The sequence below is a fragment of the Cupriavidus sp. FW306-1B-F12B genome, assembly GCF_058781795.1.
The window spans coordinates 112504-169455 of record NZ_JBYSXC010000011.1 but is presented as its reverse complement, the minus strand read 5'-3'; the positions used below and the strand labels follow the sequence as shown (position 1 = coordinate 169455).

General features: G+C 65.9%; 50 protein-coding genes (2 of these 50 cut by a window edge). 25 read left to right on the top strand and 25 right to left on the bottom strand.

Going from position 1 to position 56952, the window contains the following annotated elements; all coding sequences use genetic code 11:
• Nucleotides 1-259, bottom strand: partial view of a fatty acid--CoA ligase gene (locus AC3WLE_RS19515; protein ID WP_492321269.1) — the 5' portion only. Its footprint begins 1325 nt before the window's first position; the window shows 259 of its 1584 coding nt (coding positions 1-259); it begins with the start codon at nt 257-259; its stop codon lies off the left edge, out of view.
• 75 nt (nt 260-334) lie between these two features.
• Nucleotides 335-1117: an SDR family NAD(P)-dependent oxidoreductase gene (locus tag AC3WLE_RS19510; protein WP_035825028.1), complete on the bottom strand. Its 783-nt coding sequence runs from the start codon at nt 1115-1117 to the stop codon at nt 335-337.
• A 264-nt stretch (nt 1118-1381) separates the two neighbouring features.
• On the opposite strand from AC3WLE_RS19510, the gene AC3WLE_RS19505 reads away from it, so the two are divergent.
• On the top strand, nt 1382-3718 hold the full coding sequence (locus AC3WLE_RS19505; RefSeq protein ID WP_492321270.1) for a mechanosensitive ion channel family protein: 2337 nt from the start codon (nt 1382-1384) through the stop codon (nt 3716-3718).
• 350 nt (nt 3719-4068) lie between these two features.
• Nucleotides 4069-5265, top strand: a complete 1197-nt coding sequence (locus AC3WLE_RS19500; protein WP_492321271.1) for a helix-turn-helix transcriptional regulator — start codon at nt 4069-4071, stop codon at nt 5263-5265.
• Between the two features lie 19 nt (nt 5266-5284).
• Here the strand turns inward: AC3WLE_RS19500 and AC3WLE_RS19495 are convergent, their stop codons facing one another.
• Complete coding sequence (locus AC3WLE_RS19495; protein ID WP_011616764.1) at nt 5285-6175, bottom strand: LysR family transcriptional regulator; 891 nt, start codon at nt 6173-6175, stop codon at nt 5285-5287.
• A 106-nt stretch (nt 6176-6281) separates the two neighbouring features.
• On the opposite strand from AC3WLE_RS19495, the gene AC3WLE_RS19490 reads away from it, so the two are divergent.
• Genes AC3WLE_RS19490 through AC3WLE_RS19470 form a run of 5 tightly spaced genes read left to right on the top strand, consistent with a single transcriptional unit; the run spans nt 6282 to nt 11242 of the window.
• Entirely contained in the window at nt 6282-7505 is a 1224-nt protein-coding gene (locus tag AC3WLE_RS19490; RefSeq protein WP_492351857.1) for a CaiB/BaiF CoA transferase family protein, read from the top strand.
• Entirely contained in the window at nt 7502-7963 is a 462-nt protein-coding gene (locus AC3WLE_RS19485) for a MaoC family dehydratase (RefSeq protein WP_492321273.1), read from the top strand. Before AC3WLE_RS19490 ends, AC3WLE_RS19485 begins: the two co-directional genes overlap by 4 nt.
• Before the next feature lie 50 nt (nt 7964-8013).
• Complete coding sequence (locus AC3WLE_RS19480) at nt 8014-9003, top strand: tripartite tricarboxylate transporter substrate binding protein (protein ID WP_010811713.1); 990 nt, start codon at nt 8014-8016, stop codon at nt 9001-9003.
• 40 nt (nt 9004-9043) lie between these two features.
• Nucleotides 9044-10204 carry an acyl-CoA dehydrogenase family protein gene (locus AC3WLE_RS19475; RefSeq protein ID WP_492321274.1) on the top strand — a complete coding sequence of 387 codons (1161 nt, stop codon included), beginning with the start codon at nt 9044-9046 and terminating at the stop codon, nt 10202-10204.
• A 39-nt stretch (nt 10205-10243) separates the two neighbouring features.
• Nucleotides 10244-11242: an acyl-CoA dehydrogenase family protein gene (locus tag AC3WLE_RS19470; protein ID WP_492321275.1), complete on the top strand. Its 999-nt coding sequence runs from the start codon at nt 10244-10246 to the stop codon at nt 11240-11242.
• 31 nt (nt 11243-11273) lie between these two features.
• Here the strand turns inward: AC3WLE_RS19470 and AC3WLE_RS19465 are convergent, their stop codons facing one another.
• The 8 genes from AC3WLE_RS19465 to AC3WLE_RS19430 form a co-directional block, all read right to left on the bottom strand.
• A complete protein-coding gene (locus AC3WLE_RS19465) occupies nt 11274-12827 on the bottom strand; it encodes a SpoVR family protein (RefSeq protein ID WP_492321276.1) in 1554 nt (517 codons plus the stop codon).
• A 135-nt stretch (nt 12828-12962) separates the two neighbouring features.
• Nucleotides 12963-14225 carry a YeaH/YhbH family protein gene (locus AC3WLE_RS19460; protein WP_492321277.1) on the bottom strand — a complete coding sequence of 421 codons (1263 nt, stop codon included), beginning with the start codon at nt 14223-14225 and terminating at the stop codon, nt 12963-12965.
• 37 nt (nt 14226-14262) lie between these two features.
• Nucleotides 14263-16185: a PrkA family serine protein kinase gene (locus AC3WLE_RS19455; RefSeq protein WP_492321278.1), complete on the bottom strand. Its 1923-nt coding sequence runs from the start codon at nt 16183-16185 to the stop codon at nt 14263-14265.
• Nucleotides 16186-16612: 427 nt separating this feature from the next.
• Entirely contained in the window at nt 16613-17800 is a 1188-nt protein-coding gene (locus AC3WLE_RS19450) for an acyl-CoA dehydrogenase family protein (RefSeq protein WP_492321279.1), read from the bottom strand.
• A gap of 136 nt (nt 17801-17936) precedes the next feature.
• Entirely contained in the window at nt 17937-18716 is a 780-nt protein-coding gene (locus AC3WLE_RS19445; RefSeq protein WP_492321280.1) for an enoyl-CoA hydratase/isomerase family protein, read from the bottom strand.
• A 23-nt stretch (nt 18717-18739) separates the two neighbouring features.
• Entirely contained in the window at nt 18740-19723 is a 984-nt protein-coding gene (locus AC3WLE_RS19440) for a Bug family tripartite tricarboxylate transporter substrate binding protein (protein WP_492321281.1), read from the bottom strand.
• Nucleotides 19724-19757: 34 nt separating this feature from the next.
• Nucleotides 19758-21470, bottom strand: a complete 1713-nt coding sequence (locus tag AC3WLE_RS19435; RefSeq protein ID WP_492321282.1) for a long-chain fatty acid--CoA ligase — start codon at nt 21468-21470, stop codon at nt 19758-19760.
• Nucleotides 21471-21502: 32 nt separating this feature from the next.
• Complete coding sequence (locus AC3WLE_RS19430) at nt 21503-22510, bottom strand: tripartite tricarboxylate transporter substrate binding protein (protein WP_492356562.1); 1008 nt, start codon at nt 22508-22510, stop codon at nt 21503-21505.
• Nucleotides 22511-22832: 322 nt separating this feature from the next.
• Between AC3WLE_RS19430 and AC3WLE_RS19425 the strand changes: the two genes are divergently transcribed.
• Complete coding sequence (locus AC3WLE_RS19425) at nt 22833-24017, top strand: AraC family transcriptional regulator (RefSeq protein WP_492321284.1); 1185 nt, start codon at nt 22833-22835, stop codon at nt 24015-24017.
• A 14-nt stretch (nt 24018-24031) separates the two neighbouring features.
• Here AC3WLE_RS19425 and AC3WLE_RS19420 read toward each other — a convergent pair whose 3' ends face one another.
• The 3 genes from AC3WLE_RS19420 to AC3WLE_RS19410 all read right to left on the bottom strand — a co-directional run bounded on the left by AC3WLE_RS19420 (nt 24032) and on the right by AC3WLE_RS19410 (nt 26542).
• Nucleotides 24032-24238 carry a DUF6494 family protein gene (locus tag AC3WLE_RS19420; protein WP_492321285.1) on the bottom strand — a complete coding sequence of 69 codons (207 nt, stop codon included), beginning with the start codon at nt 24236-24238 and terminating at the stop codon, nt 24032-24034.
• A 145-nt stretch (nt 24239-24383) separates the two neighbouring features.
• A complete protein-coding gene (locus AC3WLE_RS19415; RefSeq protein ID WP_492321286.1) occupies nt 24384-25628 on the bottom strand; it encodes a CaiB/BaiF CoA transferase family protein in 1245 nt (414 codons plus the stop codon).
• A complete protein-coding gene (locus AC3WLE_RS19410; protein WP_492340460.1) occupies nt 25628-26542 on the bottom strand; it encodes an SDR family NAD(P)-dependent oxidoreductase in 915 nt (304 codons plus the stop codon). The genes AC3WLE_RS19415 and AC3WLE_RS19410 overlap by 1 nt, the downstream gene beginning before the upstream one ends.
• A 190-nt stretch (nt 26543-26732) precedes the next feature.
• Here AC3WLE_RS19410 and AC3WLE_RS19405 point away from each other — a divergent pair, with 190 nt between their 5' ends.
• On the top strand, nt 26733-27635 hold the full coding sequence (locus AC3WLE_RS19405; RefSeq protein ID WP_010813949.1) for a LysR family transcriptional regulator: 903 nt from the start codon (nt 26733-26735) through the stop codon (nt 27633-27635).
• A gap of 21 nt (nt 27636-27656) precedes the next feature.
• On the opposite strand, the gene AC3WLE_RS19400 is transcribed toward AC3WLE_RS19405, so the two are convergent.
• Together AC3WLE_RS19400 and AC3WLE_RS19395 are read right to left on the bottom strand one after the other, a co-directional pair.
• Nucleotides 27657-28163: a DUF2628 domain-containing protein gene (locus tag AC3WLE_RS19400; protein ID WP_492321142.1), complete on the bottom strand. Its 507-nt coding sequence runs from the start codon at nt 28161-28163 to the stop codon at nt 27657-27659.
• A 196-nt stretch (nt 28164-28359) separates the two neighbouring features.
• Nucleotides 28360-28827: an MgtC/SapB family protein gene (locus AC3WLE_RS19395; RefSeq protein ID WP_010813951.1), complete on the bottom strand. Its 468-nt coding sequence runs from the start codon at nt 28825-28827 to the stop codon at nt 28360-28362.
• Between the two features lie 502 nt (nt 28828-29329).
• On the opposite strand from AC3WLE_RS19395, the gene AC3WLE_RS19390 reads away from it, so the two are divergent.
• From AC3WLE_RS19390 to AC3WLE_RS19370, 5 genes are all read left to right on the top strand, one after another.
• Nucleotides 29330-30499: an acyl-CoA dehydrogenase family protein gene (locus tag AC3WLE_RS19390; RefSeq protein ID WP_492353083.1), complete on the top strand. Its 1170-nt coding sequence runs from the start codon at nt 29330-29332 to the stop codon at nt 30497-30499.
• Nucleotides 30500-30507: 8 nt separating this feature from the next.
• Nucleotides 30508-31704 (top strand): CaiB/BaiF CoA transferase family protein, encoded by a 1197-nt coding sequence (locus AC3WLE_RS19385; RefSeq protein WP_492321140.1) that lies wholly within the window; start codon nt 30508-30510, stop codon nt 31702-31704.
• Between the two features lie 73 nt (nt 31705-31777).
• Nucleotides 31778-33160 carry an MmgE/PrpD family protein gene (locus AC3WLE_RS19380; protein WP_492356563.1) on the top strand — a complete coding sequence of 461 codons (1383 nt, stop codon included), beginning with the start codon at nt 31778-31780 and terminating at the stop codon, nt 33158-33160.
• Nucleotides 33161-33170: 10 nt separating this feature from the next.
• Nucleotides 33171-33995: an HpcH/HpaI aldolase/citrate lyase family protein gene (locus tag AC3WLE_RS19375; RefSeq protein ID WP_492356564.1), complete on the top strand. Its 825-nt coding sequence runs from the start codon at nt 33171-33173 to the stop codon at nt 33993-33995.
• A gap of 42 nt (nt 33996-34037) precedes the next feature.
• Complete coding sequence (locus tag AC3WLE_RS19370) at nt 34038-34904, top strand: HTD2 family dehydratase (RefSeq protein ID WP_492321137.1); 867 nt, start codon at nt 34038-34040, stop codon at nt 34902-34904.
• A gap of 180 nt (nt 34905-35084) precedes the next feature.
• Here the strand turns inward: AC3WLE_RS19370 and AC3WLE_RS19365 are convergent, their stop codons facing one another.
• Nucleotides 35085-35756, bottom strand: coding sequence for a GntR family transcriptional regulator (locus AC3WLE_RS19365; RefSeq protein ID WP_492321136.1), 672 nt, complete (start codon nt 35754-35756; stop codon nt 35085-35087).
• Between the two features lie 360 nt (nt 35757-36116).
• Between AC3WLE_RS19365 and AC3WLE_RS19360 the strand changes: the two genes are divergently transcribed.
• From AC3WLE_RS19360 to AC3WLE_RS19330, 7 genes are all read left to right on the top strand, one after another.
• The gene (locus AC3WLE_RS19360; RefSeq protein WP_492321135.1) at nt 36117-37466 is read left to right on the top strand and encodes an MFS transporter; all 1350 of its coding nucleotides are present in this window, start codon (nt 36117-36119) and stop codon (nt 37464-37466) included.
• Nucleotides 37467-37495: 29 nt separating this feature from the next.
• Nucleotides 37496-38290, top strand: coding sequence for a citryl-CoA lyase (locus AC3WLE_RS19355; protein ID WP_492321134.1), 795 nt, complete (start codon nt 37496-37498; stop codon nt 38288-38290).
• Nucleotides 38287-39489 carry a CaiB/BaiF CoA transferase family protein gene (locus AC3WLE_RS19350; protein WP_492356565.1) on the top strand — a complete coding sequence of 401 codons (1203 nt, stop codon included), beginning with the start codon at nt 38287-38289 and terminating at the stop codon, nt 39487-39489. The genes AC3WLE_RS19355 and AC3WLE_RS19350 overlap by 4 nt, the downstream gene beginning before the upstream one ends.
• Nucleotides 39486-39968: an Lrp/AsnC family transcriptional regulator gene (locus AC3WLE_RS19345; RefSeq protein WP_492321132.1), complete on the top strand. Its 483-nt coding sequence runs from the start codon at nt 39486-39488 to the stop codon at nt 39966-39968. Before AC3WLE_RS19350 ends, AC3WLE_RS19345 begins: the two co-directional genes overlap by 4 nt.
• 204 nt (nt 39969-40172) lie before the next feature.
• Nucleotides 40173-41156 carry a Bug family tripartite tricarboxylate transporter substrate binding protein gene (locus tag AC3WLE_RS19340; protein ID WP_492321131.1) on the top strand — a complete coding sequence of 328 codons (984 nt, stop codon included), beginning with the start codon at nt 40173-40175 and terminating at the stop codon, nt 41154-41156.
• A 78-nt stretch (nt 41157-41234) separates the two neighbouring features.
• Complete coding sequence (gene rraA, locus AC3WLE_RS19335) at nt 41235-41735, top strand: ribonuclease E activity regulator RraA (protein WP_492321130.1); 501 nt, start codon at nt 41235-41237, stop codon at nt 41733-41735.
• A gap of 95 nt (nt 41736-41830) precedes the next feature.
• Complete coding sequence (locus tag AC3WLE_RS19330) at nt 41831-42685, top strand: helix-turn-helix domain-containing protein (protein ID WP_492321129.1); 855 nt, start codon at nt 41831-41833, stop codon at nt 42683-42685.
• Between the two features lie 76 nt (nt 42686-42761).
• Here the strand turns inward: AC3WLE_RS19330 and AC3WLE_RS19325 are convergent, their stop codons facing one another.
• The 5 genes from AC3WLE_RS19325 to AC3WLE_RS19305 all read right to left on the bottom strand — a co-directional run bounded on the left by AC3WLE_RS19325 (nt 42762) and on the right by AC3WLE_RS19305 (nt 47176).
• Nucleotides 42762-43382, bottom strand: a complete 621-nt coding sequence (locus AC3WLE_RS19325; RefSeq protein ID WP_492321128.1) for a glutathione S-transferase family protein — start codon at nt 43380-43382, stop codon at nt 42762-42764.
• A 30-nt stretch (nt 43383-43412) separates the two neighbouring features.
• Complete coding sequence (locus AC3WLE_RS19320) at nt 43413-43883, bottom strand: GlcG/HbpS family heme-binding protein (protein ID WP_492321127.1); 471 nt, start codon at nt 43881-43883, stop codon at nt 43413-43415.
• A gap of 35 nt (nt 43884-43918) precedes the next feature.
• The gene (locus tag AC3WLE_RS19315) at nt 43919-45175 is read right to left on the bottom strand and encodes an MFS transporter (RefSeq protein WP_492356566.1); all 1257 of its coding nucleotides are present in this window, start codon (nt 45173-45175) and stop codon (nt 43919-43921) included.
• A 23-nt stretch (nt 45176-45198) separates the two neighbouring features.
• Nucleotides 45199-46434, bottom strand: coding sequence for an acetamidase/formamidase family protein (locus AC3WLE_RS19310; RefSeq protein WP_492356567.1), 1236 nt, complete (start codon nt 46432-46434; stop codon nt 45199-45201).
• A gap of 181 nt (nt 46435-46615) precedes the next feature.
• Complete coding sequence (locus AC3WLE_RS19305; protein ID WP_492321125.1) at nt 46616-47176, bottom strand: cupin domain-containing protein; 561 nt, start codon at nt 47174-47176, stop codon at nt 46616-46618.
• Between the two features lie 341 nt (nt 47177-47517).
• Between AC3WLE_RS19305 and AC3WLE_RS19300 the strand changes: the two genes are divergently transcribed.
• The 4 genes from AC3WLE_RS19300 to AC3WLE_RS19285 all read left to right on the top strand — a co-directional run bounded on the left by AC3WLE_RS19300 (nt 47518) and on the right by AC3WLE_RS19285 (nt 51530).
• A complete protein-coding gene (locus AC3WLE_RS19300; protein ID WP_492356568.1) occupies nt 47518-48456 on the top strand; it encodes a fumarylacetoacetate hydrolase family protein in 939 nt (312 codons plus the stop codon).
• A gap of 154 nt (nt 48457-48610) precedes the next feature.
• Nucleotides 48611-49648 (top strand): porin, encoded by a 1038-nt coding sequence (locus AC3WLE_RS19295; RefSeq protein ID WP_492321123.1) that lies wholly within the window; start codon nt 48611-48613, stop codon nt 49646-49648.
• Between the two features lie 175 nt (nt 49649-49823).
• A complete protein-coding gene (locus AC3WLE_RS19290) occupies nt 49824-50381 on the top strand; it encodes a VOC family protein (protein WP_492353075.1) in 558 nt (185 codons plus the stop codon).
• 15 nt (nt 50382-50396) lie between these two features.
• Nucleotides 50397-51530 carry an alpha/beta hydrolase family protein gene (locus AC3WLE_RS19285; protein ID WP_492356569.1) on the top strand — a complete coding sequence of 378 codons (1134 nt, stop codon included), beginning with the start codon at nt 50397-50399 and terminating at the stop codon, nt 51528-51530.
• A gap of 58 nt (nt 51531-51588) precedes the next feature.
• Here AC3WLE_RS19285 and ilvB read toward each other — a convergent pair whose 3' ends face one another.
• From ilvB to AC3WLE_RS19270, 3 genes are all read right to left on the bottom strand, one after another.
• Entirely contained in the window at nt 51589-53367 is a 1779-nt protein-coding gene (gene ilvB, locus AC3WLE_RS19280; protein WP_492356570.1) for a biosynthetic-type acetolactate synthase large subunit, read from the bottom strand.
• Nucleotides 53368-55204: 1837 nt separating this feature from the next.
• Complete coding sequence (locus AC3WLE_RS19275) at nt 55205-56176, bottom strand: Bug family tripartite tricarboxylate transporter substrate binding protein (protein ID WP_492363589.1); 972 nt, start codon at nt 56174-56176, stop codon at nt 55205-55207.
• A gap of 57 nt (nt 56177-56233) precedes the next feature.
• A protein-coding gene (locus AC3WLE_RS19270) for a class I adenylate-forming enzyme family protein (protein WP_492321118.1) crosses the window boundary here: on the bottom strand, nt 56234-56952 show its 3' portion. 802 nt of this gene lie beyond the right edge of the window; only the last 719 of its 1521 coding nucleotides appear in the window; its start codon lies off the right edge, out of view — the gene reads right to left on this strand; it ends in the stop codon at nt 56234-56236.

Below are 56952 nucleotides of genomic sequence, written 5' to 3'. Positions count from 1 at the left end.
CCGGCGTCATCACCGCGCCGATCTTGGACGCGCCAAGCAGCAGTTCGAAATAGTGGTCGCTGTTCTTGCCGATATAGCCGATGCGCTCGCCGACCCCGGCGCCTTCAGCCAGCAAGGCCTGTGCCACGCGATTGGTGTTCCGCTCGAACCCGGCATAGGTGGTCTGCCGGCCTTCGAACGCATACGCCACCGCCTCGGGCCGCAGGCGCGCGAAGTGGCGTACCGCGTGGGGCAGTGTCGTCAGATAGCTGAAGTCCATCCGCGTCTCCTGATTCTGATAGTGGCCGGACCAGCGGTGCGCGGGCCCGGCCATGACGATGTGCCGGCGCTACGCTCAGCGCGGCGCCATGCGGATGGCGCCGTCCAGGCGCACCGACTCGCCGTTGAAATAGCCGTTGCGGCACATCTCGACGGCCAGCGAGGCAAACTCTTCCGGCTGCCCCAGGCGCTTGGGGAACGGCACCGAAGCGGCCAGCGCGGCCTTGACGTTCTCTGCCGCGCCCTGCAGCAGCGGGGTATTGAAGATGCCTGGCAGGATGGTGTTGACGCGGATGCCTTCGCCCGCCAGGTCGCGCGCAATCGGCAGCGTCATGCCGACCACGCCCGCCTTCGATGCCGAGTACGCGGCCTGGCCCATCTGGCCGTCCTGCGCCGCCACCGACGCGGTATTGATGATCACGCCACGCTCGCCGCCGGCGCTGTCCAGCGTCAGCATGCCCGCGGCCGAGCGCGCGATGCAGCGGAAGGTGCCGATCAGGTTGATCTGGATGATGCGCTCGAAGGCATCGGTCGGGAAATGCTTGATCTGGTCCGGCGCTTCCTTGGAACGCGAGGCGGTCTTGATGGCGTTGCCGGTGCCGGCGCAGTTGACCAGGATGCGTTCCTGGCCGATGGCGGCGCGCGCCTTGGCAAAGCCGGCCTCGACCTCGGCCTCCGAGGTGACGTTGACCTGGCAGAACACGCCGCCCAGTTCACGCGCCAGCGCTTCGCCCTTCTCCACGTTGAGGTCGAACAGCGCCACGCGCACGCCCTGCGCTGCCAGCGCACGTGCCGTCGCCGCGCCCAGGCCCGAAGCGCCACCCGTCACCACTGCCGATACCGATGCATTGAGTTCCATCTCGTCTTCCCTTGTCTCTTGTTCCTGGCCTGGCCGGATCCAGCGCGGCCCCGCGGTTTGATGAAGCCGGCAGGCGCAAGAATCGCCTGTACCGGAGTGGGGTCAAGATTCGTGGATCGGCCGTTGCGACGCATCGTCCGAAGCGACGAATGAGGATGGCGCGGGCCTGCGGCGCGCTCCGGCACCCGGCGCAACCGATGCGCTACAGTGACGCGATCGACGGCCATTCCGGCGCCGCCCGGCACCGGCAACCGACTACGAACCATGCACAAACCCGAACACCACGCCCCCACCCCTGCGCCCCGCTGGCATGCCGCACTGCAGCCGGTGCTGCGTGCGCTCGCCATGCTGGCCGCGCTGTTGACGCTGCTGTGCGCCATCCCGGCGCACGCCACCCCGGCCGGCTCCCTCGCGGCACTGCTGGGCAAGGCGGAGAAACCCGCGGCGCCGGCCAGCGCACCCGCCGCCAGCGTGCCGCTGGCGCAGTCGCTGGACCAGGTGATCGCAACGCTGCAGAACGACGGCGAGCGGCGCGCCCTGGTCGGCCAGCTGCAAACCATGCGCCAGGGGCTGGGTGGCTCCGGGGCCGCGCCCGCCTCCGCCGCGGCAGCCGCGGCCGGCGCCTCCGCGCCCGGCCTGATCGGTGCCGTCGCTGAAGTGCTGGACGAGGTCGATTCCCATCTGCGCGAGGATCGCGGCCCGTGGCAGTTCTGGCGCTGGCGCACGCGCTTCGCGGGCGAGGAATGGCACGCCGCGCTCAGCCACAACGGCACCCGCACGGCGCTGGCCTCGCTGCGTGAATTCGCGCTGGTGCTGGCAGTCTGGGCGGTGAGCGGCGGGGCCTTGTGGGAGATTGGCCACCGCATCCGGCGCCGGCGCGCGGGCAAACCCACGCGCGCCGAGCGCGGCAAGCTGCCCGAACTGCCGTCGTGGGTCGACGTCGGCGTCTTCATGCTGCGCCATATCGGGCCCTGGGTAGTCGCGTTCGGGCTGACGGTGCTGCTGGCCCAGCACGTGTATGCCCAATCGCCGGCCAGCGTCGCCGCCGTGCTGGTCGCGTATGCGATCGTGGCCGGTGCGATCGCGGCAGCGGTGTGCCAGGTCATCTTCACGCTGTTCCGCACCGCGCACCGGCAGCTGGCGGTGCGGCAGCTGCTGGCGCACTCACCGTGGCTGCTGTTCTGCACGGGGGCGCTGGCGGCACTGGGCGACGGCGCCACCGACAGCCGCGTGATCGCCGTGCTCGGCACCAACCTGTGCGCCCTGGTGGCCACCGTGGCCAATATCGCCGCGGCACTGGGCATCGGCGCGTTCGCGCTGTGTTTCCGCCGGCAGATCGGCCAGCTGATCGGGCAGCGGCCGCTGGCCTTCCGCCAGGCCCGGCCAGCCGTGACCGACCTGCTGCGGCTGGCCGGCCAGGCCTGGCACCTGCCGGTGCTGGCGGTGGTGGTGGCATCGGTGGTCGGCACCATCCTGGCCACCGGCAATGCGGATGTGTTCCTGCGCCGCACGGTGGCATCGGTGGCGCTGTTCCTCGCCGGGCTGCTGCTGACGATGGTGGTGGGGCACTCGCCCAAGGCCACCGCGCGCGCGCCGCGCATCCGCGACCGCCGCCGCTCGGCCTACCTGCAGCGCTTCGGGCGCTTTGCGCTGGCGCTGGTGCGCGTGCTGATCTGGGCGGTCTTCATCGAGATGGTGATGCGCGTCTGGGGCACTTCGCTGGTGCGCCTGGCCGAGTCCTCCGCCGCGGGCCGCCATCTCACCGAGACGGTCTTCAGCGTCACCAGCACCGTGCTGCTGGCCTGGCTGGTCTGGCTGCTGATCGACACCGCCATCATGCAATCCCTGTCGCCGGCGCACGGACGCGGCGCGCAGCCCAGCCTGCGGGCCAAGACCATCCTGCCGCTGGTGCGCAACGCCTCGTTCATCGGCCTGCTGGTGATCACGGTGATCGCGGTGCTGGCCAACCTGGGCGTCAACGTGACGCCGCTGCTGGCCGGCGCGGGCGTGGTCGGCCTGGCCATCGGCTTTGGCGCGCAAAGCCTGGTGCAGGACCTGATCACGGGGCTGTTCATCGTGGTCGAGGACTCCATCGCCATCGGCGACTCGATCGAGCTGCCGGACCACGCCGGCGTGGTCGAAGCCATGACCATCCGCACGGTCAAGCTGCGCGACGGCCGCGGCGCGCTGCACACGCTGCCGTACAGCCAGATCAAGGCGGTCAAGAACCTGTCGCGCGGCTATGGCTACGCGGTGTTCAACATCGGCATCACCTACCAGAGCGACCTGGACCAGGCGCTGGAGCTGATCCGCACCACCGGCGCCGAACTGGCGCGCGACCATCGCTACGCGCGCAACCTGATGTCGGGGCTGGACATCCTGGGGCTGGACCGGTTCGACCCGAACGGCCCGGTGGTGATGGCACAGTTCAAGACCCGGCCGCTGATGCAGGCCGAGATCACGCGCGCCTTCAATGCGCGGCTCAAGCGCAATTTCGACGCCAACGACATCCGCATGGCATCGCCGAGCCTGACGATCCAGGTGGATGGCGGGGTCGCGCAGCTGGCGGGCAAGGAGGACGTGAGCCCTGCGCCACAATAGCCAGCGCTGCTGTGGCATGGGAGAAACGCTGGACTGTTTCCGCGTCGAGGATTTTGAAGTTTTCCTCAAGCGTATTACCATCGCGCCCCGGCATGATAACGGCCCCTGCCTGGCCTGGCTGGGGAGTTACGCCGTGCAATCCGTATTTTCCCCCCCGATACGGGGGATAAAACAAACAACATTGTTTGGCATGATTGCGTTACGGCGGACATGACGGGACAATGCGCGCCGCCAGCAGCATCCGTATCGGCGCAGATACAGAACGCCAGAACGGAACCGATAACACAAAAAGATGTAGCCACTTGCCGTGGCGCAGAGCAATAGGCGTTTGCCACCGGGGGGATCTGAACATGGGCGAACACCCGACTACGGACGAGGACTTCCATCGTCTGGTCGACTCAATCTACGAGTCCGCGCTGGACGTTGCGGCCATGCCCGCCGCCCTCGACCTCTTTTCCCGATACACCTGCACAGGCAGCCCGCGTTACCTGATCTGGGACAAGCTGGCCGGCTACGCCCGCCTTGGCGTGACCCCGCACGGCTGCTTCACCAGCGGCGCCAGCATGCCCGACTGGCTGCCCGGTCCGCTCGACCTGCCCCATGCGGGCGCTTGCTGCACCCCCGATGACGCCCCCGCGCTGGCCTGCGACGGTACCGCCGCGCTGGTGGCCTCGCACCATGGCGGCATGGCGGATGCGGCCACGGCTGCGCTGGCCTGCAGCGGACTGGAGCAAGGCATCCGCCTGATCGAGAACGCCGAGGTTTGCGTGCTGATGAGCGGCACCAGCGCGGGCAGCATCAGCGTGGGCCAGCGCGAGCGGCGCCTGGCCCACGTGATGCCGCACTGGGTGCGCGCGGCACGGATGCAGCAGCGCAACTTCGAGCTGAGCGGACTGGCCAGCCTGGGCCTGGCCGGGCTGGATACGCTGGACTTCGGCGTGATGGTACTGCAGGCCGACCTGCGCGTGCGCTATGCCAACAGCTGGGCCGAGGCGCTGGTGCAGGCCGACGGCCACCTGTCGCTGCAGGGCGGCGTGCTGCGCGCCCACAGCGAGACCCTGCAGGCGGTGCTGCGCAAGCTGCTAGACGGTGCCATGCGCGCCCGCGGCACTGAGGCGGCCTCCGGCTCCTGGATGCACATCACTTCCGGCGGACAGCCGGTGCCGATCATCGTCACGCCGCTGGTATCGCGCCAGCCGGTGGAGGGCCCGTGGCAGCTGCCGGCCGCGATGATGCTGTTCGGCAACTCGGAATCGCGCTCGGTGCTGGATGCCGGCGTGCTGACCTCGCTGTTCGGGCTGTCGCGCAAGGAGAGCATTATCGCGATCCGCCTGGCTGCCGGCGAAACCCTCAACGAGATTGCCGAGCGCGAATTTCTCTCGCCCCACACCGTGCGCGTGCATATCCGCGACACGCTGCGCAAGACCGGCACGCATCGCCAGTCAGAGCTGGTGCGGCTGCTGCACCTGCTGCCGGGCGTGAACCTGGAGCGCGCCGGCGTGACCCCGGCTGTGCGGCCGCGCGCGCCGCGCCCGCGCGCCGCCTGAGGCGCCGCACCACCCCCCATCAGTTCACCGCCGCCTGCGCCGCCGCGAGGAAGCGCTGCACCTGGCGGTCGCCGTCATCAGGCCGCGCCGCCAGCGCAATGCCGATGCGCCCGGCCGGCCGCGGGCTGGACAATGGCAGGAAGCGCACGCGCCGGTTGGCGTAGCGCGCCGCCACGCTCGGCACCAGGGCCACGCCAAGCCCGCTCTCGACCAGGCTGACCTGGGTCTGCACCTGCACCGCCTCCTGCGTGACACGCGGCACAAAGCCCGCCTGCTGGCACAGCAGCATGGCCACCGCGTGCAGGTTGGGCACCTGCGCCGCCGGATACATGATGAAGGGCTCGTCCGCAAGCGCGCGCAGCGGGATGGCGTCTGCGCCTGCCAGCGGGCTGTCAGCCGGCACCGCCGCGACAAAGACGTCGTTTTCCAGCGGCGTCAGCGAATAGTTGCCGGTGTTCAGGATCGGGAAGCGCACCAGGCCGGCGTCGATCTGGTGCTTTTCCAGGCGGTCCAGGATCGCGGCGGTGGTGGATTCATGCAGGATCAGCTCGATGCCGGGATGCGCCGCGCGGAACGCCGGGATCAGCTTGGGCAGCAGCGCATACGTCGCCGAGCCGATAAAGCCGATGCGCAGCGCGCCGCGCTCGCCCTGCCCCGCGGCGATCGCGGCGGCACGTGCCTGCTGTGCATGGAACAGTGCACGGCGCGCATCGTGCAGCGCGGCCTCGCCCGCCTGCGTCAGCCGCACCCCGCGCGAGGTGCGCACGAACAGCGCCGTGCCAAGCTGGTCCTCGAGCTTGCGGATGGAAATGGAAAGCGGCGGCTGCGCCATGTGCAGGCGTTCAGCGGCGCGGTGGAAGTTGCCCGTCTCGGCCAGGGCGACGAACTGCTGCAGCTGGCGGAAGTCCATGGCTTGTTAATATCCTGTGAATATCGATTTCTAAAAAACTAATATTAGACCAAGCCTCGCCTGCTGATCTACCCTGTGCCCCACAGTCAACAAGATCGGAGACAACATGCTGCCGCTTGCAGGCATCCGCGTGGTCGACCTGTCCACCGTGGTGATGGGGCCGTATGCCAGCCAGTGGCTGGCCGACCTGGGCGCCGAGGTGATCAAGGTCGAGCCGCCCGAGGGCGACTCCACGCGCCGTACCGGCCCCGCCGCCGAGCCCGGCATGGCGGCCATTTTCCTGGGCGTGAACCGCAGCAAGCGCAGCGTGGTGCTGGACCTGAAGCAGCCGGCCGCGCAGGCCGCGCTGGACCGCGTGCTGGGCGGCGCCGACGTGCTGATGCACAGCATGCGCCCGCAAAAGCTGGCCGCACTCGGGCTGGCGCCCGACAACGTGCGGGCGCGCCACCCGGAGCTGGTCTTTGTCAGCCTGCTCGGCTTTGCCGAGGATGGCCCCTATGGCGGCCGCCCGGCATACGACGACATCATCCAGGGCCTGTCCGGCAATGCCGCGCTGATGGCGGCGCAGACCGGCGACAGCCGCTACTTCCCCACCATTGCCGCGGACAAGACCAGCGGGCTGGTGGCCGCGCTGTCGGTCTGCGCGGCGCTGGCCGGGCGCGCGCGGCGCAATGCCGATGGCGGCAGCGGCCACGGCACGCTGGTCGAAGTGCCGATGTTCGAATCCATGGTCGCCTTCAACCTGGTCGAGCATTTCTACGGCCGCCATTTCGAGCCGCCGCGCGGCCCCAGCGGCTATCCGCGCGTGCTGGCGCCGCTGCGCCGCCCGTACCGCAGCGCCGACGGCGATGTCTGCATGATGCCGTACACCGATGCGCACTGGCGCGACTTCTTCCAAGCCGCCGGGCGCCCCGAGCTGGCCGCCGATGCGCGCTTTGCCGACATCGCGGCACGCACGCGGCATATCGAGACGCTGTACGAGCTCACCGGCGAAATCGTGCACGGACAGACCACCGCGCACTGGGTGGAGCTGTGCGAACGCCTGCAGATCCCGGTGGCGCGCATCAATGAACTCGACGACCTGCCGGCCGATCCGCACCTGGCCGCCACCGGCTTCTTCGAAACCGTCGAAGACCCGGCCATGGGCACGCTGCGTTTTCCCGGCGCGCCGGTGCGCTTCGACAGCCAGCGCGCGCCGCTGGGCATCCCGCCGCGGCTGGGCGAGCATACCGCGAGCGTGCTGGCGCAGGCGGGACTGTCCGCAGAAGCGATCGCGCAATTGCAACTAAGCGGTGCCGCACGCTGCGCACCCGTCAAGGAGACACCATGAAGCATGCAGAACTGCCCCGCCTCGGCCAGGGCTTCTACTGGCAGGAACTGCAGGAGGGCCAGGCCTTCCGCACCTTTGCCCGCACCGTGACCGAGACCGACCTGGTCAATTTCATCTCCGTCACCGGCATGGTCGAGGCCATCTTCATCGAAGCCGGCTATGACGGTGGCGCCATCCAGGGCCGGCCGGTGCCGGCGGCGCTGACCTACACGCTGATCGAGGGCTTCATCCTGCAGACCATGATCCAGGGCACCGGGCTGGCCATGCTGGAACTCACGCAGCAGATCCACGCGCCGGTGGTGGTGGGCGACACCATCCACGCCACTGTGACCGTGACCGGCATCCGCCCCACTTCGCGCAACGGCCGGGCGGTGGTGGATTCGCGCATCGAGGTGTTCAACCAGCGCGGGGAGCAGGTCATGACCTACACCGCGCGCAGGTTGCTGGCGGGACGCTGAACCCACGGCGGCATCCGCCGCGTGGCTGCATGGACGGAGGAGACAAAGACATGAAGGCAAAGACTTTCATCACGACACTGGCTGCCGCGGCAGCCATCGTATTGCCGGCGATGCTGGCGCAGCCGGCGGCGGCCGCCGATGCCGCCTACCCGTCGCACCCGATCCGCATGGTGGTGCCGTTCCCGCCGGGCGGCCCGACCGACCTGGTGTCGCGCGTGATCGCACGGCGCATGAGCGAGACGCTCGGCCAACAGGTGCTGGTCGACAACCGCCCCGGCGCCAACGGCAATATCGGCGCGGAGATCGTCGCCAAGGCGCCGGCCGACGGCTATACGGTGCTGTACAACACCTCGTCGATCGCGCTGAGCCCGGCGCTCTACCGCAAGCTCAGCTACGACGTGAAACGCGATTTCGCGCCGGTGGCGCTGACGGCAATGGTGCCGCTGGTGCTGGAGGTCAACGCGCAGCTGCCGGTACAGAACGTGAAAGAGTTCATCCAGTACCTGAAGGCCAACCCCGACAAGCTCACCTACGGCTCGGCCGGCAACGGCAACGTGACGCACCTGGCGGCCTTCATGTTCCTGCAGGCCAACGGCCTGTCGGCGGTGCATGCGCCCTACAAGGGCAGCGCGCCGGCGCTGACCGACCTGGCCAGCGGACAGGTGCAGTTCATGGCCGACACCATCAATTCATCGCTGCCCTTCATCCGCGACAAGCGTATGCGCGCGCTGGCCGTCACCAGCACCACGCGCAGCGCCCAGTTGCCGGACGTGCCCACCCTTGCCGAAACCGTGCAGCCGGGCTTCGAGGTCGGCGCCTGGCAGGGCATGATGGTGCCGGCCAGGACACCGGCCGAGATCGTGCGCAAGCTCAATGCCGCCGCCACCAAGGCGCTGGCCCACCCCGAGACGCGCGCAAGCCTGGCCGCGCAGGGGGCGGAGCCGCGCGGATCGACCCCGGAGGCCTACGCCGCCTACCTCAGCGCGGAAATGACGCGCTGGCAGAAGGTCGTGAAGGATTCCGGCGCGACGCTGGACTGAGACCGCTGCCACCAGCCAATACCAGACACAGGATTTCACCGTGACCGCATTGCTTTCCACCTTCGGCCTGACCTCCCTGCCGCCGCACGCCGTGGCGTTCCGCGGCGAGGTGCGGGCCTTTCTCGATGAGCACCTGCCCGCGCTGCCGCCGGAAACGCGCGCGCGCTCGTGGATGGGCTTTGACGCCGCCTTCAGCCGGGCGCTGGCCGCGCGCGGCTGGGTCGGCATCACGCTGCCGGCGCAGTTCGGCGGCGCGGGCCTGGATCCGTTTTCGCGTTTCGTGCTGGTGGAAGAACTGCTGGCCTGCGGCGCGCCGGTGTCGGCGCACTGGATCGCCGACCGCCAGAGCGGCCCGCTGATCCTGCGCTACGGCAACGACGCGCAGAAGGCGCGCTACCTGCCCGCGATCAGCCGCGGCGAGGCCTTCTTCTGCATCGGCATGAGCGAGCCCAACTCCGGCTCCGACCTGGCCAGCGTGGCCACGCGCGCGGTGCGCCAGGCGGACGGCAGCTGGCGCCTGAACGGCCGCAAGATCTGGACTACCAATGCCGACCGCTGCCACTTCATGATCGCGCTGGTGCGCACCTCGGGCACGCCGCAGGACCGGCAGGCCGGACTGTCGCAGTTCATCGTCGACCTGCACGCACCGGGCGTCACGGTGCGGCCGATCCACGACCTCGCGGGCGACGCGCACTTCTCCGAAGTCACCTTCGACGACGTGGCGCTGGCCCCGGACGCGCTGGTCGGCCAGGAAGGCAGCGGCTGGGAGCAGGTCAACGCCGAGCTGGCGTTCGAGCGCAGCGGCCCGGAGCGCCTCTACTCCAGCGTGGTGCTGCTCGACACCTGGCTCGACGCCATGCGCCGGCTGCCGCCGGCACGGCGCGACACGGTGACCGCGGGCCGGCTCGCCGGCCACCTGGCGGTGCTGCGCGCCATGTCGCTGGCCGTCACGTCGCGGCTGGCCGCCGGTGAAAGCCCGGTGGTGGAGGCTGCGCTGGTGAAGGACCTGGGCACGACCTTCGAGCAGTCGATCCCGGCGCTGGTGGAAGCCGCGCTCGGTGACGAACCCGCGCTGGCGGCCGATGGGGCGCTGTACCGCACCCTGGCCTATGTCACGCAGATCGCGCCGTCGTACTCGCTGCGCGGCGGCACCCGCGAAATCCTGCGCGGCATGATCGCGCGCGGGCTCGGCCTGCGCTGAATCCGCCCCCGTCGACCGCCATCCTGAACGAGATACCCCATGCATAACGCCTATTCCGACGCCCTCGACGCGCTGCTGCGCGACTGCTGCCCGCCCGCCACCGTGCGCGCGCTGGAACAGCGGGCCGACCCGCAGCCGCTGTGGCAAGCGCTGCTGGAAAGCGGCTTTGCCGATTGCCTGCTGCCCGAATCCGCCGGCGGCGCCGCGCTGCCGCTGCGCGAACTTGCGCCGGTGCTTTTTGTCACCGGCCGCCACGCCTTGCCGCTGCCGCTGGCGCAGACCATCTTTGCGCGCGCGCTGCTGCAGGCGCATGGCATTGCCCTGCCCGCCGGCCCGGTCGCACTCGCCGGCTTTGAAGACGGCGCCGCCGCGGCGCTGGTGGCCGACGCCCGCCATGCGCAGTGGTTCCTGCTGCAGGACGGCGAGCGTTGCCTGCTGCTGCCGGCGGCCGACGCCCGCGCCGAAGCGACCGGCGCCCATCACGACCTGACGCTGCGCGTGCCGCGCCCTGACGCCTCGGCGCCAGCGGCGTTTTCACTGCCGGCCGGCACCCTGCGCACGCTGGGCGCCTGCCTGCACACGGCGCAGCTGGCCGGCGCGCTGTCGCACGTGCTCGACCTGACCCTGCAGTACGCCAACGACCGCCAGCAGTTCGGGCGCGCCATCGGCAGGTTCCAGGCGATCCAGCACCAGGTCAGCGAGATGGCCGAGCATGTCGCCGCCGCACGCGTGGCCGCACAGCTGGCCTGCGACAGCGGCACCGGCACGCCCGACCGGCTGCGCGCGGCCATCGGCAAGCTGCGCGCCAGCGACGCGGTCACGCCGGTGGCCGCCATCGCGCACGCCGTGCACGGCGCCATCGGGATCACTGAGGAATACGACCTGCAGCTCTATACGCGCCGGCTGCATGCATGGCGGGTGGCGGACGGTTCGGAGCGCTGGTGGAGCCGGGTGCTGGGCGAGCAGGTATGCGCCAGCGCCGGCCGCAACGCGGTGGAACTGGTGCGCAAATGGTGCGAGCCCGCGCCCGCCGCCTGAGCGGCGGGGCTTAACCCCGGCAATCGCGGGATCAGGCGGCCAGGCTGAGGCCGCCGCCGTGCGGGCGGCGGTGGCGCCGTTCCGGCTTGCACTCGTACTTCAGCTCGGTGCGGCCGTCCTCGTAGGCGACCTCGAGCCGCACGGTGAAGCCCCACAGCCGGGTCACGTGCCGGATCACCTCGTCGAAGTTGTGCGCCAGCGGCCGGCGGTCGTTCTGCAGGTGCCGCAGCGTCAGCGAGCGGTCGCCGCCCACGTCGACATTGGTGACCTGGATATTGGGCTCCATGCTGGAGAGGTCATACTGCGCCGCCATCAGCTGGCGGATCGCGCGGTAGCCTTCGTCGTTGTGGATCGCGGTGACGCGCAGCTTGCCTTCGCGGTCATCGTCCAGCACCGAGAACAGCTTCAGCTCGCGGATCACGCGCGGCGACAGGAACTGCAGCAGGAAGCTCTCGTCCTTGAAGTTGCGCATGGCAAAGTCCAGCGTCTTGCGCCAGTCGCTGCCGGCGAATTCCGGGGCCCAGCGGTAGTCCTCTTCGGTCGGGTTCTCGCACATGCGGCGCAGATCCTGGAACATCAGGAAACCGACCGTGTAGGGGTTCATGCCGCTGTAGTAGGGGCTGTTGTACGGCGGCTGGTAAATCACGTTGGTATGTGCCTGCAGCAGCTCCATCATGAACGCATCGTTGACCAGCTTTTCCTCGTACAGCTGGTTGATGATGGTGTAGTGCCAGAACGTGGCCCAGCCTTCGTTCATGACCTTGGTCTGGCGCTGCGGATAGAAATACTGCGCGATCTTGCGCACGATGCGCACGATCTCGCGCTGCCACGATGCCAGCTTGGGCGCGTTCTTCTCGATGAAGTACAGCAGGTTCTCCTGCGGCTCGGGCGGGAAGATGATTTCCCCCTCGGACGCCTCGTCCTCCGACGCCAGCGCATGCGGCCGGTGCTTGGGCAGGGTGCGCCACAGGTCGTTGACCTGCAGCTGCAGGTAGTTCTCGCGATCGGCCTGCCGCGCCTTCTCTTCGGTGATGGACAGTTTCTTGGGCCGCTTGTAGCGGTCCACGCCGTAGTTCTGCAAGGCGTGGCAAGAGTCCAGCAGCAGTTCGACCTCGCGCTCGCCGTAACGCTGCTCGCACTCGGCGACGTAGTTCTTGGCAAACAGCAGGTAATCCACGATGGCGTCCGCGTTGGTCCAGGTGCGGAACAGGTAGTTGCCCTTGAAGAAAGAGTTGTGGCCGTAGCAGGCGTGCGCGATCGTCAGCGCCTGCATCGGCATGGTGTTCTCCTCCATCAGGTAGGCGATGCAGGGATTGGAGTTGATGACGATCTCGTAGGCCAGCCCCATGTGGCCGCGCTGGTAGCTGCGCTCGGACGCCAGGAAGTGCTTGCCGTAGGACCAGTGGCTGTAGCCGACCGGCAGCCCCGCCGACGCGTAGGCGTCGAGCATCTGCTCGGCGGTGATGATCTCGATCTGGTTGGGATAGGTATCCAGCCCGAATTCGCCGGCGATGCGGGCGATCTCGCGGTCATACCGTTTGATCAGCTCGAAGGTCCATTCCGAACCCGTGGAGAGATAAGCCATCTTCGCCCCTTGTTGCCCGGGCAAGGCGCCAGACCCGTCCAGCGCGCACGGCATCGCCGCGCCGCGTGGTCCGCGTTGCCTCGCCATTTGCCTTCACTGTGGCCCTCCGCGAGGAAGGCCAGGATCGGCGCCACCCTATGCTGCGCGCTTCTGGAACAGGTCGTGCAGCACCGGGTAGATCTCGTCCGCACCGATGATGCGCTGCATCGCAAAGTGATCGAACTGTCCCTTGACCGTCAGATACTCTTCCCAGAGATTCTGCGGCTCTTCCGACGCGACTTCAACATATGCATAGTACTGGACCAGTGGCAGGATCGAATCGCGCAGCAGGCGCCCGCACAACTCGGAATCACCGGCCCAGTTATCGCCGTCTGATGCCTGCGCGCAGTAGATATTCCACTGGCTGGGCGGATAGCGGTCGTGGATCACTTCCACCATCAGCTTCAGCGCACTGGACACCACGGTACCACCGGACTCGCGCGAGTGGAAGAAGTCTTCCTCATCGACTTCCTTCGCCACCGTGTGATGGCGAATGAACACCACGTCGATGCGCTCGTAGTTGCGCTTCAGGAACAGGTACAGCAGCATGAAGAAGCGCTTGGCCAGGTCCTTGCGGCTCTCGTCCATCGAGCCGGACACGTCCATCAGGCAGAACATCACCGCCTGGGCCTGCGGGCGCTTCTTCAGCACGCGGTTGTTGTAGCGCAGGTCGAGCTTCTCGATAAAGGGCACGCGGTCGATGCAGGCACGCAGGTGCCGCATCTTCTCCATCAGCTCGAGCGTGCCTTCGGCATAGGGACCGTCCTTTTCCAGCGCCTCGCTGTAGTCCAGCTCCAGCTCGCGCAGGCGCTTCTGGTAAGGGCTGGACAAGGCGATGCGCCGCCCCAGCGAGCTGCGCATGGTGCGCAGGACCGACAGGTTGGCAGGCGTGCCGTCGATGGAATAGCCGGCGCGCACCTTGCGCACCTCGGCGATCTTGGCGAGGTGGCGCTTGGCCAGGTCCGGCAGCGCCATGTCCTCGAAGAAGAAGTTCAGGAAATCCTCGCGCGACAGCGTGAAGACGAAATCGTCTTCGCCTTCGCCACTGTCGCTGGCGCGCGAACCGGTCCCGCCACCGCCCTGCTGCTGGCGGTCGAAGGAGTCGCCCTTGACGAATTTCTTGTTGCCAGGGTGAATCCACTCGCGCCGCCCGCCCGGGCCGTGGTGGAAGATCGGTTCGGAGATGTCCTTGACCGGAATGGACACCTGGCCGCTCTGCTCGATGTCCATGATCTTCCGGCCGGACACCGCCTTTGCCACCGCTTGCCGGATCTGCTCGCGGTAGCGCTTGATGAAACGTTGCTGGTTGACGGCACTCTTGTTGCCGCCGTTCTCGCGCCGATCGATGACCGTAGCCATATGTTGCCCTCGTTGAGAGACCTGTTCCGCGGCGCCGTTACGATGACTTTCTTACGCGCAGATACCACTCCACCAGAAGTCTCACTTGCTTGGGCGTGTACCCCTTCTCGACCATGCGGTTGACGAAGTTCTCGTGCTTGTCCTGGTCTTCGCGAGAAGACTTGGCATTGAACGAGATCACCGGCAGCAGGTCCTCCGTGGTGGAGAACATGCGCTTCTCGATCACCATCCGCAGCTTTTCATAGCTGGTCCAGACCGGATTCTTGCCACTGTTGTTGGCCCGCGCCCGCAGCACGAAGTTGACGATCTCGTTGCGGAAGTCCTTCGGGTTCGAGATACCCGCGGGCTTCTCCACTTTCTCAAGCTCGTCGTTCAGCGCGTTGCGGTCGAGGATCTCGCCGGTGTTGGGATCGCGGTACTCCTGGTCCTGGATCCACAGGTCGGCGAACACCACATAGCGGTCGAAGATGTTCTGCCCATACTCCGAATACGACTCCAGGTAGGCGGTCTGGATCTCCTTGCCGATGAACTCCACGAACGGAGTGGTCAGGTACTCCTTGATGTACGACAGCAGCTTGGCTTCCTGCTCCGGCGGGAACTGCTCGCGCTCGATCTGCTGTTCGAGCACGTACAGCAGGTGCACCGGGTTGGCCGCCACTTCGGTGTTGTCGAAGTTGAAGACCTTGGACAGGACCTTGAACGCAAAGCGCGTCGACAGCCCGTTCATGCCTTCGTCGATGCCGGCGTAGTCGCGGTATTCCTGGTACGACTTCGCTTTCGGATCCACGTCCTTCAGGCTTTCGCCGTCATAGACGCGCATCTTCGAGAAGATATTGGAGTTCTCGGGCTCCTTGATGCGCGTAAGCACCGCGAACTGCGCCATCATCTTCAGCGTGTTGGGCGCGCACGGCGCGGCCGACAGCGAACTGCTGCGCAAGAGCTTGTCGTAGATCTTCACCTCGTCGGACACGCGCAGCACGTACGGCACCTTGACGATATAGATCCGGTCCAGGAAAGCCTCGTTGTTCTTGTCCGACTTGAAGGTCGTCCACTCGGCCTCGTTCGAGTGCGCCAGGATGATGCCGTCGAACGGGATCGCGCCGAAGCCTTCGGTGCCCTTGTAGTTGCCTTCCTGCGTTGCCGTCAGCAGCGGGTGCAGGACCTTGATCGGCGCCTTGAACATTTCAACGAACTCGAGCAGGCCGCGGTTGGCCAGGCAGAGCCCGCCGGAATAGGAGTAGGCGTCCGGATCGTCCTGCGGAAAATCTTCCAGCTTGCGGATGTCGACCTTGCCGACCAGCGAGGAAATATCCTGGTTGTTTTCGTCGCCAGGCTCGGTCTTCGAGATCGCAATCTGCGACAGCACCGAAGGGCGCAGCTTGACCACCCGGAACCTGGTGATATCGCCGTTGAACTCGTGCAGGCGCTTGACCGCCCATGGCGAGGCAATGGTGTTCAGGTACCGGACCGGAATGCCGTAGTCCTCTTCCAGGATCTTGCCGTCCTCCTCTGGCGCGAACAGCCCCAGCGGCGACTCATGGATCGGCGAACCCTTGAGCGCGTAGATGGGGATCTCCTCCATCAGCGCCTTGAGCTTTTCAGCGAGCGAGGACTTGCCACCACCCGGAGGCCCGAGCAGGTAGAGGATCTGCTTGCGCTCTTCCAGGCCCTGCGCCGCGTGCTTGAAGAACGAGACGATCTGTTCGATCGTGTCCTCCATGCCATAGAAGTCGCGGAAGGCCGGATAGATGCGGATGACCTTGTTGAAGAACAGGCGGGACAGCCTGGGGTCATGGTGGGTATCCACCAACTCAGGCTGGCCGATGGCGGCAAGCATGCGCTCTGCAGCAGTCGCGTAGGCAGTCGGATCCTTCTTGCAGATCTCCAGGTACTCCTGGATGCTGTATTCCTCTTCCTTGCGAGCTTCGAAGCGCGTAGCGTAATGGCCAAAAATGTCCATACCTCACTCCCGTCAGAGTTCACGTCCGAGGCGTGCTACCCCTAAGGCTTCGCGCAACGTTCGCGGCACACCACCCCGGCCTGGCGACCTGTCATGTTGCGAAGTCTTTACTTCATCATAGTCAAATAACGGCGATGGTGGAATCCGAGTTGACAAATCTTGCATCGATGCAACGTCTGTTTCGTTGCTGCATTTTCTGCATGAATTCGCTTCAGCTTTTGGCTGCATTTCCGCTCGGGCCTTGCCCCCGCACGCGACGGGCCATTGACCATGCTTGTGAAACACCTTACACCTTTCCCGCCATCCGTGCACATCCGGTTTTGTAACCATACGCACGAAAGCCGGCACTGGTGCCGGCCTTCGTTTTTCCGCATTTTCTTACGCGTTTGCGCGCACTAGCACGCGCACAGTGCTGATAGCAGGCGCGTCAAAGCGTGCGCGCGACCAGCTCCTTCATGATCTCGTTGGAGCCGCCGAAGATCTTGCTCACGCGTGCATTCGCATACATACGCGCGATCGGGTATTCAAGCATGTAGCCGTAGCCGCCGTGCAACTGCAGGCACTCGTCGATGACCTGGCAGTTCTGCTGCGTGCACCACCACTTGGCCATGGCGGCCGTGGCAGCGTCGAGCTTGCCGTCAATCAGGCGCAGCATGCAATCGTCGACGAAGGTCGCGGCAATGGTGGCGACCGTCTTGCACTCCGCCAGCTTGAACCGCGTGTTCTGCAGATCGGCGAGCGGCTGGCCGAACACCTTGCGCTCGCGCACGTATTCGGTGGTCAGCTCGATGGCACGCTGCATGGTGGCCACGGCCCCGAGCGCAATGATCATGCGCTCTTGCGGCAGCTGCTGCATAAGCTGGTAGAAACCCTGCCCTTCCTGCGTGCCAAGCAGGTTGGCGCACGGCACCAGCACGTCGTCGAAGAAGAGTTCGGCGGTGTCCTGCCCTTTCTGCCCGATCTTCTCGAGAATGCGGCCACGACGGAAGCCCGGCAGGTCTCGCGTCTCCACCATGACCAGCGACACGCCGCGCGAACCGGCCTCCGGATCGGTCTTGGCCACCACGCAGACCAGGTCGGCGTGATACCCGTTCGTGATGAAGGTCTTTGCACCGTTTATGCGATAGCAGTCTCCGTTTTCGGTCTGTTCGCGCACCGCGCGGGTGCGTATCGCTTTGAGGTCGGAACCGGCGCCAGGTTCCGACATGGCAATGGCCGCCACCATTTCGCCGCTGGCCATCTGCGGCAGCCATTTCTTCTTCTGCGCTTCCGTGCCGTAGTTGAGCAGGTAATGTGCCACGATGCCGCTGTGCACATTATTGCCAAGGCTGGTGCAGACGGCGCGCGACATTTCCTGCGTGATGACGGCCTCGTGGGCAAAGGTGCCGCCACCGCCGCCGTATTCCTCGGGGATGCTGGCGCACAGCAGCCCGATCTGGCCGGCGCGGCGCCAGACCTCGCGGTCGATATAGCCCTGCGCGGCCCAGCGGGCCTCGTTGGGCACCAGTTCGCGCTCGATGAAGCGGCGCACGGTTTCCTGGAACATCCCCAGGTCTTCGGTCATCCAGGGGGTCTGGCGTACGGCGGGCGCCGTGTGCTGGTCGTGGGATCCCATATGGTGTGCTGGTATCAGGGTAAACGAGAAAATTGGCAGGCGACCGTTACCGTCCGGCCAGCGCCCGCCTGTATACGTAAACGACAGCCCGGCGAGGCCGCCGGATGCTGCGGGGCAGCATGACCCGCGCCGCCGCTCAGTCCGGCCAGCGGTAGCGCAGCGGCTGCTTGGCCATGAAGCGGTCGGCAGCCTCGCGGCGATAGGCGGTGGAGAAGGCAATGCCCTGCCCATCCGCTTCCATCGCCAGCATGGTGTGCAGGTCCTGGTTCAGCGAGGCGTTCAGCGCCTGCTTGGTCAGGCCCACCGCCACCGGCGAGGCCTCGGTGAAGGCCTGCGCCAGCGTCCGCGCACGTTCCTGCAGGCTGTCCGCCGGCACGATTTCCATGACGATGCCCAGGTCTTGCGCGGCCTGGGCGTTCAGCTCGCGCATCGAGAACATCAGCGCCTTGGCCCGCTGCAGGCCGATCATCCGCGGCAGCGTGTAGAACACGCCACAGTCGGGGACCAGCCCCATGCGCAGGAACGGCAGCCCGAAGCGCGCGCGCGGCGTGGCCAGGATGATGTCGGCCGTCAGCGCCAGGCTGAAGCCCGCGCCATAGGCCGCGCCGTCCACCGCGGCGATGACCGGCACGTCGAGCTGGATCAGGTCTTCCAGCCAGCCGTGCACCTTGTGCAGGCGCTTGCGGCCCTGCTCGGCATTGATCTCGACCTGCATCGAGCTGATGTCGCCGCCCGACGAGAAATCGGTGCCGGCGGCGGTCAGGATCAGCGCGCGCACGCTGTCGTCGGCACGTACCCGGCGAATCACTTCGCCGATCTCGTCGCGCATCGGCAAGGACAGCGCGTTCTTGCGCGCCGGCGAGTCCAGCGTCAGCGTGGCGACGCCGTCCTCGACGGCAAAGCGGATGGTTTCCATCGGTGGGCTCCGGGAGGCGGGTTTCAGTCGAGCTGGATATTGGCGTCGCGCACGATCTTGGCCCACTTGGGCGTATCGCCGGCGACCACGGCCGCCAGTTCCTGCGGCGCGGACCCGACCGGCTGCAGGCCCATGCCGGCCAGCTTCTGCGTCACTTCGGGCAGGCGCACGATGCGCGCGGTCTCTGCCGCCAGCTTCGCCGTCACATCCTTGGGCGCATTGGCCGGCAGGAACAGCCCGTACCAGCCGTTGGGCTCGAACCCCGGCAGGCCCAGTTCAGTGAAGGTCGCCACATTGGGCAGCGCCTTGTAGCGCTGGGTGCCGGTGATGCCGAGGATCTTGAACTTGTTGCTGCCCAGGTACGGGTTGGCCGAGGTCACGTCGACAAAGGCGCTGTCCACCTGGCCGCCAAGCAGGTCGCTCATCAGCGGCGCCGCGCCCTTGTAAGGGATGTGTGCGAGCTCGATGCCTGCCTGCTGCTTGAGCAGCTCGCCGTGCAGGTGCGACGAGGTGCCGTTGCCATAGGAGCCATAGCTGAGCTTGCCCGCCTTGGCCAGCGCCAGGAACTCGCGCATATTGTTGGCCGGCACGCGGTTGGGCACGACGAACAGGTCGGACGACTTGGCGATCAGCGAGACCGGCGTGAAGTCCCTGGCCACGTCGTACGGCGTGCGCTTGTACAGGGCCGGCGCCTGGATCAGCGCCGTGATCGCCAGCAGGATGGTGTAGCCGTCGGCCGGCGCCTTGGCGACTGTGTCGTTGCCCAGCATGCCGCTGGCGCCGGGCTTGTTTTCGACCACCACCGGCTGGCCCAGGCTTTCGGCCAGGCGCTGGCCGATCAGGCGGCCCACGGTGTCGGTGCCGCCGCCGGCCGGGTACGGCACGATCATGCGGATCGGCTTGCCGGGATACGGTTGCTGCGCGAAGGCGCTGCCCGCGCCGCCGAGGATGGCCGCGCCGGCCAGGGTGCCGGCCTGTGCCAGCCAGTTGCGTCTGCTTTGCTGCATGCTGTCTCTCTCTTTGCTGAATTCGCCGCTGGCGTCACGCGCTCGGGTTTTCCGCCTGCATCTCGCGCTCCTGCAAGGCGCGCCACAGGATCTTGCCGGTGGCCGACTTGGGCAGCGCATCGACCACGTCGACGATGCGCGGCACCTTGTACGCGGCCATATGCTCGCGGCACCAGGCCATGATGCGTTCGGGGTCGGCTTCGGCCGTGCCGCGTGCTTCCGGGCGCAGCGCCACCACGGCCTTGACGGTCTCTCCGCGGCGCTGGTCGCGGGCGGCGATCACGCAGGCTTCGTGGATGGCCGGGTGCCCGTACAGCAGGTTCTCCACCTCGGCCGGCCAGACCTTGTAGCCGGACGCGTTGATCATGCGCTTGAGGCGGTCGCGCATGAAGAAGTAGCCTTGCTCGTCCATGAAGCCGAGGTCGCCGGTGCGCAGGAAGCGCTTGCCGCCGATCTCGATGAAGGTGGCAGCGTTGGCTTCCGGGTTGCGCCAGTAACCCAGCATCACCTGGCCGCCGTGGACCACGATCTCGCCGGTCTCGCCGCAAGGCAGTTCCTGCAGCGTCTCGGGATCGAGCACGCGCGCGTCCACGCCGAAGGTGGCGATGCCCAGGCATTCGCGCTTGGGCTGGTTGCGCGGGTTGGACAGGATGAAGGCCGCGGTCTCGGTCATGCCGTAGGCCTCGACGTAGGGCAGGCCGAAACGCTCCTGCAGCATATTGGCCACCGCTTCGGGCATGGCCGCGCCGCCGCCGCCCACATAGGCCAGGCTCGACAGGTCGCGCGCGTCGATGCCCGGCTGCGAGAAGAAATCCACCATCATCGCCGGCGGCGCGCCCCAGACCGAGACGCGGTAGCGCTCGATCAGGTCCGCGGCCAGCGCGCGGTCCCAGCGCGGCATCAGCACCACGGTGGCACCCAGGTAGAGCGGCGAGTTCATGCAGTTCTGCATGCCCAGCAGGTGGAACATCGGCGCCACGGCCAGCACCACGGATTCGGGCGTGGCGCCGCGCCAGATCACCGATCCGGCCGCCGCGGTCATCAGCGTGCCGTGGCTATGCATGCAGCCCTTGGGGTGGCCGGTGGTGCCGGAGGTATAGGCCAGCATGCACAGCGTGTCGTAGCCCGCCTGGTGCGGCAGCGGCCGGTGCCCGGCGGCGCTGGCCGCGTCCCAGGCCACCGGCATGGCGCCGGAGGACGCGGCCTGCGGTGCGGGCGGCGCTTCGCGCAGCCAGGCCGGCACCGCCAGGCCGCCGTCGTCGCGCAGCATGCCGGCGTAGTCGTGCAGGATCACATGTCGCAGCGCCGGGCCGTGCAGCGGCGCCACGCGCTGGTACAGCTCGCTGCCGGCAAAGGCGGCCACCGCGCCGCTGTCCTGGACCACGTGGGCAAGTTCGGCCTCCAGCCACATCGGGTTGGCCGGGACCACCACGCCTTCGGCGCGCAGGATCGCGTAGTAGGCAATGATGAACTGCGGGCAGTTCTGGCTGAACAGCAGCACCCGGTCGCCCGGCTCGATGCCGCAGGCCTGCTGCAGGTAGCCGGCCATCCGTTCGATCTCGTCCTGCAGCTGGCCGTAGGAGATCGCGGTGCCGAAATACTGGATCGCGGTCTTGTCCGGATAGCGGTGCGCCGCCGCCTCGACGTTATAAAACAGGCTGGTGCGAGGCGTATGCAGCGTGGCCGGCAGGCCGGGCGGCCAGGCGGGGGAACGGAATGGCTGATTGGTATTTGTAGCAGGCTTCATTTGCGGCAATCGACAGGTCAAACGGGAATGACTTAATCCAGGCGGATGTTCCTGGTGCGGATCACCTTGCCCCAGCGGACATAGTCGGCCTGGATGGTCTGGGCAAACGCGTCCGGCGTGCTGCCGGTCAGGATCACGCCAAGCTCGTTCATGCGCTTGCGCACGTCGGGCTGGGCCAGCACGCGGTTGACGTCCGCCGAGAACTTCTCAACGATCGGCCGCGGCGTGGCGGCCGGCAGCAGCAGCCCGAACCAGCCCATCGCATCCATGCCTTCAATGCCGGCTTCGCGGAAAGTCGGCACATCCGGCAGTTGCGGCGCGCGCGCGGGGCCAGTCACCGCGAGGGCGCGCAGGCGGCCGGTGGCGACGTGGGGCTTGGCGCCCATCACCGAGATCACCGCCGCCGGCACCTGGCCGCCCAGCAGGTCGTTCAGCTCCGGAGCCTCGCCCTTGTATGAGACATGGAGCATGTCGATCTTGGCGGCCTCGTTGAAGACCTCGCCGTACAGGTGGCCACTCGAGCCGGCCCCGAACGAGCCGTAGGAGAACTGCTTCGGCTTGGCGCGAACCTGCGCGATGAAGTCTTTCAGGTTGGTGGCAGGCACCGCATTGCTGTTGACGGCGAACACCAGGTTGGTCGTGCCGAGCTCGGACACCGCGGCGAAATCCTTCACCGGGTCATAGGGCGCCCGGGCATACAGGCTTGGCGCCTGCACCAGCGGCGTGATCGTCAGCAGCGCGGTGTAGCCGTCGGCCTCGGCACGGGCGACCACCTCGGCGCCGAGCATGCCGCTCGCACCCGGGCGGTTTTCCACCACCACCGGGCGCTTCCAGGCCTTGCCCAGCCCTTCGGCAATGGCGCGGGCCAGCACATCGGTGGCGCCACCGGCCGGGAAGGGCACGACCATGCGCACGGTGCGCGCCGGGAATTCGCTCTGCGCGAGCGCCGTGCCCGCCCCCAGCATCCCGGCGGCAACGCCGCCCCACGCCAGCAATCCGGCCCCAAAGCGCCACAGCGCACTACGACGATCTGCCTGCATGTGTTGTTGTCTCCATTGTTTTTCCTGAGGCGGGGAACGGGTGGTTGCCCCGTTTCTGGTCCCGTCCGGGCCGGTGGGCCGGCCTTGTATCGGTATCAGCCGGAGAGTGCGCGATGCTGCGGTGCGTGGACAATGACCAGACAAGCCAAAATGATTGGCCGAATCGCTCAGATGGAAGGCAGCCTTTGGCAAATCCCGATTGTGCGGTGCGGTCGCGGCTTGCTAAGGTGCCGGGACGATGAGGCAAAACGTCCGTCAACGCCCCGCGGAGCCAGCCGTTCCGCGGTGCCGGCGCCGACGCGCCACCGTGATGAGGAGACCCATGCATACCGCTGTCCTGTCATCGCCGCGCCCGCCCGTGCCGGGCAAACTGCACCTCCCCGGCAGCACACTGCCGCCGGCGCTCGGACATGGCCATGCCAGCGGCCGGGCCGAGGCCCCGGCCACCACGGCGCAGGCCGCGCCCCAGGCCTCGGCGCGCCACACCATTGCGATCCAGCATGTGGATCACATCCTGCTGGGCCCGCGCCGGCTGGGCCACGACATTGCCCCGCTGCTGCGCCGGGCCGGGATTTCGCCGGCGCTGCTGGCCTCGCCCAATGCGCGCGTCACCCAGGGCCAGTACGCGGCGCTGATCCGCACGCTGCGCCGCGTCATGCGCGATGAACTGTGGGGGCTGCTGGACCGGCCCGTGACCCCGGGCGCGTTTGCGCAGGCGTGCCGCAACCTGATCCATTGCGCCACGCTGGAAGACGCCATCCGCGCCGGGCTGCGCCTGTACCGGCTCCATATCGACGCCTTCGCGCCACGCCTGCATGTCAGCGCCGACGGCAAGACCGCCTCCGTGGTGCTGCATCCGCGCGCGCCGGCCTCGGCCTGCCGCAGCTTTGCCGAATCGACTTTCGTGTTCCATGCCTACGCGCTGCTCAGCTGGCTGGTGGCCGGCCATATCCCGCTGGCGCGGGTCGACCTGAGCGCCGCGCCGTCACAGGGCGGCCCGGAGACCGAGCGCGTCTTCAAGGCCGCCGTGCATTACGGCCAGCCTGTCTCCGTGCTGCATTTCGATGGCGCCAGCCTGCGCCTGCCGGTGATGCAGGACGCCGCCAGCCTGCGCGAGTTCCTGCGCGAGACGCCGCGCAACCTGCTGATCCGCTACCGCGACAACAGCTGCCTGGCCGAGCGCATCCGGCAGCACTTGCGCTCCCACCTGGATGATGAACTGCCATCGCTGGAGCAGATGGCGCAGATGCTGCGGCTCACGCCCCAGACGCTGCGCCGCCGGCTGCGCGACGAGGGCAGCGGCTACCAGAGCATCAAGGACAGCCTGCGCCGCGACGTGGCCATCGGCATGATGGAGCGCCCCGGCATGACGCTGCAGGACGTGGCGCTGCGGCTTGGCTTCTCCGAGCCGAGCACCTTCCACCGGGCCTTCAAGAAATGGACCGGTGTAGCGCCGGGGGAATACCGCATGCGGGGGATGCGGGGAGAGGCGGAGCCGGCGGCCTAGCCAGGACGGCGCACTTACTCAAGCTGGATCTCCCCGTCGAAGCGCGCCTGGAGCTTGACGCCCGCCAGTTCCAGCGTCACCGACACCGGCAAGTGCTCGTTGCCGGCGATGGTACCGTCGGCCATGGCCCTGGCTATCGCCTGTTCGATCTCGCGCTGGGAACTGACGCCGACCACCTTCAGGAACTTGCGGATGCTGAGGTTAAAGGTCTCTTCGTTCATGGCTGTCTCCTGTGGGGAACCGGGAACAACGGTTCGGGCCGCTACCCAGACAGCCTAGGCGATGGGGGGACTTTGTGCCGAGGCCTGGCGATCCGCCCGGAAGCAGGCGGGTGCCCGGCAGCTTCCGCCAGGCACCCGCCTCCAGTCAGACCACGCCTTGCTCGCGCAGCCTGGCGATGCGCTCGGCCGACATACCCAGCACCGATTCCAGCACGTGCGCGGTATGCTCGCCCAGCCGCGGCGGCGGTGCATCGTATTGCACCGGGGTTGCCGACAGCCGCAGCGGGCTCTTGACGGTCGGGCACAGGCTGCCGTCGTCGCGCACCAGGTCGACCTGCAGCTCGCGATGCCGCACCTGCGGGTCTTCCAGCACCTGGCCGTAGTCGTTGATCGGCCCGCACGGGATGCCCTGCGCTTCCAGCGCCTGCACCCAGTGCGCCGTCGGCCGCGTGCGCATATGCGCCTCGAGCAGCGGCACCAGCGTGTCGCGATGGATGATGCGGCCGGGGCCGGTGGCAAAGCGCTCGTCGGCGGCCAGGTCGGGACGCTCGACGCCGCGGCAATACGCCTGCCACTGTCCGTCGTTGCCGGCCGCCACGATCATGTAGCCGTCGGCGGTGGCGAACACATGGTAGGGCACCATATTGGCGTGCGCATTGCCGTAGCGCGGCATGGCCTTGCCGGTCACGCGCTGGGCGATGATCGGCGTGGCGCCGACCGCCACCACCGCATCGAGCAGCGCCATGTCGATATGCTGACCCTCGCCGGTGCGCTCGGCATGGCGCAACGCGGCCAGCACGGCCACGGTGGCATACATGCCGGTGAGCATGTCGACCACCGCCACGCCCACCTTCTGCGGCCCGCCGCCGGGCAGGTCGTCGCGCTCGCCGGTGACGCTCATCAGGCCGCCCAGGCCCTGGAAGATGAAGTCATAGCCGGGCTTGTGCGCGCTCGGCCCGGTCTGGCCGTAGCCCGTGATCGAGCAGTAGACGATGGACGGGTTGATCGCCTTGAGGCTGTCATAGTCCAGCCCGTAGCGCTTCAGGTCGCCGACCTTGTAGTTCTCCAGCACGATCTGCGACTTGGCCGCCAGTTCGCGCACGATCTCCTGCCCTTGCGGGCTGGCGATATCGAGCGTCACCGACTGCTTGCCGCGGTTGGCGCCGGCAAAGTAGGTGGCATCGCGCGACGGCTGCCCGTCCGCGCCGGGCAGCCAGGGTGGCCCCCACGAACGGGTGTCGTCGCCCGCGCCGGGCCGCTCCACCTTGATGACTTCGGCGCCCAGGTCCGCCAGGTTCTGCGCGCACCACGGACCGGCCAGGATGCGCGACAGGTCCAGCACCCGCACGCCGGCAAGCGCGCCGTGCGCCGGGGCCTGGCTGCCCGCCATCAGATCGGGTCCCAGCTGATCACGTCGGGGGAACGCTCCAGCTTGAAGAAGCTGTTGCGCATGGCCGGCATGGCGATCTCGCCCACGGTTTCAGGGGTCCAGCCTTCGCTCATATGCACCGAGCGCACCGGGCGCGGCTGGCTCATCAGGATGATCTCGTTGGCGCGCACCGCGAAGATCTGGCCGTTGACTTCGCTGGCGGCCGGGCTGGCAAGGTAGACCGCCACCGGCGCGATCTTGCCGGCTTCCATCTTCTGCAGCTTGGCCACGCGTGCCTTCTCTTCCGGGGTTTCGGCCGGGATCGAGCTGGTCATGCGGCTCCAGGCGAACGGCGCGATGCAGTTCGAGCGCACGTTGAAGCGCTGCATGTCCAGCGCGATCGACTTGGACAGCGCGGCAATGCCCAGCTTGGCCGCCGAGTAGTTGGCCTGGCCCAGGTTGCCGATCAGGCCCGAGGTCGAGGTCATGTGCACGTAGGCGCCGCTCTCCTGGTCCTTGAAGTAGCTGGCCGCGGCGCGGCTGACGAAGAAGGTGCCGTGCAGGTGCACGTCGATCACCGAGCGCCATTCTTCTTCATTCATCTTGAAGAACATGCGGTCGCGCAGGTTGCCGGCGTTGTTCACCACGGCGTCGATGCGGCCGAAGTTGTCGAGCGCGCATTGCACGATGGCATTGGCGCCGCTCCAGGTCGACACGCTGTCGGTATTGGCCACGGCCTCACCGCCGGCGGCGCGGATTTCCTCCACCACGCGCTGAGCGGGGCCAGCGTCGCCGCCCTCGCCGGTCATCGACACGCCGAGGTCATTGACCACCACCTTGGCGCCGGCGGCGGCCAGTGCCAGCGCGATGCCGCGCCCGATTCCACCACCTGCGCCCGTCACCAGCGCGACCTTGCCTGCCATCAAACCGCTCATTGCGTTGCTCCTCTGAATACTTTTTGTGCGGTCACCGACCGCAAACCCGGCCAAACACCCCTGCGCCGCGGGCATTCGCCCGCCGGTGCGGTCAATCCGGATGTCCACTCCGCAGCGGATACGATAAATTGACGGCCGAGACTTTGGAATTCACGAATCACAAAACTGGCCTTTGGCCTGACGGAAGCCCATGCATTACGACCTGACCGATCTCCGCCTCTTCCTGAACGTTGGCGAGACGGAGAACCTGACCCGCGCGGCCGAACGCAGCTTCCTGTCGCTGCCCGCGGCCAGCACCCGGATCAAGCAGCTGGAAGAGGCGTTCCAGACACAATTGCTGATCCGCCAGGTCAAGGGGGTGCGCCTGACGCCGGCGGGCGATGCGCTGCTGCGTCACGCGCGCGAGGTCTTCCGCGAACTGGAGTGCCTGCACGCCGATCTGCGGCCCTATGCCAAGGGCGTCAAGGGCCGGGTGCGGCTGCTGGCCAATACCACCGCCACCAACTCGTTCCTGGCCACCGGCGTATCGCGCTTCCTGAGCGAGAACCCGGACGTGGATATCGAGCTGGAAGAGCACCTGTCGCAGGAAATCGTCTCGGCGATCAGCGCCGGCGCCGCCGACCTGGGCATCGTGGCCGGTGAAGTCGCCACCCAGGACCTGGACGCGATGCACCTGTGCAGCGATGAGCTGATCGTGATCGCCCCCGTCAACCACCCGCTGCCGGCCTTCAAGCGGCTGCATTTCGCCGACCTGCTCGATACCTGCCGCTTTGTCGGCCTGAACCAGTTCAGCGCGATCCAGTCGTTTTTGGACCGCATCGCCGGCGGCATGGGCAAGCGCATCAGCCTGCGCATCCAGGTGGGCAGCTTCGATGCCGTATGCCGCATGGTCGAGGCCGGCGCCGGCATCGCCATCGTGCCCAACAGCTGCGCGCGCCGCTACGCCAGCCGCAAGGTGCTGCGCTTTATCCAGCTGGAAGACGAATGGGCCAAGCGCGAGCTGCGCCTGGTGCGCCGCCCGGGGCGCGAACTGCCCCAGTTTGCCGAAACCCTGATCCAGTACCTGGTCGACGCGGCGCGCGAGCCCGTGTAAATCAGGGAAGCCGCCGGCCGTTCAGCCGGCGGTCAGCCCGCCGCCCTGCACCACCAGCCCCGCCAGCGGGCTCAGCGACACCGTCATCACGACCAGCAGCAGGCCCATGGCGAAGACACCGGGCCAGCTGGTGCGGCCACAGCGCGCCAGCGAATCATGCACCAGTTCCGGTGAGAAATGGTACTCGCGCAGGTGCCGGATGGTCGCCTCGGCATGCCAGCGGTAGATCTGGTTGCCATACATGCCCAGCAGCAGCGCCATGGCATACAGCATCGGCCGGACCGCCAGCGGCATCTTCAGCCCGAACAGCGCGTGCAGCACCGGTTCGGCGCAGACGATCAGCGCATAGACCCCCACCTGCCAGTACATGCGCCGGTAGGCCATCCAGAACGGCCCCAGCAGGCACGCCGCCCAGTTCCACGACATGCCGCCGCGTGCCTCTGCCAGGGACCAGCGCTGGCTGTAGTACGCATAGCGCGGCCCCACGAATGCGGCCAGCGCCGCGTCGTCACGGATCGATGATTTCATGGCTGCCTCCCCCTGCTCTGCCACGGCCGCGCCTGTGGATCGCGGCGCAACCTGTGCCACAGCATAGGGCGCAGCGCGCGCGGGCAGCGTGCGCTGGCGCGCATTGCTGTGGGAAATGACGCAAATTGGCGGGCAAGCGAACAGACCGGCGCACGCCGGGCGGCACGGGGTGCCGGATGCGCCGGGCGCGGGTGCGCTATTTCCAGCGCTGCAGGACCTGCAGGATGACCAGCGTGAAAATGGTGGCGATCACCGCCGTGGTATCGCGGCCCAGGCCGGCAGCCACGCCGATGGCCGCGACCATCCAGATGCTGGCCGCGGTGGTCAGGCCCTGGATGTGGGCTTCGTCGCTGTGCTTCAGGATCGCGCCGGCGCCAAGGAAGCCGATGCCGGCAATCAGCCCCTGCAGCACGCGGCTGATGTCGGCCAGCGGCGTCCCTGCCTGCAGCGGCACCAGCACGAACAGCGCCGAGCCCAGCGCCACCAGCATATGGGTGCGCAGCCCCGCTGCCTTGCCGGAGGCCTCGCGCTGATAGCCGATCAGGCCGCCCAGCAGCACCGCCATGAACAGGCGTGCCAGGATGCGGGTGGCCTCGCCAGCGTCCGGCACATCGGCGAACTCGGCGCGCAAGACACTGTAGATCTCGGACCAGACCCCGTCCATGGCTCGTCTCCGGGTGCTTGGGTACAGACCTGAGCGTAGCACGGGATGGCCTGCCGGCAACCGGGCCGGCGGGCCGCAAGGCACTCGCGCCACGCCGCGCGGGGCCGCCCGCCAGGCGCTTGCGGCTGCGTCCTACATCGCAAGCGGAAGCTTTCCGACAGTGCCGGCATGACGGCATTCCTATATTGGAATCACCGATTACCGTCATCGACAGGAGTTGCACCATGCCCTATATCCTTGCCTGGCTACTTGGCGTCCCGGCCTTCATCCTGGTCCTGATCTGGCTCTTCATGCACTGATTCCCAGGCCCGGCGTGCCAGCCATCCCCGCGCAAGAGGCCGCTGCACCGGCCTCTTGCGCAACTGCGGGCGCCCCGGCGCCGCATGCAGCTTCCGCCTCCCCCCGCTTCCGGCCCACCTAAGCCGCTCTTTCGCAAATCCGAATTTCAGCGTGCCGGGGGCTCGGGAATAATGGCCCCATTCAATCCGAGCGGGGCTACCCCATGCACGCACATCAGGATCCAGACCAGCTGTACCCCGAAATCCGCGAAGCGATGCGCGACCTCTGCGCCGGCTTCGATTCGGCGTACTGGCAACGGGTGGAAGAGCAGAACGCCTTTCCTGAGACCTTTGTCCAGGCGCTGACCCAGGCGGGCTGGCTGTCGGCGCTGATCCCCGAAGCCTATGGCGGCTCGGGCCTGTCGCTGACCGCGGCCTCGGTCATCATGGAGGAAATCAACCGCAGCGGCGGCAATTCCGGCGCCTGCCACGGCCAGATGTACGTGATGGGCTGCCTGCTGCGCCACGGCTCCGAAGCGCAGAAACAGCGCTGGCTGCCGGGCATCGCCTCGGGCGAGCTGCGCATGCAGTCGATGGCCGTGACCGAGCCCACCACCGGCACCGACACCACCAAGCTCAAGACCACCGCGGTACGCCAGGGCGACAAGTACATCGTCAATGGCCAGAAGGTATGGATTTCGCGCGTGCAGCATTCGGACCTGATGCTGCTGCTGGCGCGCACCACGCCGCTGGACCAGGTCAAGCGCAAGTCCGAGGGCCTGTCGGTGTTTGTGGTGGACCTGCGCGATGCCATCGGCAAGGGCCTGACGGTCAAGCCGATCCGCAACATGGTCAACCACGAGACCAATGAGCTGTTCTTCGACAACCTCGAAGTCCCCGCCGAAAACCTGATCGGCGAGGAAGGCAAGGGCCTGAAGTACATCCTCGACGGCCTCAACGCCGAGCGCATCCTGATCGCCGCCGAGTGCATCGGCGACGGCTACTGGTTTGTCGAGCGCGCCAGCAACTATGCGCGCGACCGCATCGTGTTCGACCGCCCGATCGGCCAGAACCAGGCCGTGCAGTTCCCGATCGCGCGCTCCTACATCAATGTCGAGGCCGCCAGCCTGATGCGCTACAAGGCCGCGCAGCTGTTCGACTCCGGCAAGCCGTGCGGCAAGGAAGCCAATATCTCCAAGCTGCTGGCCGCCGACGCCTCGTGGGAAGCGGCCAACGTCTGCCTGCAGACGCACGGCGGCTTCGGCTTTGCCGCCGAGTACGACATCGAACGCAAATTCCGCGAAACGCGCCTGTACCAGGTGGCGCCGATCTCGACCAACCTGATCCTGTCCTACGTGGCCGAGCATGTGCTCGAGCTGCCGCGTTCGTTCTAAGGCTTTCCATGTCCCAATCCCCCCAAGGCATCCGCCCGCTCGACGGCGTCCGCGTGGTGTCGCTCGAACACGCGGTGGCCGCTCCCTTCGCCACGCGCCAGCTGGCCGACCTGGGCGCCCGCGTCATCAAGATCGAGCGCCCCGGCGCCGGCGACTTCGCGCGCGGCTATGACCAGTCGGTGCACGGCCAGGCCTCGTACTTCGTCTGGCTCAACCGGGGCAAGGAAAGCCTGACGCTGGACCTGAAGGACAACGAGGCGCAGACCATCCTGCACCGCCTGCTGGCCGATGCCGACGTGCTGGTGCAGAACCTGGCGCCCGGCGCCGCCGCCCGCATGGGCCTGGACTTCGACAGCCTGCATGGCAAGTACGAGAAGCTGATCGTCTGCGACATCTCCGGCTATGGCGACTCGGGCCCCTATCGCGACAAGAAGGCCTATGACCTGCTGATCCAGGCCGCCGCCGGCCTGGTGGGCCTCACCGGCGGCCCGAACGAGCCGTCGCGCGCCGGCGTTTCGATCGCCGACATCGCGGCCGGCATGTACGCCTACAGCGGCATCCTCTCGGCGCTGCTGCAGCGCGGCCGCACCGGCAGGGGCCTGCGCGTGCAGGTGACCATGTTCGAGGCGATGGCCGAATGGATGAACCAGGTTCTCTATTTCGGCCACTATGGCGGCAAGCCGCCGGCTCGCTTCGGCGCGTCGCATCCGACCATCGCCCCGTATGGCGTGCATCGCACCGGCAATGGCAGCGTGATCTTCAGCGTGCAGAACGAACGCGAGTTCGCCAGTTTCTGCGAGGTCGTGCTCGGCAATCGGGAACTGGCACAGGACGAGCGCTTTTCCAGCAATACCGCCCGCGTGCGCAACCGCCCCGAACTCACCGCCCTCATCGAAGAACGTTTTGCGTCGCTGACGGTGGAGCAGGCCGAGGCGCTGCTGGACCAGGCGCAGATCGCCAATGCTCCGATGAACGACATCGAAGGCGTATGGAACCATCCGCAACTGCAAGCGCGCCAGCGCTGGCGCGAAGTCGCCACCCCGGGCGGCCCCATCGATGCGCTGCTGCCGCCCGCCAACCTGTCCGGCGTGGAGCCGGTGATGGGCGACGTACCGGCGCTGGGCGCGCACAGCCGCAAGATCCTCGCCGAACTCGGCTATGCCGACAGCGACATCGCCGCGCTGGCGGACAAACAGACTATCTGAGCCAATACCGGCGCCCGGGCAAACCGGGCGCTCCCTTCTTTCTGCAAGCACCTGTTCAATTTCCGGAGCCGGCATGAGCCAAGCCGCAGACACCACTTACCCCACCCGCCAGCTTTGCGATTTCCTGGCCAACCTCAAGCTGTCCGACGTGCCCGCGCCCGTGATCGAGCGCACCAAGGACCTGTTCCTTGACTGGATCGCCTCGGCCATCGCGGGCAAGGACGCCCCGGCCGTGCGCCGCATCCAGGAGTTTGCCGCCGCGATGGGGCCGACGCAGGGCGCGGCCGAAGTGCTGGTGGACCGCCGCCGCACCTCGCCCTACTTCGCCGCGCTGATCAACGGCGCTTCGTCGCACGTGGTCGAGCAGGATGACGTGCACAACGGCTCGGTGCTGCACCCGGCCGCCGTGGTGTTCCCTGCCGTGGTCGCCGCCGCGCAGGCCGAAGGCAAGACTGGCGCCGAGGTGCTGCTGGCCTCCATCGCCGGTTATGAAGCCGGCATCCGCATCGGCGAATTCATGGGCCGTTCGCACTACCGCGTGTTCCACACCACCGGCACGGTGGGCACCCTAGCCGCCGCCGCGGCCGTGGCCAAGCTCTACGGCCTGGATGCCGAAGGCATCAACCAGGCTCTGGGCTCGGCCGGCACGCAGGCCGCGGGCCTGTGGGAATTCCTGCGCGACGCCGCCGACTCCAAGCAGCTGCATACCGCCAAGGCCGCAGCCGATGGCCTGCAGTCGGCCTGGCTCGCGCGCGCCGGCTTCACCGGCGCCAGGCAGATCCTGGAAGGCGCGCAGGGCATGGCCGCCGGCATGTCCAGCGATGCCAATCCCGCCTGCCTGACCGACGGCCTGGGCACGCGCTGGGCCACCGCCGAGACCTCGTTCAAGTTCTTCGCCTCATGCCGCCACACGCACCCGGCCGCCGATGCGCTCAAGGCGCTGATGCAGCGCGAAGGCATCGGCGCCGACCAGGTCGCCAGCGTCACCACGCACGTGCACCAGGGCGCCATCGATGTGCTCGGCCCGGTGGTCAACCCCACCACCATCCACCAGGCCAAGTTCTCGATGGGCACGGTGCTGGGGCTGGTGGCCGTGCACGGCCATGCGGGCCTGGGCGAGTTCGAGCAGCATGCGCTGCAGGACCCGAAGGTGACCGCCTTCCGCGGCAAGGTCGGCATGGAACTGGATGCCGAGATCAACGCCGCCTACCCGCGCCAGTGGATCGGCCGCGTCACCGTCACGACCACCGACGGCCGCACACTGGCGGCGCGCGTCGACGTGCCCAAGGGCGATCCCGACAACACCCTGTCGCGCCCGGAACTGGAAGCCAAGGCGCTGCAGCTGGGCGCGTTCCGCCACGGCGCGAGCGAGGCCGAGATGCGCACCATCATCCAGCGTGTGTGGGCGCTGGAGCAGGCCCCGAACGTCAACGACTGGCTGCCCGCCGCAGGCTGAGAGCCAAGACATGACCACTGCAGTCACCTACCTGTTCGTGCCGGGCGACCGGCCGGAACGCTTCGACAAGGCCGCGGCCGCCGGCCCCGATGTGATGATCCTGGACCTCGAGGACGCGGTCCATCCGGACGCCAAGCCCGCCGCGCGCGAAGCCATCGCCGCGTGGCTGGCCGGGCGGCCCGCGGCCAACGCCATTGTCCGCCTCAACGACAGCGCCTCGCCATCCTTTGCCGCCGACCTGGCCTGGCTGCGCGCGCTGCCGCCGGGCACCGCGCTGGCCGGCCTGCTGGTGCCCAAGGCAGAAGATGCCGCCGCGCTGGCCACCATCGCGCAGGCCCTGCATGCGATCAACCCGCAGGGCGAACTGGTCGCGATCATCGAAACCGCGCTGGGCCTGCATCAGATCGATGCCGTGGCCACGGCCCCCGGCGTGGCACGCCTTGCCTTCGGCTCGCTCGACTATGCAGTCGACCTGGGCTGCAGCCATACGCGCGACGCGCTCGCCTTTGCGCGCGCCCGCATCGTGCTGGCCTCACGCGTGGCCGGCCTGCCACCGCCGGTCGACGGCGTGACCACCGCACTGAAAGACGAAGCCGTGCTGGCCAGCGATGTTGCCTATGCGCGCGAACTCGGCTTTGCCGGCAAGCTCTGCATCCACCCGGCCCAGCTGGGCGCGGCGCGCGCAGGCTTCCTGCCCAGCCCGGAGCAGCTCGACTGGGCCCGCCGCGTGCTGGAAGCTACCGCCAGCGGCAGCCATGCGGTGCAGGTCGATGGCAAGATGGTCGACCGGCCCGTGATCGAGCAGGCCCGCCGGCTGCTGGCACTGGCGCAATAACCGGCCGCCCGACCACCTTCACGCATTACAAGGCTTATTGTCATGACTGACGCCACTCCTGAACTCGAACGCCTGCGCGGCTGGATCGGCCGCAGCGAAGCGCGCACCGAAACGCTGTCGCCGGAACCGGTGATCGGCCTCGCCGCCACCTTCGACCTCGACCCCGAGGCCGTCGCCGCCGGCCCGCTGCCGCCGCTGTGGCACTGGCTCTACTTCCTGCCGCGCGCGCCGCAGCGTGAACTGGGACGCGACGGCCATCCCACCCTCGGCGGCTTCATGCCGCCGGTGCCGCTGCCGCGCCGCATGTGGGCCGGCAGCGAGCTGAGCTTCAGCCATCCGCTGCATATCGGCGATACCGTCACGCGCACCTCCACCATCAAGGACGTGCAGTACAAGACCGGGCGCACCGGCGAGCTGTGGTTTGTCGCCGTCGATCACGAGCTGACCGTCAACGGCAAGACCGCGGTCAACGAGCGCCACGATATCGTCTACCGCGCCATGCCCGACCCCTCCAGGCCGCAGCCGCCGCGCCCGCGCCTGGAGCAGGCCGCGCAGTGGCAGCGCACGCTGCAGGCAGACCCGGTGATGCTGTTCCGCTACTCGGCACTGACCTTCAACGGCCATCGCATCCACTATGACCGCCAGTACACGCGCGAGGTCGAGGGCTACCCCGGCCTGGTGGTGCACGGGCCGATGCAGGCCATGCTGATGCTGGACCTGGTGGCGCGCGAGCAACCGCAGGCGCGCGTGCGCCGCTTTGGCTTCCGCGGCCTGGCCCCGCTGTTCGACCAGGACATCATCACCGTCGGCGGCGCGGCCGATCCGGCGCAGCCTGGCCGGCTGGTGCTGTGGACGGGGGACGATGCCGGCGGTCAGGCGATGCAGGGTTGGGCGGAAGTGGAAGGTTAAGAGCGCCGCCGGTTTGCTCTCCGGTCCCCCCTCTCCGATCGGGAGCGGGGTGCAAACCAGCAGCGCCGGAAACAACAGCATGTCAAGGCATGCCCTAGGTTGACCCCTTCTTGCAGCTTCCAGGGCCGAGCAGGCTGAGGCCATGGACGCCTGACGGAGCCTGAATCGGCGACAGCTGGTTCAGGGCCTGAAGGTGTCGGCTGGCATGCGGTCCACGAAATCGCTCGCGCGCCTGAGGTGTTCGCGCATCAGTTGGGCAGACTTGTCGGCATCGCCGCTGACGATGGCCTGGGCGATGAGGCGGTGCTCGCTGACCGACTCCTGCAGCGCCTCGCCTTGGATGGCATTGCCGAGCTGGAACATGAGCATCGGCAGTTGCAGGCGTCCGATGAAATCGGTGAGTTGCGCATTCCCGCATTCATCGGCGATGGCCTGGTGAAAGCGCCTGTTCTCCTCGAAGTAGGCCGCCGGGCTCATTGCATGGTGATCTTCCCAGATCGCCTGGGTCGCCTGCAGGAAACGTTCGCGCACGCATGCCTCGTTCATGCGGCCGGCCGCGCGGCGCGCCGCCAGTGCCTCAAGCTCCGCGCGCACCTCGAACAGCTCCCGTATTTCGGTGTGCGAGTAGCGCCTGACCATCGTGGTCTGATTCGGAATGCTCTCTACCAGGCCTTCAGCCGACAGCCGGCGGAAAGACTCGCGCACGGGACCGCGGCTGACGCCAAGCTCGCGCGTCAGATCGGCTTCGACGAGGCGCTGGCCCGGCACGAAGCGCCCGCTCAGGATGGCCTGCCTCAGGCTGTCGACGACATATTCGAGCGTGCTGCGTGGCGGGGCGGATGGATTGGTCATTTCAGGTGCTCTCCTCGCGATTACGCTGATTTTACCGCACCAATTCGTACATTATTGTCCTACATATTGGTAGGGCACTCTTCACAAAAGTGATGAGCAAACTGCAATAGTGTCTTCAGCGGCATTCCCATATGTCGCCTTTCCGAGGCCAAATAGCACCGCCAATTCCAGAGTTCCCCAAGCATGATCAGGACTAACCCTCATGGCATCGCCTCGATAGCTACACTATTGTCCTACAAAATAGTCGAACAAGAAAACGACGGCTGGATGTGGAACTGGCATGCGCCGTAAAAGCGCATCCGATAAGCGACAGGGCGCCGATGCACACGCATCCCCGACCCATAACGAATGGAGACTGCAATGGCCGTGAGCATTCAGCAAACCCCGATCGACGCCACCTTGCCCGATCTTGAGAAGCGCACTTACGACAAGGTGTTCTGGCGGACAGTGCCGCTGTTCTTTGTCTGCTACGTGATCTCGTACCTCGACCGCGTCAATATCGGCTTCGCCAAGCTGCAGATGCTCGGCGACCTGGACCTGAGCAACAACGTCTATGCGCTCGCGGCAAGCATGCTTTTCTGGGGCTATGTGCTCTTTGAAATGCCGAGCAACCTGATCCTGCACCGGGTCGGCGCGCGGCGCTGGATTTCGCGGATCATGATCAGCTGGGGTTGCGTCTCGGTTTCGATGATGTATATCGAGCCGCTGGCCGCGGTGTTCCACACCAGCTCGGCAACCATGTTCTATGTGCTGCGCTTCCTGCTGGGCGTTTGCGAAGCCGGCTTCTTCCCCGGCGTGGTGCTCTACCTGAACCAGTGGTTTCCCTCGCACAAGCAGAATCGCGTGCTGGCCGGCTTCATGTTCGCGCTGCCGCTGAGCCTTTGCATCGGCGGACCGGTATCGGGTTGGATCTTGCAGAACATGCATGACACGCTCGGGCACCGCGGCTGGCAATGGATGCTGCTGGTCGAGGGCCTGCCCGCAGTGATCCTGGGCATCGTGGTGCTGGCTTGCCTGACGGACTCGGTCGACAAGGCGCGCTGGCTCAACGCCGACGAGAAGGCGCTGATCAAGCGCAACCTCGCCACGGAAAACGCGCACAAGACCCACAATTTCGGCGCCGCCCTGAAAAGCCCCGTGATCTGGCTGCTGTGCGCGATCCTGCTGACCATGAACACGGGCTTCTACGGCCTGTCGTTCTGGCTGCCTTCCATCATCCAGGCCACCGGGCTCAAGAACGTCTATCACGTCGGCCTGCTTTCAGCGCTGCCCTACGTGGTCGCGGGCGTGGTCCTGGTGGCCAATGCGATGCACTCGAATCGAACCGGCGAACGCCGCCTGCACGCCGCGATTCCGGCGGCCTGCGCCGGCATCGGCCTGATCCTGAGCGCGGCCTGCGCCGAACAGCTGGGCCCGTCCCTGCTGCTGATCTCAGTCGCCGCGGCAGGGATCCTCGGGGTGACGCCGCTGTTCTGGATCTTCGCGGGGCGCGCCCTCACCGGCGCCGCTGCCGCGGCGGGGCTGGCCATGATCAATTCGGTCGGCAGCCTGGCCGGCATCACCGGCGCCATGATCACCAATGTCGCCAAGAACGTGACCGGCAACATGAACAGCGGCACCTATGTGCTCGGTGCATGCCTGCTGCTGTGCTGCCTGCTGATCCTGCTGTTGCCGCGCGCCATCGTGTCGGCCGATGCGCCGAAGTCCTAGTGTCCTGAGAATTCAATACGGAGAAGTTGATGGAAGAACAGAAGCTGCAATCGGACATGGGCTGGAGCACGGCCGATCGCATCACGGTGCGCGGCCTGGATCTGTGCCAGGACGTGCTGGGCAAGATCGCGCTCGGTGACTTTGCCTTTCTCGAAGTCACCGGCAGAAGGCCGAGCGCGGCCGAGTCGACCGTGTTCAACGCCATTCTCGCGGTGCTGGTCGAGCACGGCATGACGCCCTCCGCCATGGTGGCCCGCCTGACCTATCTTGGAGCGCCGGAATCGATGCAGGCCGCCATTGCTGCCGGCCTGTGCGGCATGGGCACGACCTTCGCCGGCACCGCCGAAGGTGCGGCCCGGCTGCTGCAGCAGGTCCGTCCCGTCGGCTCGGCGAGCAGCTATGACGTGGCGGAGACGGCCGCGCGCATCGTGCAGGAGCATCGGCAGCAACGCCTGCCGGTGCCAGGCATCGGCCACCCCGTACACAAGCCGGTCGACCCGCGCGCCGTCGCGCTCTTTGCCATCGCCGAGGAAAACGGTCTGGCCGGGCCCTACGTCGCCCTGATGAAGGCGATCTCGGCTGAAGCCGAGCGCGCCTTCGGCAAGCCAGGCAAATTGCCGGTGAACGCCACCGGGGCGATTGGCGCCATCGCTTCCGAGCTTGGCCTGTCCTGGAAGCTGTGTCGCGGCCTGGCCGTGGTGAGCCGCGCCGTCGGCCTGCTCGGCCATCTGGCCGAGGAAATCGAACACCCGATCGCCAATGCGTTGTGGGTGCGCACCGAGGAAGAGACTTCGTCGCACCTCGTTCCGAAGGAGTCGCAATGAAAGTCCTGCAGAGAATCCGCGTCATCGAGATCGGCCGCTTCATCACCGCGCCGCTTGCCGCCCAGTTGCTGGGCGAGCTCGGGGCCGAGGTGATCAAGATCGAGTCGCCCAAGGTGGTCGACCCGTTCCGCACCTTCGATGGCGGCATGTACGCCGGCCATTTCCAGTCGCACAACCGCAACAAGCGTTCGCTGGTGCTCGACTTCACCACGCCTGAGGGCCGGCAGGTGCTGCAGGAGCTGCTGCTGGACGCGGATGTGCTGCTGCTGAACATGCGCCCCGGCAGCGAAAGCAAGCTGGGCCTGGACGCCGGACACCTGCACCGGCTCAATCCCCGGCTCGTGCATTGCTCGATCACGGGCTTCGGCGCCGACGGGCCCTACGCGCACCGCCCCGCCTTCGACAACGTCGGCCAGGCGCTGTCCGGCTGGATGTCGATGTTCCATCGCGGCACCGATTCACGCGTGCCCGGCCCGCCGGTATCGGACACCATCTCCGGCATCTATGCCTGCATCGGTATCCTTGGCGCGCTGGTCGAGCGCGCCAGCACCGGACGCGGCAGGAAGGTCGAGGTCTCGATGCTGGAGGCGATGATCGCGCTTGCCACGGAACCGCTCGGACAGTTGTCGGCCTATGGCAGCGCGCCGGAATTCTTCAGCCGCGCCTCGAAGTCGCAGTCCTACCTGGTCACGTGCAAATGCGGACGCCGCATCGGGCTGCACTTGTCATCGCCGGACAAGTTCTGGCAGAACCTGCTCGCCGCCATCGAGCGGCCGGATCTGGCGCAGGCGTATCCCGACCGCCAAAGCCGCGTACACGGCTATGACGCCATCGCCGCCGAGCTGAGCGCAGTCTTTGCCAGCGCCGACCGCGACACCTGGATGGCACGCCTGGAACAACACGACGTACCGGCGGCGCCGGAACTGCGGCTCGACGAGCTGGAAAGCGATGCCCAGGTACGCCATCTCGACATCTTCTATCAGCTCGTCCATCCCGACTACGGACCGGTCCGCGCCGCCAACCGCGCCATCCGCTACGACGGGGACAACGCCAGCGGCTTCCGCGCCCCGCCGGCGTTCGGTGAGCACTCAATCGAAATCCTGCGCGAGGCTGGCATTGCCGAGGCCCGCATCGAGCAGCTTCTCGCCTCGCATGCGGTGGTCGACCATCACAGGTCCGGGAGCGGCGACGGCCCATGATCGATCTCGACAAAATCGACCTCAGGATCCTGGCCGAGCTGCAGCGCGACGCCAGCCTCACCAATGTGGAACTGGCCGCGCGCGTCAATCTCTCGCCGTCGCCGTGCCTTGCCCGTGTGCGCCTGCTGAAGCAGTCGGGACTGATCAGCAGGCACGTCACGCTGCTGGATCCCCGCAAGCTTGGCCTCAACGTCAACGTGTTCATCCAGATCACGCTGGAAAAGCAGACCCGCGCCGGTCTGGAATCGTTCGAACGCGAGGTCTCGGCACTGCCACAGGTCATGGAGTGCTATCTGATGAGCGGCGATTCCGATTACCTGATCCGGGTGATGGTTTCCGAGGTGCAGGCACTGGAGCACTTCATCGTCGACAAGCTGACGCGGCTCGATGGCGTGGCCAGCATCCGGTCGAGTTTCGCGCTCAAGCAGGTGAAGTACCAGACCGCGCTGCCATTGCCGGAGCCCATCGCACAAAGGTAGGGACTGCAGCGGCAATCGCCTGCCCCCTCACACATGCACCACAGTGCAGCACATCGTGCCGCCCGAGCCCGGCACCGCGGAATTTTCGCCGGTGCACCCGGTGCATTCGGCCCCGGAACGACACATCATGCTTCGCCCCCATCCGTAGAATGGCCGAAATAAGTGTTTGAAAACACATCCGATGACAAAGCGGCAGGAGACACCATGCGCTACCCGAAGAGTTGCCTCGGCCTGTTAGGAATCAGCGCCGCGATTCTCGCCGGCGTGCCCGCCCAGGCCGCCGCCGATGCATACCCCACCCGCCCCATACGGCTGGTGGTTCCGTTCGTGCCGGGTGGCGTCACCGACGCCACCGCGCGGCTGGTAGCGGACCAATTGGGGCAATCCCTGGGCCAGTCCGTGATCGTCGACAACCGGCCCGGTGCGTCCGGCAATATCGGCGCGGAAGCGGTGGCCAGGTCGAACGCCGACGGCTACACCCTGTTGCTCGGCTTCGACGGCGCGCTCGTGACCGGCACGCACATCACGAAACCGCGCTTCAATGTGCTGACCGACTTTGCACCCATCACCAAGGTCGGTGACGCCACCCTGATCTTCGTGACGAGCCCTTCGGTGCCGGCCAGGGACTTCAAGGACCTGGTCGCCTACGCCGCCACCAGGAAGAGCGCCGGCTTGTCATACGGCAGCTCCGGCACCGGCACCACTTGCCATCTTGCCGGCGAACTCCTCAAGGAGCAGGCCGGCATCAACCTGCAGCACATTGCGTACAAGGGCGGCTCACAGGCGCTGACGGATGTGCTTGGCGGCTCCCTCCCCGTCCTGTGCACCGCCGTCGCCAGCGTGTCCCAGTATGTGAAGAGCGGCCAGGTCCGCGCTATCGCCGTCACTGGTGGCCGCCGTATCGCCTCGCTTCCCGAAGTGCCGACACTGATGGAATCCGGGGTCAGCAACTTCAGCGTCGATTCCTGGGTCGGCATCCTCGCGCCGGCCGGCACCCCAGCCGCAGTGGTCACGCGCTTGCAGCGGGAGATCAGGAAGGTGCTTGAGCAGCCGGAAACCAGGGCCAGGATGCTCGAGCTCGGCATCACCCCGGTCGGCAACACCCCGGATGAATTCGGCAAGCAGATCCGCCTGGACTACGCACGATACGGCGAGGTGGTGAAAAAGGCCGGCATCACGCTCAACTAAGCAGGCGCGGCCAAGAGGGACGGCACTGTACGTCATGCGGCCGCGCGCATTCCTTTGACTTCACACTCTTCTCTCATCATGTTTTCCACCAGCGATCTTTCCGACGAACACCCCGGCACAACCTCTGTCTGCCAGCTGCAGTTCCGCAGCTTCGGCTTGCGCGAGCATTTTTCCGGCCCCTGTGCGACCTTGCGAGTGCAAGAGGATCACCGGCCCGTCTTGCGCCGGCTTTCGGCGCCCGGCGCCGGCCGTGTCCTGGTGGTGGATGTGGGCGGCTCCCTGCGCATCGGCGTCTTTGGCGACCGGCTGGCCGGACTGGCGGCAAGCAATGGCTGGGCCGGACTGGTCATTCATGGCGTGATTCGCGACAGCAAGACCGTCAATGCGATCGACATCGGCGTCAAGGCGCTGGGCACGACCGCCTTGCGCAATGCGGCCGAGCAGCCCGGCGCCGAGGATGACGTCCCGCTGGCCTTCGGCGGCGTCACGTTCACGCCGGGTCAATGGGTGTACTGCGACGCGGATGCCGTGCTAATCAGCCCGGAGGCGATCCGGGCAACGGAGCCGCAAGCCTACTGATCCCTTGGGCTGATGCGGGTGTCGATTCGGTGATCGTAAGCAAGGGAAATTGAATCAACTGGCCTGTGTGATTGACTGGACCAAAAGGAGTAGGGATGGCTGAGAGGCACCCGGCGCAGATTCTGCACGGCGATTTCGGGCGTGCGACGATCAACACGACTGAGCAAGCGATTGTCGAGCACGCACATCGTGAATTCAACGTCATCTTCAAGCTCAGCGGCGCGGATACGACGTTACAGTTGGAATCCACCGCGCTGGAGGTGAACGATAGCTCCGTGGTCTTGCTCAATCCATGGGTGGTGCACGCGAAGCATCCCAGCGATCGCGGCCCGACCACAATTCTGTCGCTCTTCCTGAACCCATCCTGGTTGGCGAACGAGTTCGAGGATGCTGCGCCGCACCTGGACCATCTGTTCCCCAATCCACAAGCACCGCTTGTCGACGAGCTGCGGGCAAAAGTGAACCTGCTTGTGGCCGCGATCTCAACGCGGTCGCTGGAGTCGCCAGGGCTATGCGAGGAGCGCCTGAAGGCGCTCGTGGGTACTGTCGTGCGGCAGTATGGGAAGCTCGATGCGGATGGCAGGACGCTAAGGAACACGCGTCCGACCGATCACCGGATCAGGAAGGCGATAGCCTATATCCACGAACATGCGACGGAGAATCCGAAGGTCAGCGAAATTACCCGATCCGCAGGTATTTCCCGTTCACATTTCTTTGCGCAGTTCAGCCGTTGCGTCGGTGTCTCGCCTCGGCACTACATCGACAGCCTGCGTCTGGGCTTTGCAACGCGCTGGCTTGCCACCACGGACAGGCCGCTGATCGACCTGGCCGACGAACTCGGCTTTGGTACCCATAGCAACTTTACGCGCTTCTTCACCAGGCACATGGCGTTGTCACCGAGCGAGTTCCGCCGACGCGCGACCAACCTTGCTTTCCTGGAACGGCAGTAAGGGCAACCAAGACAGTGGAGATGGGCGGGAAGAGGCGACGGCGGGCACAAAGAAGAAGTGCCGCCGCTGCCCGTAGCTAAACGCGTCTCTTTCCGCTCATCGGCTTGAAGGCGGCCCGCGTGTTGATCCGCGCGTACCACGCTTCCAAGGCAGGAAAGTCAGCGCAGTTCGGCTCCATGATCTTCCAGATGTTGTAGCTAATGGCCATGGCGATGTCGGCTATGGTGAAAGTATCGCCGGCGGTATAGCCGCGCTGCCCAAGCGCGCTATCCAGCAAGCGGAGCAGCGGAATGATTCCCGACCGTGCAGCTTCGATCTCCTCCGGGGAGGGCATCGTGCTTCTCGGCTTGATGACAAGTACGACAAGGGAGCGAATCGCAGGCCACAGATGCGCGCATTGCCAGTCCATCCATTGATCGATGGACGCGCGAACCCGCAAATCGTCGGAGGTCAGTCGCTTGTCAGGGTCCCTGGCGGCCAGATATCGAAGGATCGCGTGGGATTCCCACAAGGCAAAGCCATCGTCCTCTATCGTTGGCACGCGGCCATTCGGATTCCTGGCCAGGTAATCGGGAGAGTCCGTTCCTCCGAACGGTCCCCCGACCTCCTTCAGGACATAGCGGGCCCCGAGCTCCTCGCAGGCCCAGATGACCTTCTGCACGTTGGGTGAGCCCAGGTGCCCCCAGATTGTCAGCATGAATGCTTCCTTATCGGCTGGAGTTCGACCTCAGATCGCTGTCGCTGCGACAACGGATCCACCAATCGATGCGATGGCTTTGGTCAGCATCTCTTCTTCGATCTCGGCTGCGCCACCGCTGGTCCCCATGGCCCCGATCAGCTTCCCATCCATCCAGACCGGCAGTGAACCGATGGCAGGAAGCAACGGTGCCCCATAGCCCAACGACGAGATATTGCCCCACACCATGGGATGGTCGACATAACGCTGGCGCAGCGCCCTGCCCGACTGCCCGCCGGTTGCCACGCAAGCGAAAGCCTTTCCGCGCGCGACTTCCATGGTGATAAAGGGGGCACCATCCATCCGCGCGGCAGCAACAAGATGCCCGGCGCTGTCGACAATCACAAAGCTCAGCGCGGTGCCATGTTCTTCCGCGAGCCGCACTGCCGCATCAAGCGCCTGCCTGGCTTGCTTGTAGCTGATCAGGGCGAGGCTATTGGCGTTCGAACTTTCCGTAGACATTGGCATTTCCATTGTTTCGAGGTGACAAATTCTTCTCACTGCTTGATTGCAGCGCGGAAGGTTGAGGTTCGGCTCAGGAGGAAGACCAGAACGGCGGCCAGTAAGCCTGGCAGGGCGATAGCCGAATAGATGCTGGCCGTGGACCACTGGAATCCAAGCAGCAGCCCGACGCAAACCGGACCAAGCACCGCTCCCGTCTTCCCGAAACCCAGGGACCAGCCCACACCCGTGGCACGGACGCGTTCCGGATAGAGGCTTGCCGACAGCGCCAGCAAACAACCGCCCGCCGCGGAGGAAAAGAAACCCGCAAGGCTTGCCGCGACTGCAACCACGGCAAAACTGTGCGCGAAGGTGCCCAGTATCACCAGCGATGCGGCCGCGGCGATCAGCGCCAGCATCAGCGCCCGTTGCGGAGGAACGTATCTGAGCCCGGCGCCAATCAGGAATGTTCCGGCGACACCGCCCGCATTCAGCAATCCAAGCATCATCGCGGCCATGGGTATGGTCCAGCCGGCCCGTTGCAGCAATGACGGGGTCCAGACACCGACGACGACGAGCAACATCCAGATCATCCAGGACGCAAGCCACAACCACAGCGTGGCAACGCCGCGCCCTTCGCCGAACAGCGCCCCGATCGGCGAAACGCGCAATCGGGGGGCGCCATGGTCGCTTGAACCGCGTCGAATCTCCCGAGACTCCGGCAGCAGGAAAACCAGGGCCGGCACGAGCAAAAGCGGCGCCCCACCGCCGAGGAAAAAGATCGCCTGCCACCCAAACTGGGAAAGCGTGACGGAACTCGTAAACGACCCCATCATTCCGCCAATCGGGACAGCTGCCCATAGCATCGTGACCACGCGGGCGCGTAGCGCAGGTGGAGTGAATTCCGATGCCAGGCTGATAAAGAGCGGCGTCACCCCGCCAAGTCCGAGCCCGGCCAGGATGCGAATCGCCACCAGTTCATGGTACGAACCCGCAAGTGCGGTCCCCAGCGAGCTGAAGGCAATAATCAACGTCCCCGCAACCAGCAACCGCTTCCGGCCAAAGCGGTCTCCCAATGCGCTGAAAATCATGGCGCCGATCAGGAACCCGATCTGCGACGCGCTGAAGACCGGACCAAAATCCTTGATATCAATACCGATCGAAGCCGCAATCGCATCGGCGGCGGGCCCGATGGCCTGAGTGTCGAAACCATCCAGAAAGGCCACCAGCCCGCACAGAATGTAGACGTGCCATTGCAGGCGCTGCATGCCGTCCGGCTCAAAAGGCACGACATCGGCTTGCGCAGCCTCCATGTCTTGTCGAAGGGAGACCATGATCACAAGCCCTCAGGACGGAGAAAGCGCGAAATCTGCGCCTGCCGCTCCGCGCTGAATATGCGCTTGGGCAACATGGCTTGAATGACCTTAGGTGACTGGAAGCGATAGTTGCCCTCGGTCTGGTTTGCGTATTGAGTCACCCGGAAACTACCGTCGATACTGCAAAGCGCATAAACATCGTGCCTGGAAAGGCCGGTTGCCGCGCTGATCCACCCGATCGTCTGGCGCAGGGCTGCTGTCAGCGCTTCCTCAAGGGTGGCGCCTGATCCGAGCGCGATCCAATGCGTCGGCGTTTCAGCCACCGGCGCGCTCAGCGCCACTCGCTTGTGCAGCACATATTGAATCCGCAGGTCTTCCATCGCAGACTCAATGCCAGTCTGGTTGACGACACCGTCTCCCTGCGCTGCATTCGAGTCCCCGGTCCACATTTTTGCGCCGGGCACCTGCACCGACACAAACAGCGACGTGCCCTCGACCAGAGCCGGAAGCGAAATGCTGCCCCCATATGCCCCGAGCAACAACGCACTCGTCGGCTTGTCGCCCGCCGGCTGAGCCGCGATCGTGCCTTGAGTCGGCGCCAGCGGTATGCGTACGCCGGGAGAGAATTCAGCAAATCGCCGCTCAGCGTCGAAGCGGAAATAGTGCAAGTACCCCTCCTGGAAATCTCCGGGCAACGCGCCCATGCCCTTGACAGCCGAGTTCCAGCCCCAGTCGATCGGACGCAAACGGATCATCCTGCACTCCACCACATCCCCCGGCACGGCACCTTTGATACTCACTGGCCCGATCATCGATTGAGGGCCCTGGGGATACCGCTTGCGAATCGCGTTGCGCTCGGCCAGGGGCATGCCGAATTTGGCTTCGTTGCCCCAATGCGTCCACGTGTTTGGGTAATGAACCACGTCGCCCGATTCGATCTCCAGCACCGGCTGCGCCGCGGGATCCATCTCGCCAAAGCGCACCGTCTCCGGCGTCGAGGGCAGCGTGTGAACTTTGCCATGCCGGTTCGGGTCAAAAACGCGCGTCCCGTCACGCCCCCCTTCGCTGGCCGGAGCCGCACGAGCCGTCGCGCCCAGGATCATCGAGGCCCCACCGATACCAGCCAGCTTCAGCAAGCCACGCCGGCTGCAATCAGCTCTGCCATCACCTGCGAACCGGCGATGTTCATCGTGAGCCGAGCCAACGGCGTCATCGAAATCATTCGCCCGGCCGGTGATGCTCTTCCCTGCAGTCATTTGCCTACCCCCAGTTCTGGTTTCCCGAATCCTGCCGATGTCGGCGGTCGATGAATACATTAATCGCGGGAGCGCGCCAGCCATTAACCGGTGCGTCGCTTCGCTTTTCAGATCGTCTGAATTTGACGCCTGCCGGCTTCAGCGTCCTGCTGCATCAAGTTGACCGTTACTCGAACCCCGTCTATCCCAGGCGCTGGTTTTCCTGGGCCGAGCGTTCTGTACCGAGCACCACGGCAGCGATCCAGGCCCGCTCCGTCCCGTGGTTCAACCAACGGTGGCGTACCCCGTTCTGAATCACGGTATCTCCCGCGTGCAACACCGTCGCGACACCACTGTCGAGCTCGAGCGTGATTGCTCCACTGAGGACGACGATGAAATCGATCGACGTGGTCGCATGCATGCCTGGCACGTCCGGATCCATCAGTTCCAGCAGGCCTGGAACCTCCCGCTCCATCTCCTCCCTGGCTTTCCCGATGTCGGCCGGGGGCTCGGCAGCCAAGACTTCGCTCATCGGAGGCACGCTGAAGACCGAGAAGTGATATCCGCCCGGCGGGGGAGAGAACTTCGGCGCCTGGGCCAACTCCCCTGCGTTGGGGACTGCAGGTGGCGTTTCCGCCCCGCACAGGGGCACCGTAGTGACGCCGCCCGCAAGCGCCAGCAAGAGCTCGGGCACTTCCACGTCGGAGGCGATCACCGCCTTTCCGTTCAGCAAACCTGTCACCACGCGCCGAATCTTCTTCATCGATCCATCTCCCGGATGTGATGTTTCTGCAAGTGAATGAATTGCATAGCGGGTCTGTCCCCTGGGAAGGGACTCGTTCTTGGTCGGCACAGGGGCGCACCCGCCATCTCGCAATTCAGGCCATGAGAGGCCACGGCAGTCTAGGGCGCGCCTGGCCGCGTTTACCCCTTGTTCAGGAAATTTTCGGACTGGAGGGAAAACCTGCGGGCTATCCGGTCATGTCGATCGGCCGATGGCCGCTTAGGCTGGGACCCCATACGAGGTGTGCAGGAACAGCGAGGAGACAAGAGTGAATCCGCCTATCTCATTTCGATTTCAACCCTGAAGAACCGGACCCGAACATGAAGATCATTGCTTATGCGGAAGGCAGCGCCACCGCGCTTGGTGTCGTCACCAGCCCGACGCATTTCGTCGCCGTTGCCGATATCGCACCGGAACTGCCCGCAAGCCTTATCGCGATCCTGGAACTGGAGCACGGACTTGCGCGCCTGCGCGAGGCGGCGCAAGGCGCACAGGGAGATCGCGCGCTGGCGTCGGTCAGGCTCAAACCGTTCCTCGACCGCCCGAATGCCATGTGGGCGCTTGCCCTGAACTTCAAGAGCCATGTTGCGGAGACGGGTCTTCAGACCAACGCCGACTACCCTCATCTCTTCCTGCGGATGCCAGCGTCCTACGTCGGCTCGGGCGAAGCGCTCGTCGCCCCGCCCGAATCCATCGCGCGCGCGTTCGACTACGAGGGTGAGCTGGCCGTGATCATCGGCAAGCCCGGACGCTACATCCCCGTGCAACGCGCGATGGAGCACGTGGCGGGATACACCTGCCTCAACGAAGGCTCTGTCCGCGAGTATCAGGTGCACAACCGTCAGTTCGGCCTCGGCAAGAACTTCGGAGCATCGGGATCGTACGGGCCGTGGCTGATGACCAGCGACGAGTTCGGCGATCCGGCAAAACACACGGTGCTGACCCGGATCAATGGTGTCGTGCGCCAACGCGCGCCGCTCGACGACATGCTGATTGACGTCGCCAGGGTGATCAGCTACCTGAGCCAGGGCTACAACCTGCGGCCTGGCGACCTGATTGCGATGGGTACGCCCGGCGCACTCAAACCGCAGCCGGACGACGTCGAAGGCCGGGATATGTCCCGTCAATACGGCCTGTTCAAGGTGCCCGGCCTTGTACACATGCGGCCGGGCGACCAGGTCGAGGTGGAGATCGACGGACTGGGGATCCTGCGCAACCCGGTAGTTCGTGACGAGTCTTTTCACGGTGGTACGCAGTAGCAGCGAGAAACAGGCACTAACGAGCGATACCCGGGTCCGCAAACGGCCACCTGATTCCCCACGATGCATGGAACCCGTTGCCCGAAGCGAACTCGGCGCTTCGGGGTCTGTGTGCGCTTCGCATTTATAACAAGAGAGAGAGAGAGAGGAGAAGATGTTGAAAGCAAGTCGTTGCATCAAGAGCCAGTTGACCATTGCATTGCTAGCCTGCCTGGGTGCCTCCGCCACAGCACATGCCAATGGCGGCGTCCGGCTCTACGGACTGATCGATAACTATGTCGGCAGCGTCAAGCCTAGCGGCGCGGCAGCAAGCACATGGCAGCTCGATAACGGCGGCGGGACCACCCCCTTCTGGGGCATGGGCGGAGAAGAGGATCTTGGCGGCGGCCTGAGCACCGTGTTTGCCATTGAGAGCTTCTTCCGCTCCGACACAGGCGAGGCCGGTCGAAACCCGACCGACTCCCTCTTTGCACGCAATGCCTATGTCGGCCTTTCTTCAAACAAGTTCGGTGAACTCAGGCTCGGCAGAAATTCCACGCCCATGCTCTATCTGACGGGGCAATTCAATCCCTTCGCCGGCTCAACGCGCTTCTCACCGCTCAATGTCCAGAACTGGATCCCCTCTTTCGGGCGGCTGATTCATGGAGATACCGGCTGGAGCAACTCGGCGCGCTACATCTCGCCAACCATGGCCGGCTTCAGCGTCCAGGTCATGTACGGGCTGGGCGAGGCGGCCAACAACAATGGCACCAACAATCTGGGCGGATTCATCCGATACCAGCGCGGCGCACTCGATGTGGCCGTTGGCGGCAATCACACCAAAGTGGGACCAGCCATCACGGCGCTCGAACCCAGCCAGAAACTACTGTTCGCCGGAGCTTCCTACGATTTCAAGGTGCTCAAGCTGTTCGGCACCTTCAACATGACCAAGAACGGCCGGTCCGAGCTGCGCACATATACCTATCAGGCCGGGATCTCGGCCCCGCTCGGACCCGGCCAGATCAACGCCAGCTACGTGTGGACGAAGAACGATCGCAGAACCCTGGATGACTTCAACCGTGCCACCGCGGGCATTGGCTATACCTACAACTTCTCCAAGCGCACCGACGTCTATGCCAACTATCTCTACGACAAACTGACTACCGCCGCCACCGGCAACACCTTTGGCGTCGGACTGCGCCACAAGTTCTGACCGCACGGCGGCGCAGCCTGCCGGCCGGGAAGCCTGCCGATCGTCGGCGCGGGCTTCCTGGCACCGGCGAGGTGCCCGCTGTTCTGAGATCAGCCCCCCAACCAACCTATAAGCGCGCGAACGCGCGGCGGGCACCGTCGAGAGGTTCCGAGCGCCGCCATTTTCAGGAGACCCCATGCCTATTCAGCGCTTTTCACACGTGGCCTATCGCTGTGCCGATGCCAGCAAGACGGTCGACTTCTATACGCAACTACTCGGCCTCGACTTCGCCTTCGCCGTTGCGGAAAACTACGTTCCGTCGACCGGCAGGTTCGACCCGCACATACATGTGTTCCTGCGCGTCAGCCCCGGATCCTATCTGGCCTTCTTCGAGCTGTCCGAGGCTGCGGAGATGGGGTTCGATCCGAATACTCCGGACTGGGTCCAGCACATTGCGTTGCAGGTACCCAGCGTCGAAGAAGTCAGCAGCTTCAAGGAAGCGCTGGAGAGCGCAGGCATCGCCGTGATCGGGATTACCGATCACGGTATTTTCAAATCGATCTATTTCCGCGATCCGAGCGGACATCGCGTTGAAATCACCTGCGATTCACTGAGTGAGGAGATGTCCGAGCAACTACGCAGCAGATCGAAGGCGCTGCTTGATGAGTGGAGCCAGACACGCCGCGCGCCCGACATCGGCATCCATCGTTCGGGAGATCTCGCAGTTCCTGACGTGCCCAAGCCAAGCATTTAATCAAGGAAGCAGAGCATGAACGTCCTTTTTGAACACGTCGCGATCGATGTGCGACCTGGAGTCGTGATGGAAAGCCAGTCTGGCCTCCAGAACCTGCGGCCCAGAATCTACGGCGTACTGGGGCGCCCAGCCACCGGAAATCCCAAGACCGCGGCCCTGATCATGCACCCGACGTCCAACTACATGGGGCACTATTTCGTTGGGCCGCTGGCCGCGATGAATGTGCCATGCCTGGCACTCAACTCCCGCTACGCGGGCAACGATGCCCTGTTGCAGATGGAGCGCGTCATCCTTGACCTCGGTGCCGGTATTCGGTATTTGCGCGATCGGGGCTACCAGAAGGTTATCCTGATCGGCAGTTCCGGTGGCGGCGCTCTCGCAGCGTTCTATCAAGCGGAATCGGAAAACCTGACCGTGCATGAGTTCATCGAAGGTGGCCCGACCGGGGTCACCAGGGATGACCTGCCTCCGGCTGACGGCATTGTCCTTAGCGCCGCGCACCCGGGGCGCGCAGAAATTTTCGCCGAATGGGTCGACCCCGCGGTAACGAACGAGAACGACCTGTTTGCAACCAACCTGGAACTGGACATCTACGACGGTCCGATCCAGCCGCCCTTTACACCGCAGTTCATCGCCACGTTCCGCGCAGCACAGCTTGCGCGCCGCGCGCGGATCGAAAGCTGGGTAGAGGACGAGATCGCGGCACTCACGAGGCGACCGAACGGGCCGGCAGATCGCATCTTCGTCATTCACCGAACCCATTCCGATCCGCGCATGATCGACCTGGGCCTGGATAGCAACGATCGCAAATGGGGCAGCGTGTGGGGCGATCCACGCACCGTGAACTTTGCTGCCAACGCATTCGGCAGGGTGACGAGTCTGCGGGCGTTCATGTCACAGTTCTCATCGAAATCCCGTGCCCTGGGCCCGGCCAACCTCAAGCAGACCAGCGTGCCGGTGCTGCTGCTCGTGCACACCGCCGATGCCTCCACTTTCCCGAGCACGCGAGATGCATGGCAGGCTTCAGCCGAGGGACGTATCTCGACGGTGAACCTGGCGCGTGGCAACCATTATCTGGTCGGGCAGACTGAACTGGTCGAATACGGTGCAAATTCGATTGTCGACTGGATCGGCAGGAACGTTCACTGAGTCCCCGCCTGCGCGGGGAAGAGGTCGGCTCTGGGCTGTGCCCGAGCCGCCTCCCCTCTCAACGCGAGGCTTCGGCCAATGCGCTTTCGCCCAGCAGCATCTCACCAATGCCGCGCCCGCCGGGGATCATCGGCCAGACGTTCTCGCTGCCGTCGACGTGGATGTCGACGAAGACGGTGCGCGTCTTCCGCGCCAACGCCTCGCGCAGGGCCGGCTCCACCTCGGCCTCGGTCGTCACTGACAGGCCGACGTGGCCATAAGCCCGTGCCAGCGCCGGGAAGTCGGGCAGCGCTTCCATGTATGACTGCGAGTAGCGCCGCTCATATTCGACGTGCTGCAGCTGTCGCACCATGCCCAGGTAGCCATTGTTCAGCGAGACGATCTTGACCGGCAGATCGTACTGTTTGCACGTAGACAACTCCTGGATGCACATCTGGATCGAGCCGTCACCGGTGATGGTGATGACGTCGCGCTCAGGGAAAGCGTGCTTGACACCCATCGCATAGGGCAGGCCCACGCCCATCGTGCCCAGCCCGCCCGAATTGATCCAGCGGCGCGGCTGCGTGAAGCGGTAGTGCTGGGCGGCCCACATCTGATGCTGGCCGACGTCGGAGCAGATGATGGCGTCGGCGCCCGCCAGCCGGCTCAGGGTCTCGATCACGTACTGCGGCTTGATGCGCAGGCCGTCGCGCGCATAGGCCAGGCACTGGCGTGCCCGCCAGCCGTCGATGCGCTGCCACCAGTCGGCACGGTCGGCCAGCGGCGTTCGCGCTTCGCGCAGCATGGCGACCAGCTTGTCCAGCACCCGGCGCGCATCGCCGACGATCGGCACGGTCGGGCGCACGCGCTTGCCGATGCTCGCGGGGTCGATGTCGATATGAATGATCTGCCGCGGCGTCGCGCAGAAGTCGGCGACATCACCGATCACCCGGTCGTCGAAGCGCGCGCCGACGGCGAGCAGCACGTCGCATTCCTGCATGGCCCGGTTGGCCTCATAGGTGCCGTGCATGCCCGGCATGCCGAGGTAGCGCGGATCGGCGGCGGGGAAAGCGCCGAGTGCCATGAGGGTGGTGGTGACAGGCACATCGGCGAGCGCTGCCAGTTCCCGCAGCGCCGCGGTGGCGCCTGCCGTCACCGCCCCGCCGCCCACGTACAGGTAGGGCCGCCGCGCTTCGCGCAGCAACTGGGCAGCGTGCCGGATCTGGCCATCATGGCCTTCCACCGCGGGCCGGTAGGAGCGGATTTCGACCTTGTCCGGGTAGTGGAATGGCGCGCTGGCGAGCGCGACGTCCTTCGGGATATCGACCAGCACCGGCCCCGGACGCCCCGTGCGGGCGAGATGGAAGGCCTTCTTCAAGGTGACTGCCAGGCTGCTGACATCGGCCACGAGGAAGTTGTGCTTGACGATGGGCCGGGTGATGCCGACCGCGTCGCATTCCTGGAAGGCGTCCTCGCCGATCATCGACGTCGGCACGTTCCCCGACAGCACCACCAAGGGGACCGAATCGAAATAGGCCGTGGCGATGCCAGTGACCGCGTTGGTCACACCCGGGCCGGACGTTACCAGTGCCACGCCCACCTCACCGGTGGCGCGGGCATAGCCGTCGGCGGCGTGCACGGCTGCCTGCTCGTGGCGCACCAGCAGGTGCTGCAGTGCGGACTGGCCGGCGATGGCGTCGTAGATCGGCAGCACTGCCCCACCCGGATAGCCCCATACTGTACGCACGCCCTCCGCGAGCAGTGCTTCGACGATCATCTCTGCGCCTCGCAGGACTCGCGGGGCGTTTGCATTGGGCGTGGCGGGGGTATGGCGGAACTCCGGGACCGGCATGTTCATGGTTTGACTCTCTTCTCGATACTGTCTGCCGATGGTGCAGACGTGAAGAAGAATTCTAGGAACAGACCGGCCGCATGGGCTGCCGAACTTGGCCTCCGGCACTGGCGCCCGCAGTGGATCGTGCCGCAGCTGGTGTCGGCACTGCGCGAATCTTCCGCCGACAGGGCAAATGCAACAAACTACTTGTCGTCTACCGCGCCATGCCCGAACCATCCAGGCCGCAACCGCCGTGCCCGGAGCATTCTAGTCAGCTGATTCCCTGAGCATGGCCGGCGCCTGCCATCTCAGTGAATCAGCGACCGACTGCGATTGGCTACCCGACCATCGCTTCCTCAATTCCCTCCGCGACTGCTTCTACCCTGTCAGCCAGCAATCCAAGGGAGGCCCGGCAGAGCCCTCGCAAGGCATCCAACGTAGCCGGCTGCAGGGCTACGCTCCCCTCTTCCTGTGCGTCGCATTCGCTGTGCGTAACCAACGTCAGTACACAGGCCGTGCCTCGCGCAACCGCATCGGCTTGATCCAACAGATTCAATAGCAAGAGTTGCCGAGGAACAGGTAGCGCGTCCTCACGCGCTGCACGGCGGGTTTCGGGGCTGAACCGCGAAAGGGAATCATCGAGTCGGGGTGGGGTGAAGGTGTCGGGTTCGATGTTGGACTGGTACATTGCTGACCTCTGTAACGTAGAAGTGGAGGCCCGCCGCTCATTCTCACTTGAGGTGGCGGGCCCGACGACGGGGGTGAGAAAACCGGACGTTACCCGGCCCAGCCGAAGCTGGCCCCGCCCGGCCCGCCGTAAAGTGAAGGCGCACACAAGCGCAACGGACTCGAAAATTGCCGCTTACGCGAGCGTCCGCTGTAACGTGAACCGGGTTCTCACACCCGACTCCTGTTGATCAGGAGTCCAGCCAGTCTAGAGAACCCTGCCGTTCACAATCAAGGAGCAGATTGTGAAGGATCGATACGCTAAGTCAAGCGTAACAGTTGACTCCACAGAGCGGTGAGCTCCACGCCTTGGCGAAGGCACGCATCACGGTTTACAGGCAATGCCTTGATGGCATTCAACAAGGTACTTCGGCGGATTTGTGGTGCTGGTGAGATGTTGTCTCAGTTTGAACCGCCTGGTTCCGCCCTCCTGGGCGGGTCACTTTTTGTCCGAGCGACAAAAAGTAACCAAAAAACGCGTCGCCTGTGCGGCTGGCAATAAATTCCGCGGCGTTGGTCATATGGGCGGCGGTGGTTGCCGTTTTGCGTGGTTGCCCGTTCGACCCAGCTACGCTCCCTGTCTGGTGCCTACGTCGACGGACTATTGGACGAACCCGACTTTAGGCTATTGGCAGCCTGCTAATCAGGTCATCGGTAGGACGCCTTCGGCTGCGCTGCGCGCACTCAGTATCGTAGATCGGGTGCTCTGGCACGGAGTGCGTCGCTGCGCTCGCACGGCGCTGTCGTGATGCTGGGCCCAAGGCGCAAATCAGGAGGTGGCCGTCCCTCTGCCACCGTCAGCGCATTTTGAGCCGGCGTAGCAGCCGTAGGCGTCCCCGCGATATGGTCGGCAGCAGGCGGCCTACGCCCTGCATGGGGATCGTTCAATAGTGGGTTAACGCAGACGCTGTCACTAACTCACATGGCGTTAGCAGGGTCGAACGGGCAACCACGCCCAAACGGAAAGCACCACCGCTCGAACTACCAACGCCGTGAAATTGGTTGCCAGCCGCATAGGCGACGCGTTTTTTGGTTACTTTTTGTCGCTCGGACAAAAAGTGACCCGCCCAGGAGGGCGGAACCAGGCGGTTCAAACTGAGACAACATCTCACCAGCCCCCCAAGCCCCTCCCCCCTCAATCCGCCTGAATCTTCGCCGCCTTCACCACCCCACCCCAAAGCGCCAGCTCCCGCTGAATCCGATCCCCCAGCGCCTTCGGCGTGCTGATATTGACGTCATACCCCCCAGCCGTCATCCGTTGCCGGAAAGCAGCATCCTCCCCAACCGCCTTCTGCGCCTTGACCAGCTTGTCCACCACATCGGCCGGCAGCTTCTGCGGCCCCACCAGCGCATACCAGCCAGTCAGGTCATAGTCTTTCTGGCCAGACTCGATCATGGTCGGCACGTTCGGCAATGCCGGGTTGCGGGTCTTCGACGTGACCGCCAGCGCGCGCACCTTGCCGCCATTGATATGCCCGATGGCCGTACCGGTAATGTCGAACATGAACGTCACCTTGCCGCTCATCACGTCAGCCATGGCCGGCGCATTGCCCTTGTACGGAACATGCAGCATCTTCACGCTGTTCATCTGCGCCAGCAGTTCCGCGGACAGATGGTTCGACGCCCCAATGCCGGCCGAGCCGAACGAGACCCCCTCAGGATGCTTGCGCGCGTAGTCGACCAGCTCGCCCACGTTCTTCGCCGGGAAGTCCTTGTTCACCAGCAGCACGTTGGTGTAATCGGTGATCAGGCCGATATAGGTAAAGTCCTTGACCGGATTGAAATTGACCGAGTGCTGGATCAGCGGCGTCATGGTCATGGTCGGGCTGGCGACGAAATACAGCGTGTAGCCGTCCGGCGCCGCCTTGGCGGTCATGTCCGCGGCAATCGCGCCGCTGGCGCCCGCGCGGTTGTCCACCACCACCGGCTGCTTGAGCACGCGCCCGAGCTGCTCGGCATAGATGCGCGCGGCGGTGTCGACCGGGCCGCCCGGCGCGTAGCCCACCAGCAGCTTGACCGGCCGCGACGGGTAGGCGTCGGCGGCCCACGCCGCGCCCTGCAGCAGCAGCGTGGCGGTCAGGGCTGCCAGTGTCGTCCATGTCTTCATTATTGTCTCCTCCAGATATGGCTGATATTGCCCGGGGCCGGCAGGCCCGTCGGGCGCTTAATCGAGCATGGCGCGCAGCGGCTGCTTGAGCAGCTTGCCGCTCGCCGTGGTCGGAATCACGTCGACGGTGCGGACCTCGGCCGGCCGCTTGTACGGGGCCAGGCTCTCGCGCAGGTAGGTGTCCAGCGCCTTGCGGTCAAGCTCGGCGCCGTCCTGCATTTCAATGAAGGCCACCACTTCCTCGTTGCCGTCGCCGGTGGTGCGTCCGACCACGGCCGACTGGCGCACGCCGGGGAAGGCATTGATCACCGACTCGACCTCGATCGGGTAGACGTTGAAGCCGGAGCGGATGATCAGGTCCTTGGAGCGGCCGGAGATAAACAGCGCGCCGTCGGCATCCAGGTAGCCCAGGTCGCCGGTATTGAGCCAGCCGCCGGGCAGCAGCGCCTCGGCGGTCTGCTCGGGGTTGCGGTAGTAGCCCAGCATCACGCCCGGGCCGCGCACGCGGATCTGGCCGCGCTCGCCGGCGGGAAGCCGCTTGCCTTCGGCATCGGTGATCTCGATCTCAACGCCTTCGACGATATAGCCGGCCGAGCAGTCGGCGCGCGGGGCTTCCATGCGCGTGATGAAGAGCGAGCCGGCGTATTCGGTGATGCCGTAGCCATGGTGCAGCGCCTGGCCGAACAGGGTTTCGACCTCGCGCTTGAGCGTGGGGTCCAGCGGCGCGCCGCCGGTATAGAGGTAGCGCAGGCGCGGATAGGCGCCGGGCTTCGCGC

Bases quoted from the DNA above. Each gene is read 5' to 3' on its own strand.
- AC3WLE_RS19510 (WP_035825028.1), bottom strand. From the start codon at position 1,117: ATGGAACTCAATGCATCGGTATCGGCAGTGGTGACGGGTGGCGCTTCG.
- AC3WLE_RS19505 (WP_492321270.1), top strand. From the start codon at position 1,382: ATGCACAAACCCGAACACCACGCCCCCACCCCTGCGCCCCGCTGGCAT.
- AC3WLE_RS19500 (WP_492321271.1), top strand. From the start codon at position 4,069: ATGGGCGAACACCCGACTACGGACGAGGACTTCCATCGTCTGGTCGAC.
- AC3WLE_RS19495 (WP_011616764.1), bottom strand. From the start codon at position 6,175: ATGGACTTCCGCCAGCTGCAGCAGTTCGTCGCCCTGGCCGAGACGGGC.
- AC3WLE_RS19490 (WP_492351857.1), top strand. From the start codon at position 6,282: ATGCTGCCGCTTGCAGGCATCCGCGTGGTCGACCTGTCCACCGTGGTG.
- AC3WLE_RS19485 (WP_492321273.1), top strand. From the start codon at position 7,502: ATGAAGCATGCAGAACTGCCCCGCCTCGGCCAGGGCTTCTACTGGCAG.
- AC3WLE_RS19480 (WP_010811713.1), top strand. From the start codon at position 8,014: ATGAAGGCAAAGACTTTCATCACGACACTGGCTGCCGCGGCAGCCATC.
- AC3WLE_RS19470 (WP_492321275.1), top strand. From the start codon at position 10,244: ATGCATAACGCCTATTCCGACGCCCTCGACGCGCTGCTGCGCGACTGC.
- AC3WLE_RS19465 (WP_492321276.1), bottom strand. From the start codon at position 12,827: ATGGCTTATCTCTCCACGGGTTCGGAATGGACCTTCGAGCTGATCAAA.
- AC3WLE_RS19460 (WP_492321277.1), bottom strand. From the start codon at position 14,225: ATGGCTACGGTCATCGATCGGCGCGAGAACGGCGGCAACAAGAGTGCC.
- AC3WLE_RS19455 (WP_492321278.1), bottom strand. From the start codon at position 16,185: ATGGACATTTTTGGCCATTACGCTACGCGCTTCGAAGCTCGCAAGGAA.
- AC3WLE_RS19450 (WP_492321279.1), bottom strand. From the start codon at position 17,800: ATGGGATCCCACGACCAGCACACGGCGCCCGCCGTACGCCAGACCCCC.
- AC3WLE_RS19445 (WP_492321280.1), bottom strand. From the start codon at position 18,716: ATGGAAACCATCCGCTTTGCCGTCGAGGACGGCGTCGCCACGCTGACG.
- AC3WLE_RS19440 (WP_492321281.1), bottom strand. From the start codon at position 19,723: ATGCAGCAAAGCAGACGCAACTGGCTGGCACAGGCCGGCACCCTGGCC.
- AC3WLE_RS19435 (WP_492321282.1), bottom strand. From the start codon at position 21,470: ATGAAGCCTGCTACAAATACCAATCAGCCATTCCGTTCCCCCGCCTGG.
- AC3WLE_RS19430 (WP_492356562.1), bottom strand. From the start codon at position 22,510: ATGCAGGCAGATCGTCGTAGTGCGCTGTGGCGCTTTGGGGCCGGATTG.
- AC3WLE_RS19425 (WP_492321284.1), top strand. From the start codon at position 22,833: ATGCATACCGCTGTCCTGTCATCGCCGCGCCCGCCCGTGCCGGGCAAA.
- AC3WLE_RS19420 (WP_492321285.1), bottom strand. From the start codon at position 24,238: ATGAACGAAGAGACCTTTAACCTCAGCATCCGCAAGTTCCTGAAGGTG.
- AC3WLE_RS19415 (WP_492321286.1), bottom strand. From the start codon at position 25,628: ATGGCGGGCAGCCAGGCCCCGGCGCACGGCGCGCTTGCCGGCGTGCGG.
- AC3WLE_RS19410 (WP_492340460.1), bottom strand. From the start codon at position 26,542: ATGAGCGGTTTGATGGCAGGCAAGGTCGCGCTGGTGACGGGCGCAGGT.
- AC3WLE_RS19405 (WP_010813949.1), top strand. From the start codon at position 26,733: ATGCATTACGACCTGACCGATCTCCGCCTCTTCCTGAACGTTGGCGAG.
- AC3WLE_RS19400 (WP_492321142.1), bottom strand. From the start codon at position 28,163: ATGAAATCATCGATCCGTGACGACGCGGCGCTGGCCGCATTCGTGGGG.
- AC3WLE_RS19395 (WP_010813951.1), bottom strand. From the start codon at position 28,827: ATGGACGGGGTCTGGTCCGAGATCTACAGTGTCTTGCGCGCCGAGTTC.
- AC3WLE_RS19390 (WP_492353083.1), top strand. From the start codon at position 29,330: ATGCACGCACATCAGGATCCAGACCAGCTGTACCCCGAAATCCGCGAA.
- AC3WLE_RS19385 (WP_492321140.1), top strand. From the start codon at position 30,508: ATGTCCCAATCCCCCCAAGGCATCCGCCCGCTCGACGGCGTCCGCGTG.
- AC3WLE_RS19380 (WP_492356563.1), top strand. From the start codon at position 31,778: ATGAGCCAAGCCGCAGACACCACTTACCCCACCCGCCAGCTTTGCGAT.
- AC3WLE_RS19375 (WP_492356564.1), top strand. From the start codon at position 33,171: ATGACCACTGCAGTCACCTACCTGTTCGTGCCGGGCGACCGGCCGGAA.
- AC3WLE_RS19370 (WP_492321137.1), top strand. From the start codon at position 34,038: ATGACTGACGCCACTCCTGAACTCGAACGCCTGCGCGGCTGGATCGGC.
- AC3WLE_RS19365 (WP_492321136.1), bottom strand. From the start codon at position 35,756: ATGACCAATCCATCCGCCCCGCCACGCAGCACGCTCGAATATGTCGTC.
- AC3WLE_RS19360 (WP_492321135.1), top strand. From the start codon at position 36,117: ATGGCCGTGAGCATTCAGCAAACCCCGATCGACGCCACCTTGCCCGAT.
- AC3WLE_RS19355 (WP_492321134.1), top strand. From the start codon at position 37,496: ATGGAAGAACAGAAGCTGCAATCGGACATGGGCTGGAGCACGGCCGAT.
- AC3WLE_RS19350 (WP_492356565.1), top strand. From the start codon at position 38,287: ATGAAAGTCCTGCAGAGAATCCGCGTCATCGAGATCGGCCGCTTCATC.
- AC3WLE_RS19345 (WP_492321132.1), top strand. From the start codon at position 39,486: ATGATCGATCTCGACAAAATCGACCTCAGGATCCTGGCCGAGCTGCAG.
- AC3WLE_RS19340 (WP_492321131.1), top strand. From the start codon at position 40,173: ATGCGCTACCCGAAGAGTTGCCTCGGCCTGTTAGGAATCAGCGCCGCG.
- rraA (WP_492321130.1), top strand. From the start codon at position 41,235: ATGTTTTCCACCAGCGATCTTTCCGACGAACACCCCGGCACAACCTCT.
- AC3WLE_RS19330 (WP_492321129.1), top strand. From the start codon at position 41,831: ATGGCTGAGAGGCACCCGGCGCAGATTCTGCACGGCGATTTCGGGCGT.
- AC3WLE_RS19325 (WP_492321128.1), bottom strand. From the start codon at position 43,382: ATGCTGACAATCTGGGGGCACCTGGGCTCACCCAACGTGCAGAAGGTC.
- AC3WLE_RS19320 (WP_492321127.1), bottom strand. From the start codon at position 43,883: ATGTCTACGGAAAGTTCGAACGCCAATAGCCTCGCCCTGATCAGCTAC.
- AC3WLE_RS19315 (WP_492356566.1), bottom strand. From the start codon at position 45,175: ATGGAGGCTGCGCAAGCCGATGTCGTGCCTTTTGAGCCGGACGGCATG.
- AC3WLE_RS19310 (WP_492356567.1), bottom strand. From the start codon at position 46,434: ATGACTGCAGGGAAGAGCATCACCGGCCGGGCGAATGATTTCGATGAC.
- AC3WLE_RS19305 (WP_492321125.1), bottom strand. From the start codon at position 47,176: ATGAAGAAGATTCGGCGCGTGGTGACAGGTTTGCTGAACGGAAAGGCG.
- AC3WLE_RS19300 (WP_492356568.1), top strand. From the start codon at position 47,518: ATGAAGATCATTGCTTATGCGGAAGGCAGCGCCACCGCGCTTGGTGTC.
- AC3WLE_RS19295 (WP_492321123.1), top strand. From the start codon at position 48,611: ATGTTGAAAGCAAGTCGTTGCATCAAGAGCCAGTTGACCATTGCATTG.
- AC3WLE_RS19290 (WP_492353075.1), top strand. From the start codon at position 49,824: ATGCCTATTCAGCGCTTTTCACACGTGGCCTATCGCTGTGCCGATGCC.
- AC3WLE_RS19285 (WP_492356569.1), top strand. From the start codon at position 50,397: ATGAACGTCCTTTTTGAACACGTCGCGATCGATGTGCGACCTGGAGTC.
- ilvB (WP_492356570.1), bottom strand. From the start codon at position 53,367: ATGAACATGCCGGTCCCGGAGTTCCGCCATACCCCCGCCACGCCCAAT.
- AC3WLE_RS19275 (WP_492363589.1), bottom strand. From the start codon at position 56,176: ATGAAGACATGGACGACACTGGCAGCCCTGACCGCCACGCTGCTGCTG.